Genomic DNA, 56,123 nt, shown 5'->3' with positions numbered 1-56,123 from the left:
TATGCGCCGAAAAAGGGCGTCGATATAACCATCGCAAAGGCACTTGTGCACATTAGTTGCGCGGTCTGTCACCCTGCTGTCATCTCACGTTCAAGCGTAATGGCTGCCTGTAACCAAAATTTAAGTCAATGAAAAACATCGCTTTTTTTTACTGGTGAAAAAATCGTCAGTTTGACTGCGAGCCCCATTCCACAGGGCTTTGAGCGGGTTCGAAGGCGGTTGTCCACTGAGTTATCCACAGCTTCTGTGGATTGTCCCGAGCGCTTGCTCTAGGACGGGCGTGCCGGGATATTTTCAGCTTTACCTGTAAGAAAAAGAGAGTAAAGTTGCGCGCCTTCTGATCTGCCCCACAGTGCTTTATGAAGTTTCGCTCAGCCTCTGTTTCCTCTTCCTCCACACCGCCCTCTGTTGCCCCTACCAAGCGCTTTTCCATGCGCGTGGCGGAGTGGCTGTTGGACAGTCCGCATCTGGGCGAAAACCGTAACGTCAAACACATCGCCGGACGTCTGCTCAAGCAACCGGCCCGTGAAGGCGTGGTGGCTGCGCAAAGCCGTCTTGGCCAGTTGATGTGCCGCGAATGCGGGAATGCCCGGGACCGCCGGATCGGTCAGGACCTGTTGCGTCAGGCCGCTCGGGCAGGCGATCACCGCGCTCAACAGGAACTGGGGCTGATCGAAGACTGAGCTGTCCAAGACCGGACCTCTTGGTTAACCTTCAGGCTTTATCCGAATGGCAGGAATGGCTATGGCAATGGACTTGACCAGCATATTGCTGGGTCTGGCAGGGGCAGCGTTGCCGTTGCTGGTATTGGCCTGGCAACTGCAGCGTCGGGCCAGCACCACGCAAGCCGATGTCGCGCTGCTGCAAGAACGTCTGGCCATGGCGCAACTGGCGCAGGACGGCTTGAATGCCCAGCTCGAATCCAGCCGCGATGAAGCGGCTGACCTGACCCAGGCCAACGCCGCCAAACAGGCTGACCTGGCTGCGCTGCGTCGTGAAGTCGAATTGCTGCAGATCGAGCGCGACGACGCCCGGGATGCGGCCCATGCGTGGAATATCGAACGCGCCGGCAAAGAAGCCGAATTGCGCCGTCTGGATGCCCAGGCAGCGTCGCTCAACGCCGAATTGCGCGAGCAACAGGACAGCCATCAGCAGCGCCTCAACGACCTGCAAGGTTCGCGGGACGAGTTGCGCGCGCAGTTTGCCGAGCTGGCGGGGAAAATTTTCGATGAGCGCGAGCAGCGCTTTGCCGAAACCAGCCAGCAGCGTCTGGGGCAGTTGCTCGATCCACTCAAGGAACGCATCCAGTCCTTCGAAAAACGAGTCGAGGAAAGCTATCAGAACGAGGCCCGTGAGCGTTTCTCCTTGGCCAAGGAGCTGGAGCGCCTTCAACAGCTGAATTTGCGCCTGAGCGATGAAGCCACCAACTTGACCCGCGCCTTGAAAGGGCAGAAGACCCAGGGCAATTGGGGCGAACTGATCCTTGAGCGCGTGCTTGAGCATGCAGGGCTGGAGAAGGGCCGCGAGTACCAGACTCAGGTCAATCTCAAGGGACCGGACGGCGAGCGCTTCCAGCCGGACGTGATCATTTATCTGCCGGGCGACAAGCAGGTGGTGGTCGATTCCAAGGTCAGCCTGACGGCCTATCAGCAATACGTCGCGGCCGAAGACGAGGCCATCGGCCAGATCGCCATCAAGCAGCACGTGCTGTCGTTGCGCAATCACGTCAAAGGCTTGGCCGGCAAGGATTACAAGCGCCTCGATGGCTTGCACAGCCTGGATTTCGTGTTGCTCTTCGTGCCGATCGAGGCGGCGTTTTCTGCCGCGTTGCAGGCTGAGCCGACGCTGTTCCAAGAGGCGTTCGATCGCAACATCGTGATCGTCAGCCCCACCACATTGTTGGCGACCCTGCGTGTCATCGACAGCCTGTGGAAGCAGGAGCGCCAGAGCCAGAATGCCCGGGAAATCGCCGAGCGGGCCGGGTGGCTGTACGACAAGTTCGTGCTGTTCATTCAGGATCTGGACGAAGTCGGCAATCGCCTGCAGCAACTGGACAAGGCCTACAGTTCGGCACGCAACAAGCTGACAGAGGGGCGCGGCAACCTGGTCAGTCGCAGTGAACAACTCAAGCTGCTGGGCGCGCGGGCGAGCAAGAGCCTGCCGGCGGACTTGCTGGAGCGGGCGATGACTGATGTGGATGGGTTGGTCGAGTTGCCGGAATAGCCCCGGTCGACTGCTTATTACTGTGGCGAGGGGGCAAGCGTTAGCTGCCGCGCTACAACGGTATGTACCGGCTCAACAACGCCCGCAACGCCGCCGGTTTCACCGGTTTGGCCAGGTAATCCAGCCCCGCGGCATGCACCAGGTCGACCGTCTCTGGCCGGCCATCGGCGCTGATCACCACCCCCGGAACCGGCTCGCCCATTTGCGTGCGCAACCACGCCATCAAATCGGTTCCGGTCTCGCCGTGATCGAGGTGGTAATCCACCAGCGCCAATTGCGGGCGCATGCCTTCGCCGAGCAACGCGGCGCATTCCTCGCGATTGCGCGCGGTCCAGACCTGGCAACCCCAGCGGCTGAGCAGGCTGTTCATGCCGATCAGGATGCTGTCTTCATTGTCGATACACAGAACCTGCGCGCCATTGAGCAATTTGCCATTGAGTTCGGCGACCTTGACCGGTGCTGCGGTTTGCGCCCGGGCCAGCGGCACGCTGACGCTGAACACGCTACCGCGTCCCGGCCAGGAGCGTACGCGCAAGGTATGACCGAGCACGCGACATAGCCCGTCGGCAATCGCCAGCCCCAGGCCGAGGCCTTTTTCGGCCCGTGTCTGGTGGCTGTCGAGGCGCTTGAACTCTTCGAAAATCACCTGCAGTTTATCTTCCGGAATACCTGGCCCACGGTCCCAGACTTCCAGGCACAGTTGGTCCTGGTGTCGGCGAACCCCCAGCAGCACCGGCCCTTTGCCGTAGCGGAAAGCGTTGGTCAGGAAGTTCTGCAGGATCCGCCGCAACAGTTTGATGTCGCTGTCGACCCGCAACGTGCTTGCGCGAACCCGGAACTCCAGTTTTTGTTCTCGCGCCAACACCTTGAACTCTGTACCGAGGGTGTCGAACAGTTCGTTGAGGGCGAATGGCTGGCGATTAGGGTTGATCTTGCCGTTTTCCAGGCGGGAAATGTCCAGCAGGTCGCTGATCAAGTCCTCGGCCGAGCGCAGCGAGCTGTCCAGGTGCCCGACCAGTTTCTGCGCTTCGCCGGACAACCCATCGTCTTGATGGGAGAGGGCGGCGGAGAACAGCCGTGCCGCATTCAACGGTTGCATCAAGTCATGGCTGACGGCTGCGAGGAAACGGGTCTTCGACTGGTTGGCCGCCTCGGCGGTGCCCTTGGCTTCGGTCAGGGCAACGTTGAGCTGCGACAATTCGTGGGTCCGTTCGGTGACCCGTCGCTCCAGGCCTTCGTTGGCTTCGGTCAGCGCCTGCTCTGCTTCGCGGAACGCGGTGATGTCGGTGAAACTCATGACGAAGCCGCCGCCCGGCATCGGGTTGCCGATCAGCTCGATCACCCGACCATTGGGGAACAGGCGCTCGGAGGTATGCGCGCGGCCCTGACGCATCCAGTGCAGGCGACGCGCGACGTGCACTTCGGCTTCGCCGGGGCCACACAGTCCGCGCTCGGCATTGTGGCGAATAATGTCGGCGATGGGCCGGCCGACGCTGATCAGGCCGTCCGGGTAGTTGAACAGCTCCAGGTATCGGCGGTTCCAGGCCACCAGCTTCAGCGACTGGTCGACGACGCTGATGCCCTGGGTGATGTTCTCGATGGCGCCTTGCAGCAAGGCACGGTTGAATTGCAGTACCTCCGAGGCTTCGTCGGCGATGCGCACGACGTCCTCCAGTTGCATCTCCCGGCCTTCAATGGCGGCCTTTACCACCGCGCGGGTCGAGGAAGCACCGAGCACGCCGGCCAGCAAGCGTTCGGTATGGGCGATCCATTCACTGTCGGCGTTCTGGTTCGGGTTGAAGCCCTTGCCCTGGCGATAGGCAAAGCGGATAAAGCTTTGACGGGCACGTTCTTCGCCGACGAAGCGTGCCGCCAGTTGCAGCAGGTCGTCGATCTGCACTGAAAGCATCGAGCGTGCGCTGGGGCGAGCGCTGATTTCCTGGCCGATGAAGCGGCCCGCCTGCCAGTGCTCGGAAACCCGGGTGCGCGACAGCACCGAGACCCAGGCGAACAGCGTGAAGTTGCCTGCCAGCGACAGCACCACGCCCTGGGTCAGCGGGGTGATCGGCAGGTTCAGTGGATTGCTGTGCAGCCAGGCCAGCCCCGGGAACGTGCTCAAGGACACACCGAGGCTAAGGGCGGCAATCGGCAGGATCAAGGTGTAGAACCACAGGAAGGTGCCTGCGGCGAGGCCAGCGAAAACACCGCGGCGGTTGGCCTGTTTCCAGTACAGCGCACCGAGCATGGCGGGGGCCAACTGGGTTACGGCGGCGAAGGCGATCTGGCCAATGGTCGCCAGGCTGGCGGTCGAGCCCAGCAGGCGATAACTGACGTAGGCCAGCAGCAGAATGACCACGATACTGACGCGGCGCACCGACAGCATCCACTGGCGGAACACTTCGAACGGGCGCTCGGCGTTGTTGCGACGCAGCAGCCAGGGCAGCAGCATATCGTTGGACACCATGGTCGACAGCGCCACGCTGGCCACGATCACCATGCCGGTGGCCGCCGATGCGCCACCGATAAATGCCAGCAGGGCCAACGCCGGATGCGCCTGGGCCAGGGGCAGGCTGATGACGAACGAGTCCGGCAACACCGAGCTGGGCAGCATCATCTGGCCGGCCAGGGCGATCGGCACGACAAACAAAGCGGCGAGGGCGAGGTAGGCCGGGAATACCCACTTGGCCAGGCGCAGATCCTGAGGGTCGATGTTCTCGACAACGGTCACGTGGAACTGCCGTGGCAGGCAAATGATCGCCATCATCGCCACACCGGTCTGCACCACCATCGACGGCCAGTTGATGGTTTCCTTCCAGTACTGTTCGAGTCGCGGCGCCAACATGGCCTGGTCAAAGAGGTCGTCGAAACCGTCGTACAGGCCGTAGGTCACGAAGGCGCCGACGGCGAGAAACGCGAACAGCTTCACCAATGATTCGAAGGCGATGGCCAGCACCATGCCGCGGTGGTGCTCCGTGGCGTCGAGGTTGCGGGTACCGAAGACTATGGTGAACAACGCCAGTACCAGCGACACGATCAGCGCGGTGTCCTGGGCACGGGTGCCCATGGCGTCGGCGCCGGCACCGATCAGCAGGTTCACACCGAGCACGATGCCTTTGAGCTGCAGCGCAATGTATGGCAACACACCAACCAGGCAAATCAGCGCCACTACCACCGCCAGCGACTGGGATTTGCCATAGCGCGCGGCGATGAAGTCGGCGATCGAGGTGATGTTTTCCTGTTTGCTGATCATCACCATTTTTTGCAGGACCCACGGCGCGCCGACCAGCAACAGGATCGGCCCGAGGTAGATCGGCAGGAACGACCAGAGCTGTTCGGCGGCCTGGCCCACCGCGCCGAAAAAGGTCCAGCTGGTGCAATAGACCGCCAGCGACAGGCTGTACACCCAGGCCCGCACACGCGGCGGCAAGGGCGCGCTGCGACGGTCGCCATAGAAGGCGATGGCGAACATGATGGCCATATAGGCCAGGGCGACGACGGCAATCAGCCCGGTGGACAGCGACATGGGGACTCCAGACAAAAGGCTCCCGGGCCTCCCGCCCGGACAAACAGTCTCGCACGACCGCCAGCGTTAGTCAGTGTCGACCAAGGTCGTGGCGTGGTGGGGTGTCGCAGGAGGATTTGCAGTGCCTGAACCGGCCCCATCGCGAGCAAGCTCGCTCCCACATTTGCCCTTTGTTCGCCGTCCCCTGTGGGAGCGAGCTTGGTCCGGGCGGCGTTCCGACGATGGGGGCCTCACTGACTGAATGCGAGCTCGATCAACCGGTGCAATTCCTCAACCTCCAGCGGCGCCTCGGAAAACAGGATGCGAAACACCGTTGGCGCGGCGATCAGATTGATCAGGTGATCGACACCGGGCTTGGGCTCATTTGGATAGCGATCCAGAATCGTCTGAAGTTGCCCGCCAATAATGGTCGCGCAATAACTCGGCTTCAGCGCCGCCTGCACGTCGCACAGCATGTTGCGGCCGGGCTCGGAGCTCATCTCGTCCAGGTACTGCTCGGCCCACGCCCGCACGTCACCGTGAAGGCTGCCGGTATTGGCCGGCTCGTTGTCGGGCTGCATGCGGGCGAGGGCGACGTCGGCCAGCAGCGCCGACACATCGCCCCAGCGTCGATAGATGGTGGACGGGGTGACACCCGCGCGCGCCGCAATTTGCGGCACCGTCACGCTGGCGCGGTCCTGTTCCTCGAGGAGTTGGCGCACGGCCGAATGAATCGACTCTTGTACCCGGGCGCTACGGCCACCGGGGCGTAATGTGGGAGCTGTCATCTTGTGTTTCCTGTATTGCACCGGGTCTTGCGGCTGGCACCCGGTCCTGAAAGTCATGTTTCGGACCTTAACACAAAGAATTTGCTTTAAGAGGGATCCAGTAGCACACTCCGCAAAAGCGAAAAGTTAGCTTTTGCGGAGTGTGCCCATGTCCAGTTCTCATTCAAACCGAGCCAGCCTGTGGTTTCTGGCCGTTACCTTGCTCAGTTTCCTGGCGGCCTCCACTGCGCCGACGCCGCTGTATCACCTGTATCAGGAACAGATGCAGTTTTCGGCAGCGACCCTGACCCTGATTTTCGGCGTGTACGCCCTCAGCCTGTTGGCGGCGTTGCTGACGGTCGGCTCGCTGTCGGATTACCTGGGGCGCAAACCGGTGATCTTTACGGCGGTGCTGCTGAACATCCTGGCGATGTTGCTGTTTATCTACGCCGACAGCGTTGCGTGGCTGATCAGTGCCCGGGTCCTGCAAGGGTTTGCCACCGGCATGGCAACCGCCGTGTTGAGTGCAACCTTGCTGGACACCGATCGCCAGCAAGGCCCACTGGTCAATAGCGTCGCGCCCTTGCTCGGCATGGCCCTGGGTGGAATGGGCTGCGGTTTGCTGGCCGAGTTTGCCCCGGCGCCGTTGCACCTGACCTATTGGCTGTTACTTGTTCTGTTCGCGATGCAGGCCGTATTTGTCTGGCGTTTGCCGGAGAGCGTCACGCGCCAGTCCGGAGCTTGGGCATCATTGCGACCCACCCTGCATGTGCCTGTCCAGGCGCGCGCAACGTTGTGGCGGGTGTTGCCGCTCAACACGGCGACCTGGGCGCTGGGCGGATTCTACGCGTCGCTGGCACCTTCACTGGTGCGTACGGCGACCGGTTCAACCTCGAACCTGATTGGCGGGGCGACCGTCGCCGCATTGACGGTGACCGGCGCCCTGATGATTTACACCCTGCGCAATCAGGCGGCGACCAAGGCGCTGCAACTGGGCGCCAGTTCGTTGCCGGCGGGAGTTGTCCTGATTCTACTGGGTGTGCACAGCGCCAGCTTGCCGCTGTTTTTCCTCGGCACGCTGGTCGCCGGTTGTGGCTTCGGCGCCGGTTTCCTCGGGGCGGTACGCAGTCTGGTGCCGCTGGCCTTGCCCCATGAGCGCGCCGGGTTGATGTCGGCGTATTACGCGCTGAGTTATCTGGCGTTCTGCCTGCCGGCGCTGCTGGCCGGCAACCTGGCGCGGACCTTTGGTCTGGTGGCAACGACCGATGGTTATTGTGCGGTGCTGATGGTGCTGGCCCTCAGTGCAATGGCGGGTTTACTGCGATCACGTTCGGTCAGGGCCTGCGAGGCCAACCGGTAAAATTGAGTTAGCCTTGGCCCCTCTCAGCTCACTCGAAGGATCGGACCATGAAAATCATCCGCAGCAAATCGTTCACTGGCGAGCGTGCCTGGGCCGCGCTGGACATCGCCAGCATGAACGGCATCACCACGCGGCTGCACTGGACCGATCAGCCCTACAAGTGGCACGTCAACGATGGCGAGGAAGTGTTCGTGGTGCTCGATGGCCAGGTGCAGATGCGTTATCGCGAAGATGGGGTGGAGCGGGAAGCTTTGCTGGAGGTCGGTGACATTTTTTATGCCTCGGTTGGCACTGAGCATGTGGCGCATCCGGTAGGGCCGGCTCGGATATTGGTGGTCGAATCGGAAGGAAGTGTCTGATCGCATATAGGCAATATCGATAAGATATAGAGATATTACCCGTTATATAGATATTCTATTCAGATCTAACATGGGCTCTACCTCACGAGAGGACAGGAGTTCGCCATGACATGCGCCAATAGCATCAAGCCCGGAATCAAACCTTTCAGTCACTTGCAACATCCCCGCGAGGTGATCCGCCAGTTCACCCCCAACTGGTTCGCGGCCACCATGGGCACCGGCGTGCTGGCGTTGGCACTGGCGCAATTGCCGGTCGCCATGCCTGCCTTGCACGCCTTTGCCGAAGCCCTCTGGCTGTTCAATATCGCTCTGTTCCTGCTGTTTACGGCGGTATACACGGCGCGTTGGGTACTGTTTTTCGACGAAGCGCGGCGGATTTTCGGCCACTCCACGGTTTCGATGTTTTTCGGCACCATCCCCATGGGCCTGGCGACCATCATCAATGGCTTCCTGGTGTTTGGCCTGCCGCGCTGGGGCGAAGGTGTGATTCACGTCGCCGAGGTGCTGTGGTGGCTGGATGTGGCCATGTCGCTGGCCTGCGGCGTGCTGATTCCCTACATGATGTTCACCCGTCAGGAGCACAGCATCGACCAGATGACAGCGGTCTGGCTGTTGCCGGTGGTCGCGGCAGAAGTGGCGGCCGCCAGCGGGGGGCTGTTGGCGCCGCACTTGGCCGACGCTCATTCGCAACTGGTGGTGCTGGTGACCAGCTACGTGCTCTGGGCGTTTTCCCTGCCGGTGGCCTTCAGCATCCTGACCATTCTGTTGCTGCGCATGGCTCTGCATAAGTTGCCTCACGAAAACATGGCCGCCTCGAGCTGGCTGGCCCTTGGCCCGATCGGCACCGGTGCGCTGGGCATGCTGGTACTGGGCGGCGACGCACCGCTGATTTTCGCGGCCAACGGTATGCCGGGAGTCGGAGAGATTGCTGCAGGACTGGGTCTGGTAGCCGGCATCACCCTGTGGGGTTTCGGCTTGTGGTGGATGCTGATGGCGTTGCTGATCACTGCGCGCTACCTGCGTGCCGGCATTCCCTTCAATCTCGGCTGGTGGGGCTTCACTTTCCCGCTGGGCGTCTATTCTCTGGCGACGTTGAAGCTGGCCAGTACCTTGAACCTGACGTTCTTCAGTGTGTTTGGCTGCGTGCTGGTGGCGTTGCTGGCGGTGATGTGGCTGATCGTCGGCAAGCGCACGGTGCTGGGCGCCTGGCGCGGTGAGCTGTTTGTCTCGCCGTGCATTGCCGGATTGAAGAAATAACCGGCAAAGATTAGGTAAGGTGTGGCCTGGATCGACTTTTGATAATCCAATAAGAATCCAGGCCACTTGCTACCTAACATCAGGGACACATGGAAGATGAGTCACCCCTCACAGTTCACCTTGCTGCGCACCCGGCGCTTCCTGCCGTTCTTCATCACCCAGTCCCTCGGGGCGTTCAACGACAACGTGTTCAAGCAGTCGTTGATCCTCGCCATTTTGTACAAGCTGACCATCGAAGGTGACCGCTCGATCTGGGTCAACCTGTGTGCGCTGCTGTTTATCCTGCCGTTTTTCCTGTTCTCGGCGCTGGCCGGGCAATTCGGGGAAAAGTTCGCCAAGGACGCGTTGATCCGCCTGATCAAGCTTGGGGAAATCGCCATCATGGCGGTCGGCGCCGTCGGCTTCATGTTCGATCACCTGTCGTTGATGCTGGTGGCGCTGTTCGCCATGGGCACCCACTCGGCGCTGTTCGGGCCGGTGAAATACTCGATCCTGCCACAAGCCCTGCATGAAGATGAGCTGGTAGGCGGCAACGGCCTGGTGGAAATGGGCACCTTCCTGGCGATCCTTGCCGGCACCATTGGCGCCGGGGTCATGATGTCTTCGGCGCATTACGCGCCGGTGGTGTCCATGGCGATCATCGGCACTGCCGTGCTCGGCTACCTGGCCAGTCGCAGCATTCCCCGTGCGGCGGCCGCCACGCCGCAAATGCGCCTGAACTGGAACATCTTCAGCCAGTCCTGGGCCACGTTGAAACTGGGCCTGGGGCAAACGCCGGCAGTGTCACGCTCGATTGTCGGTAACTCGTGGTTCTGGTTTGTCGGGGCGATTTACCTGACGCAGATCCCGGCCTATGCCAAGGAATGGATGCACGGCGACGAAACCGTGGTGACGCTGATTCTGACGGTGTTCTCGGTCGGTATCGCATTGGGTTCGCTGCTGTGCGAGAAGCTCTCGGGGCGCAAAGTAGAGATTGGCCTGGTGCCGTTCGGATCGTTCGGCCTGACCGTTTTCGGTCTGCTGCTGTGGTGGCATTCTGGTGGAATCCCGGACAGCGCCACCGGCCATGGCTGGATCGAGATCCTCGGTTTTGGCCACGCCTGGCTGGTGTTGTTCGATATCCTCGGCCTGGGCGTCTTCGGCGGTTTCTACATCGTGCCGCTGTACGCGCTGATCCAGTCTCGTACCGCGGAGAACGAACGGGCGCGGGTGATTGCCGCCAACAACATCCTCAATGCGTTGTTCATGGTGGTGTCGGCGATTGTCTCGATCGTCTTGCTGAGTGTGGCCAAGCTGTCGATCCCGCAGCTGTTCCTGGTGGTGTCGTTGCTGAACATCGGCGTCAACGCCTACATCTTCAAGATCGTCCCCGAGTTCACCATGCGTTTCATGATCTGGCTGCTCAGCCACTCCATGTACCGCGTCGAGCATCGCAATCTGGATTTGATCCCCGATGAAGGCGCGGCGTTGCTGGTGTGCAATCACGTGTCATTCGTCGACGCCTTGCTGATTGGCGGCGCGGTACGTCGGCCGATTCGCTTTGTCATGTACTACAAAATCTACAACCTGCCGGTGCTGAACTTCATCTTCCGTACCGCGGGGACGATTCCGATAGCTGGGCGCCAGGAAGATATCCAGATATATGAACAAGCCTTCACGCGAATTGCCCGGTATCTGAAGGACGGTGAGCTGGTGTGCATCTTCCCCGAGGGTAAATTGACCGCCGATGGCGAGATCAATGAGTTCAGGGGCGGGTTGACGCGGATTCTCGAAGAGACGCCGGTGCCGGTGATTCCGCTGGCCTTGCAGGGGTTGTGGGGGAGTTTCTTCAGCCGCGATCCGGGTAAGGGGCTGTTTCATCGCCTGTGGTCGCGGGTGACATTGGTTGCAGGGCCGGCGGTGGCGGTTGAAGTGGCGGAGCCGGCGAAGTTGCAGGCGTTGGTGGGGGAGTTGCGCGGGGCTGTCAGATAGCGGTTGTTTGCGCGAGCCGCTTCGCGAGCAGGCTCGCTCCTACAGGTTTTGTGTTGTGCCACACAGTAGGCACGCCTTCAATCCCTGTGGGAGCGAGCTTGTCTCCGGGCGGCGATCCGACGATGGCGGTCTGAAAGTTAAGCGCTGACCTTCAGGCCAACAAGCCCGGAAATGATCAACGCCACACTCGCCAACCGCACCAGCGCCATGGATTCGCCAAACAGGATGATCCCGGCGATCACCGTGCCAACGGCGCCGACCCCGGTCCAGATCGCATAGGCCGTACCCAGCGGCAATTCCTTCATTGCAAGGCCGAGCAAGCCAAGGCTGATAGCCATGGCTGCAACGGTCAACACAGTGGGGAGCGGGCGGGTGAAGCCGTCGGTGTACTTGAGGCCGACGGCCCAGCCGACTTCGAACAGGCCGGCGAAAAACAGAATGATCCAGGACATGAATACCTCCATCGTCTGACGGGGTCGTCCCCTGATTAATGACTCGATCGAGCCGCGAGGTCGTCCTCGCGTTGCGCAATATAGTGCCCAGCATTAACCCAGGGATCAAGTTTTCAGATCAAGATCGCGGATCAAGATCGCGAGTCAGTCACTGACCTGTTGCGCCGCCATTTCCCGATCCTGTTTCTCGCTCATGCGGCGGAAATACGTGGAGAGCAATGCTCCGGAAATGTTGTGCCAGACACTGAACAACGCACTTGGCACCGCCGCCAGCGGCGAGAAGTGCGCACTCGCCAACGCGGCACCCAATCCGGAGTTCTGCATGCCGACTTCCAGGGCCAGGGACTTGCGCTGGGCCAGTGGCAGCTTGAACAGGCGCCCGGTGAAGTATCCCAGCAGGTAGCCGAAGCTGTTGTGCAGCATGACCACGGCCATGATCAACAGGCCGGACTCGGCAATCTTCGCCTGGCTGGCGGCGACGACTGCCGTGACGATGATCACGATGCTGACCACCGACACCAGCGGCAACACGTCCACGGCGTGGCGAACCTTGTCGCCGAACACCCGTTGGGCAACCACCCCCAGCACGATTGGCAACAGCACCACTTGCAGGATCGACCAGAACAACTCCATGAACGACACCGGCAACCAGGCCGAGGCCAGCAGCCAGATCAGGGCTGGAGTCAGCAGCGGGGCGAGGAGGGTGGTGACGGCGGCGATGGCCACCGACAGCGCCAGGTCGCCACGGGCCAGCCAGGTCATCACGTTCGACGAGGTGCCGCTCGGGCAGCAGCCGACCAGAATCACGCCGACGGCGATTTCCGGCGGCAAGTGGAACGCTTGGCAGAGCAACCACGCCACGCCGGGCATGATCACGAAATGTGCAACCACGCCCAGGGCCACGCGCCATGGATGGCGAGCGACTTCGGCGAAGTCTTCGAGTTTGAGGGTCAGGCCCATGCCGAACATCACCAGCCCCAGCAAGGGCACGATGGCGCTCTTGAGGCCGAGGAACCATGCGGGCTGCAGAAACGCCACGACAGCGAAAATCAGTACCCAGTAAGCGAAGGTATTGCCGACAAAACGACTCAATGCAGCCAGTGCGCGCATGGTCCGATCCTTGTTTTTAGACACGCTACATAAAACTGTGGGAGCGAGCTTGCTCGCAATGAGGGACTACCATTCAACAGGGATGTTGACTGACATTCCGCTATCGCGAGCAAGCTCGCTCCCACAGGGTATTCATCGACTGATTCAGATCCCCTGCGGAGTCTCTTCGCCACCCAGCGCTTCAACCAGCGCCGGCAGGAAGTCGCCGAAGGTCAGCATCATCAGGGTGAAGCTGGCGTCCAGCTGGCCCAGGGCTTCCTCGCCGCCGTCCTGTTCCGCCTGGTCTTGCAGCAGGTCTTCGAACTTCAGGCGCTTGACCACCATTTTGTCGTCGAGGACGAACGACAGTTTGTCCTGCCAGGCCAGGGACAGTTGAGTGACCACTTTGCCGGTGCTCAGGTGCAGCTGGATTTCTTCGCTGGTCAGGTCCTGGCGCTTGCAACGCACGATGCCGCCGTCTTCGTGGGTGTCGCGCAGTTCGCACTCGTCCAATACAAAGAAATCGTCCGCGGCTTTCTGGGTGGTGACCCACTCGGTCATGGTCGCGGTCGGGGACATCTTCACGGTCAGTGGACGCACCGGCAGGGTGCCGATTACTTCACGCAATGTGGACAGCAAGTCTTCGGCGCGTTTCGGGCTGGCCGAGTTGACCAGGATCAGGCCCTGTTTCGGCGCGATGGCGGCGAAGGTCGACGAGCGGCGAATAAAGGCGCGGGGCAGGAAGGCCTGGATGATTTCATCCTTGATCTGATCGCGTTCCTTCTTGTAGACCTTGCGCATTTGCTCGGCTTCGATCTCTTCGACCTTTTCCTTGACCGCGTCACGCACGACGCTGCCCGGCAAAATACGTTCTTCCTTGCGCGCGGACACCAGCAGGAAGTCACCGCTGACGTGTACCAGTGGCGCATCTTCGCCTTTGCCGAACGGCGCGACGAAACCGTAGGTGGTCAACTCCTGGCTTGCACATGGGCGCGCCAGTTTGGTGGCCAGTGCAGTTTCCAACGCCTCGGCATCAACAGGCAGATCTTGGGTCAGGCGATAGATAAGCAGGTTTTTGAACCACATGGGGTGAGTCTCTCCTTTATACAAAGGGGGGCATTATTGTCTTCGCCGTGCCATAGGCCAACCTTTCTCTAAGCCTTTGGAAGGGCTGAGAAAATTATTTTAAAAAGTGCTTGCCAGAGGTTGGGTCGCTCCGTAGAATGCGCGCCACACCGAAGCGAAGGGTGATTAGCTCAGCTGGGAGAGCGTCTGCCTTACAAGCAGAATGTCGGCGGTTCGATCCCGTCATCACCCACCATTCGTTTTCAGTGTTACGCGCAGCGGTAGTTCAGTCGGTTAGAATACCGGCCTGTCACGCCGGGGGTCGCGGGTTCGAGTCCCGTCCGCTGCGCCATATTCGGTAACCTGGAACACTGAACGCCAGGTCACCACGGAAAAGCCCGCTTAGGCGGGTTTTTTTCTGCCTCAAGTTTGACTGTTGTTCCTGTGGGTTGCATCGTTTCACCGGTTTTTAGATTTTTTTGAAAAAAACTTCAAATAAATCAACACTTTATAAAAACCTGTGGCATAATGTGCCCCGCAACGAAGGTAAAGGGTGATTAGCTCAGCTGGGAGAGCGTCTGCCTTACAAGCAGAATGTCGGCGGTTCGATCCCGTCATCACCCACCACTTACTTTCAACGCTACGCGCAGCGGTAGTTCAGTCGGTTAGAATACCGGCCTGTCACGCCGGGGGTCGCGGGTTCGAGTCCCGTCCGCTGCGCCATATTCGGTAACCTGGAACACTGAACGCCAGGTCACCACAGAAAGCCCGCCTAGTGCGGGCTTTTTGCTGTCTGGCGTTTGGCCAGTCCATAAAGCGATCCGAGGATCGCTTTTTTTGTGCCTGCCCGATTATTGCTCGGCGTTGCGCCTGTGGCGGTAGTCGCTGACGGCTTCATACACTGCCTTGCGCAGGCGATTGATCCCGCCGATGGGGCGGTGCGCCTCGATGCCGAACCAGGGATTGAACGACTGGTTGTCGCATTGCAGGTTCAGCGCCGGTGTATCGAAGTCCTGCGCCGGCACATTGATCCGCGCCACCGTCTCGAAGGGCGCATCGCTCTCGCGCCACTCAATGCTGGTGTCTTCGATCGGCATGTACTTGTTGGCGTCCTGTCGCTGGATCTGCAAGGCGAAACACGCAGGCACCCGGTCGGTCGACAGCTGTTGGTTCAGCGCATTGCGCAGAAAGTTCGGCAGCTTGCGATTCTGTTCCGGCAGGTTGTAGGCCGGGCAGCTCTCCGGATCAGGCATGACCCGGAACTTCGCATTGGCTTCACCGAATTTGTAGGGTGAAACCGAAAAGTACGTCGTCTGGGTCGGGCTCGACGGGGCAGGGGCCAGTGTCGCCAGGGCAATGAACAGGTGGCGAACCTGCCAGGCGCGTGGATCCCAACCAGGGAAGAAGGCCATTACCTTTTTACCGTCGGCCTGGGCGGCGACGTTCTGACGATACTCGGCGACATTACTGACAAAGAAATTCGGGTGGCTGAACATCACAAAGTCCTGTTCGCCTCGCCCCTGCTGGTCGCTCAACAGTTGCTTGCCCGGTACATCGAACAGTTTGATCGCCATGCCCCGGGCGTCACGGATGCTGTCGAACTGCGGGTAGGCATTGCCGTTGGACAGGCGCATCGTCGCTTGCCAGGTTTTGCCCGGTTCACTGAATACGCCCTGGCGCAGTTCGTCTGGCAGTTCCGGCAGCACCTGAACCTCGGCCTTCACACAGCCGTGGGCCTTGGCATGGGCGTCGCGCAGGTAGCGGGTGCTTTCACGGTGCTGATCGACGATGCGCACAGCGGTCTGGATGATGTCCCGGGTCATCGCGGCTTCGTCGTCCGCAATCAACTCCTGCGCCGAGACCGGCCCGCGATGCTGCCAGGCAAACCAGGCGCTGGCCAGGGCCCAGCCCAGCACGCCGAGACCCAGTAGCCACAGCAACAGCCTGGCGAGAAAGGCGCCCAGGCGCAGCCAGAGTGTTATCAGCATGGAAAAGTCCCCCTGACTGAAGCTGTAATCATGGCAATTGTGCTTCCAGCGGGCCGCCCAGCACTTTCAGGTATTCCAGCAGTGCCCAGCGCTCTTGCGGCTGTAACCCGCGGCCGATCACGCCATTGCCGAGTTTGCCGGCGCGGAATTCATGGCCACTGTTGTGGTTGCCGGTGATTCGCGTGTCGAACAGAAAACCGTTGGTAAAGGCTTCGGTGCGGTAACCCAAGTGTCCCGGGTCATATTCGAAGGTGCCTTTATAGAAGGTGGTCGCACGCTCATCCTGAGGCGACAGCAATTGATAAATGCTCGGGATCGAACCGTTGTGCAGGAACGGCGCTGTCGCCCATACACCCGCCAATGGCCTGGCCTTGTAGGAACGTAATTCGCGCACACCGATCGGCAGGCCGAAACCGTCCATTTCAGGACGCTCGGCAGGGGTGACGTTGGCGTCTTGATACGCGCGGTCCCGGACAAATGCGGTGACGTAGGCCAGCCCCTTGGCCACGGACATCTTGCTCAGGTCCATCGGTTCTTCGGGTTTTGGCTCGACATCGAGTTTTTCCAGTTCCGCCTGCTTCCATTGCAGCGCTGTCAGGTCGAAGCGATGGTCGGCGATGTTGTTGGCCGCGCCGGGATCGGTGCCGATGTAATCCACCGGGAGCATTTTCAGGTGCTGGACGTATCGCCCTTCGCCCTGGCTGGTGCGCGGTACATGACAACCGGCGCAGTTTTCGGCGAACAAGGCGCGGCCCTTGGCTGCCAGGGGCTTGTCGACCGCGCCCAACAGGTCTTCCGGCCAGGCCGGAGGCGAAAGTCGTTGCAGGGTTTGTTCGATCAGGTGCAGATCGCGCACGCGGACACTGTAGGGATAGCGGGCATCACCCGTCAGCGGCTGGCCGTTCTTGTCGAAGAAGTTCAGCGTGGCGCCGACGCCCAACGCCTCGCCGATGTTGCGGGCCATGGGTTGCTTCGCCGAGCCGTTCCACTGCACCCATTCGAAGGTCCACATGTCCCACAACTGCGGATAATCGACCGGGGCATTGGCCACGCGGTAGTTGTCGGGGGAAATCGCATCACCGAAGCTGGCGTTGGCGATGCGCCCGAAGGCGTCTGTGCGCCCCGGGCCTTCCTCGGTCGGATAGAGCCCGCGATGGGTGTCGTTCCAGGCCACTTTGAGGAAGGTATCCAGTGAAGATTTGAAATCTATGCGCAACTGATGGTGGCGCGTCTCGTAGTCCTGGCCGAGCACATTGCGTGCAAAGCGCTCGAATTTCCACGGGTTGTAGTAAGTGGAGGCGAGGCTGGCCACCAGAGCCTGTCCGAAACTGCCCCCTTTGAGCGTAGGAACACTGGACGGCAGCACATGCTGTGCCGAGCCGCCGTCGATACGCACGGCCTGACCGTTGAAACGCAGTTCACCGGTGTGGCAGGCCGCGCAGGTGATATCCAGAAACACATCCGGGCTCCCCGCATTCTGGTGTCGGGTAAAGCCTGCGGGGAGGTTGCCGGGGTTGTTCGGTGTCGGCTTCTGGCCGGGGTCCACCAGGAAACCGAAGCGGGCGAGGTATTCGGGGGCGGCGAAGCGTTGTTGCGAGAAGGGCAGTTCGAGGGCGGTGAACCAGTCGTAGTGCAAGCCTTTGACCTGAGTGCCCTGGGGTGTGAAGTAATAGGTCTCGCGATCGGCGGCGCTCCATTGCTCCAGGTAATGCACCTGTTGCGCAGGCGACCAGGCGGGCAATTTCGGGTTGGCGACGTAGTAAAGAACCACGGCCATGACCAGTCCCAGCAGTACTGCGACGAGAGCCAGCAAGCGAAAGAAGAGGCGCAAGATAAACGTCCTTGTCGAATTATCATGCAGTTATGCCCGAGTACCCAGGGTGCGGCAAGAGGCCATTACGCCAGATGCTGTAGTTCCGGAATCCGCCTGCGTCGGCGCAAAGTGAAAGAAGCTTCATCGGCCGAATTGTGAAAAGCGTTTAAACACCTGAACTTATCAATTGATTCCGGCTCTCATGCCGGTAGCCATTGGTCGTGGCGGCCTGATAAGCTCGCGGCTTTACTCGATTGCCCTTTAGGCGCATGAACAAGGAAATAGCATGAAACAGCATCGGTTGGCGGCGGCGGTAGCCCTGGTTGGCCTGGTACTCGCGGGTTGTGATTCGCAGACCAGCGTAGAGCTGAAAACTCCGGCGCAAAAAGCTTCCTACGGCATTGGCCTGAACATGGGCAAGAGCCTGGCTCAGGAAGGCATGGATGACCTGGATTCCAAGGCTGTAGCCCAGGGCATCGAAGACGCCGTCGGCAAGAAAGAGCAGAAGCTCAAAGACGAAGAGTTGGTCGAGGCGTTCGCCGCACTGCAAAAGCGTGCCGAAGAGCGCATGGCCAAGATGAGCGAAGAGTCGGCCGCTGCCGGCAAGAAATTCCTCGAAGAAAACGCCAAGAAAGCCGGCGTGACCACCACCGCTTCGGGCTTGCAGTACGAAGTCGTGCAGAAAGCCGATGGCCCTCAGCCAAAGCCGACTGACGTAGTGACCGTTCACTACACCGGCAAGCTGACCAACGGCACCGTATTCGACAGTTCCGTCGAGCGCGGCAGCCCGATCGATCTGCCGGTCAGCGGTGTGATCCCGGGTTGGGTCGAAGGCCTGCAACTGATGCACGTTGGCGAGAAGTACAAGCTGTACATCCCTGCTGACCTGGCTTACGGCGCTCAAAGCCCGAGCCCGGCGATTCCAGCCAACTCGGTGCTGGTATTCGACCTGGAACTGCTGGCCATCAAGGATCCGGCAAAAGAAGACGCCGCTGCCAAGTAACCAGCGCCTGCTTCGATAACAACGCCTCGCTCATGCGGGGCGTTGTTGCATCTGGCGTTCGGCACGGGTAAACAAAACGAACAGACGCTCTAGGCCGGAGTCTTAGGCATAGTAGCGTCGGCGGTAGACGCACAAGACCGCCAAGTCAATGAAATTATGGGTTTTTTTTTGATGAGTAAAAAACGCCCGATCTGAACGCAGGCCTTGTAAAACGGGGCTTGCAGCGGTGAAAAGTAGCTCTGTTCACAAGGTTATCCACAATTTGTGTGGATAACATTTCAACGGGAGGAATGATGAAAGCACCCTGGAGTTTCGCTCGTTTCCTGCCACTGGCCGGTCGCCTGCTGGCACGGGGTCGATTGCCGACCCTGTTGTTCGCGGTCGCCAGTAAAGGCGCAAGCCAGGGCAACCGGTTGGGCAAGATCAAGGACGACTTGAAGCTGTTGCAGGCACTCTGCCTGGCTTACTGGCGTGGTGAGTATCGCGCCATAAGCCCCAAGGCGCTGGTTTCGGTGGTCGCGGGCCTGATGTACTTCCTCAGCCCGGTGGATGCGATCCCGGATTTCATTCCAGTGTTTGGCATGTTCGATGACATCGCGGTACTTGCGTGGCTGATGAAAGTACTCGACGACGAGCTCAATGCTTTCCGCGCCTGGCGCAAACGGCAGGTGCCGGAGAAACTCGCGGTGGTCGAGCGTCTGCCTGCTACCCCCGAGCAACTTCAGCTTCAAGGCCCGAAAAAACACTGAGTCGATTTTGACCTGTTCACAGATTGATGTCCCGCGCGACCTTGGCCGCTGTTAGGATTACACTTCTAGGGAAAAGTGCTGACTCGCTAAGTGTTGTTGTCCTACGGGGTAGTAATGGATATTCAGATAATTACACGCGAAGGCGAGCCCGAATATGCGGTTCTGCCATGGGCTCAGTATCAGGCGTTACTGAAAGCAGCGGGTATCAAGGAGCAAGCGTCGCCTCAAGCCACGAAGCCTCAGGCGACAACACCAGACGCGATTCTTCCGGGTCTGGATCAACTACGCAGTTTGCGCGAGGGGAAGGGCATCGCCATCGAGGCGCTGGCCCGCACGGTAGGCATCAGCCCGTCTTACCTGGCCATGATCGAAAGTGGCGAGCGTCTGCCCGACGCTGCGATTCGCCGTAGCCTGGCCTGGGAGTTGACGGTGCCAGGGTGGAGGGATGAATCGTGAGCGTACGCATCAGTCGTCAACACTGGGACGGATTGCTGGGCGAACTGGATCAGGCGCGTCGACAGCGCCATCTGTTGACGTATAGGGCATTGCTCGAACGTTTGCAGCTGCCGACCCCGGCCATGCAGACCCTGACAGCGGCCCTTGAGCATCTGGCGGCCCTGGACGCCAGGGCGGAGCAGCCATTGCGCAGTTCACTGGTGATCAGTCAGGGCGCCAGCCGCCTGCCGCGCACCGGATTCTTTGAATGTGTCGAGCGTCTCGGGCGTTTTTCCGGGCCGTCGGACGGCGTTGCCGCCGCGTCCTGGCATGCTTCGGAAGTGGTGCGGGTGTTCGAGTACGAATACCCGGAATCGGCCGAGGCCTGAGTGTTCTTGCAACTCAAGGCGCGGGCCGGTTACTGGCTCGCGCGCCGATTGTTTCACTGGTCATGGTTTGTCCGTCAGCCACGAGGCTGGCGCTGGCTCGAAGGCCAGTTCGCACGCATGGCCAACCTGGGCAATGTCGGCGCCCAGAGCTTCTATGGGCATATCCTGGCGTTTCGCGGCGTCGGCCTCGGTGCTCGTGAGGAGGGCGTGCGTTTGTTGCGCCTGGCGGCGTTGGCGGGCGATGGCAAGGCGGCGTATCAAGTGGGCGTGATTACCCTGGCCGGGACGGCGAGCAAGGCACCGGATCCGGTCGAAGCGGCACGGTTCTGGGAGATCGCGGCGAAGGCCGGCCATCCGTTGGCGCCGATCAAACTTGAAGAGCTGAAGTCTTCCTCGGCGCCTCGTTGATTGGAGTGAAGTCGGAAAGCTCCCTTATCGTTGCCCGGAAACGAGCACCTCATCAACAGTCGAAACCACCAGGCTATCAATCACATGCACGCTATAGCCTTGCACATTCTTCGCATGGTGCTTGGCCTGTGATGCCATCTCGGCCAACTGGCTCGCATCGAGTTGCTCACAGGCCTGTGGGTGCAGATGCACCACGCCGATCGACAACGACAACAACGCAAACTCCTGGCGCTGACCCTGGCGATTGGGTGCGATGAAGCAGCCGGCTTCCAGGTGTTCGCTGCGGTAGAAACGCCGGCACTGGCTCTGGAAGTCGTCGAGCAACTGGTTCAACCGTTTGCGCCAGTCTTCCGGGCCAAGCACCAGCAGGAAATCATCGCCGCCGATGTGGCCGACGAAGTCTCGGGACGGGTCGACACGGTCGTTCAGGCATTGCGCCAGGCACAGCAGGACTTCGTCGCCGCGACCATAGCCGTAGATGTCGTTGAAGGGTTTGAAGCTATCAATGTCCACGTAACAGATCACCGATTCTCGTCGCTGTTGCAGCAGCCGCGTCAGGCATTGCTGGATCGGCACGTTGCCCGGAAGCAAGGTCAGCGGGTTGGCGTAGCGGGCCTGCTGGATCTTCAGCTCAGTGATCAGCTTGAGCACGTCGATCACCCGGCCCAATCCCAGATAACCGCCGTTGAGGGTGATGATGAAATCTTCTTCGATGCGCTGGCGGGCACGGCTGGTGATCAGGCGGCTGACCTGTTGCAGCGACTGGCTCAGCTCGACGGCGAGGAAGTCATCGTTCATCAGGCGGCTGATGGGCTTGCGGGCGAACAGGTCGGTGGCAAAAGGCTTGAGCAGGGCGTCGGAGAGCGAATGACGATGGACGATGCCGCAGGGCTGACCCTGTTCATCCAGGACTGCCAGCGAGTTCAGGTTGGCCTGGCGGCGAAAGGCTTCGAGCACCGTGGCGGTCGGGGTGTCCCGGTTCACCGCGGGTAGTTCGTTGAGCAGGGCGCTGAGGTCGCTGCCGTCTTCGCTCAGTACAACGGCGGTGCTGTTCTGTCGGGGCATCAAAGCCCGGGCATCCCGTGGCGGGTGTTCCTGGGGGCGGCAAAGCAGATAGCCCTGCACCAGGTCCACGCCCATTTCGGTCAGCACCGTGAGTTCTTCGGCCAGCTCGATACCTTCGGCGATGACTTGCGCCCGCGAGGCCTTGGCGATTTGCAGGATCGAGCCGACGAACTCGCGCTTGAGCGCATCCTGATGAATGCCATCAATGAAATGCCGGTCGATTTTCACGTAATCGGGCCGCAACTCGGACCACAAGCGCAAACTCGAATATCCCGCTCCCAGATCATCCAGCGCAATCGAAAACCCCATCGCCCGATAGTGATGCAGGGCGGTTTGCAGCAGCTGGAAATCGTCTGTTGGCGTCTGTTCCGTGAGCTCGATGACCACCTGGCTCGGCGGGATGCCGAAGTCCTGCAGCAATTGCAGGGTGCGCCCCGGTTGATGGGCCGCTTCGAGCAGGGACTCCGGGGACACGTTAAGGAACAACATGCCAGGCAGTTGTTGCTCATTGAAGCGTCGGCAAGCGCTTTCGCGGCAGGCAATTTCCAGCTCGCTCAGGCGACCGGCCTGGCGGGCGACGGCGAACAGGGCGACAGGGGAGTGCAGAGGGCTGTTGGAGGGGCCGCGACTGAGGGCTTCGTAACCGAGGATGCGTCGTTCAGAGAGGCTGATGATCGGTTGGAACAGACTGTGTAAACCGCTTTGACTCAGGATCGAGCTCAAGGCACTCAGCTGTTCGGTTGTGGTCATGGCGATCTCTGGCAATAAAAAAAGGACCGGGCGTGCCCTTGGTAAAAAGAGCACGCCCGGTCCTTTATTTCACGACAGAATGATGACTGTTTGATGACGCTACAGGGGCGTCAGCATTAAATTGCCATCAGTTGTTTGCACAAACTCAGTGCTTGGCCACTGCCGTGTTGAGTTTCAGGTAGTCCAGCAGAATCCGCCCTGTTTCGCTGAGGTAGGCGTCGTCTTCCGGTTTGGTCTTGTCTTCCTCGGCCGCAATGGCGTCCTCGTCTTCTTTCTTCAGCTCTTTGAGCGGTTCTTCGCCCTTGGCCTTGCGACGGATGTTTTCCATGGCCAGCTGTTTGGCTTCGATGTCAGCGTGCTGGGCACGACGGTCGAATTCATTGAGGCTGACGGTTTTCTCGGCCATCAGTTTCTGCGCCAGGGCCAGTTTGTCGCGGATGAACACGAACTCCGCGTCTTTGGCCGTACGCACGTCATGCTCGGACTGGAGCTGCGAAATGTACGGCTTGAACGGGTCGACCGAAGGCTTGATTGCCGCCTTGATGGTGTCCCACGGCATGGCTTCCGGCAGGGCGCTTTCACCGATTTCCTTGGTGTCGATGATCGACGGGTAATCGATGTCCGGCAAGACGCCCTGATGCTGGGTGCTCTGCCCGGAAACCCGGTAGAACTTGGCCAGGGTCAGTTTCAGTTCGCCATGGTTGAGCGGCTGAATGGTCTGCACGGTGCCTTTGCCGAAGGTCTGGCCGCCGATGATCAGTGCGCGATGGTAGTCCTGCATGGCGCCGGCAAAAATCTCCGAAGCCGAGGCGGACAGGCGGTTGACCAGCAACGCCATCGGGCCCTTGTAGAACGCGCCCGGGTTTTCATCTTCCAGGACATCGACCCGGCCATCGGCGTTACGCACGAGCACGGTCGGACCTTTGTCGATGAACAGGCTTGTCAGTTCGGTAGCCTCTTGCAAGGAGCCGCCGCCGTTGTTGCGCAAGTCGATGACCACGCCGTCGACTTTATCTTTCTGCAACTCGGTCAGCAGCTTCTTGACGTCGCGGGTGGTGCTCTTGTAATCCGGGTCGCCGGCACGGAAGGCCTTGAAGTCCAGATAGAACGCCGGGATCTCGATGACGCCGAGCTTGTAGTCCTTGCCGTCCTGCTTGAGGTTCAAGACCGATTTCTTCACGGCCTGATCTTCGAGCTTCACCGCTTCACGGGTGATCGGCACGATCTTGGTGGTCTGGTCGTTCGGGGCATTGCTGGCCGGGATGACTTCCAGGCGCACCACGGTGCCCTTCGGACCACGGATCAGCTTGACCACTTCGTCCAGGCGCCAGCCCACGACGTCGACCATTTCCTTGTTGCCCTGGGCAACACCGATGATCTTGTCGGCCGGTGCGACCTGCTTGGTCTTGTCCGCCGGCCCCGCCGGCACCAGGCGCACGACTTTCACCTGGTCGTTATCGCTCTGCAACACGGCACCGATGCCCTCGAGGGACAGGCTCATGTTGATGTCGAAGTTCTCCGCGTTATCCGGCGACAGATAGTTGGTGTGCGGGTCGTAGGACATGGCGAAGGTGTTGATGTACGCCTGGAAGATGTCTTCCGAGCGGGTCTGGTCCAGGCGCGCCAACTGATTCTTGTAGCGCTTGGTCAGGGTTTCCTGGATCTGCTTGGAATCCTTGCCGGCGATCTTCTGACGCAGGACTTCGTCCTTGACGCGTTTGCGCCACAGGTCGTCGAGTTCTGCGGTGGATTTGAGCCAAGGGGCGTCCTTGCGATCGATCAGCAAGGTTTCCTTGGTGGTGAAGTCGATCTTGTCGACACCCTTGTTCAACTCGGCAAGGGCGAAGTCCAGACGCGCCTTGACGCGGTCCAGGTAGCGCTTGTAGATGGTGAACCCGGCGTTCAGGTCGCCGCTCTTGAGGAAATCGTCGAACTGCGTCTTCCACTTGTCGAATTCGGCAATGTCGCTGGCCATGAAGTAGCTGCGCGACGGATCCAGCAGCTTGAGGTAGCTGTCGTAGATGATTACCGAGCGTGCGTCATCGAGTGGCGGCTTGCTGTAGTGGTGGCGCTTGAGCAACTCCACGACGTTCAGGCTGGCGATCACTTCGTCACGATCGGGTTGAAGCTTGTCCCAGCTATTGGCTGCGAATGTATTGCCCGACATCGGCAGCAAGCCGATACCGATGAACAAGGCGAGGGCAGTGCTGGGGAACAGATGCTTCATGCTGATTCGACGCGGGGACAATTGATAACGCATATTAGGCCGTCTTTGAAGTCGCCGGCTCTTTGGGAGCCGGTCGCATAATGCAAAAAGCCCGGCGCTATAGCTTCGGGCTCAGTCCAGACTCACTATGGAGGCACTGTGAAAGCATTGCAAGGCGTTGACGGTCAAGTGGTGTGGGTTGATGAGCCGAGTCCTACATGCGATGTAGGGCAAGTTCGCATCCGAGTGTCGGCAGCGGGTCTCAATCGCGCCGATTTATTGCAGAAAGCCGGTCTTTACCCGCCACCACCGGGGGCCAGTCAAGTGCTTGGTCTAGAGTGCTCGGGGGTCATCAGCGAGGTTGGCGCCGGGTCCTCCTGGCAGGTTGGCGATCGGGTGTGCGCCTTGCTGGCCGGGGGCGGGATGGCCGAAGAGGTGGTAGTCGACGGGCGGCATGTGCTGGCGGTTCCCGACGGAGTGTCACTGGTCGAGGCGGCGGCATTGCCTGAAGTTTATGCAACAGTCTGGTTGAATTTGTTTCAACTGGCTGCGCTCAAACCGGGTCAGAAAGTGCTTCTGCATGCCGGGGCAAGTGGAATTGGTTCAGCGGCCATTCAGCTGTGCAAGGCCTTTGGTAACCCCTGTTGGGTCAGCGTCGGCTCCGCCGAGCGGTTGGCGTACTGCGAAGCGCTGGGCGCCCAAGGCGGGGTGGTGCGTAACAGTGACCTGGAGAGTCTGCAGGATCTGGGGCCGTTCGACGTGATTCTCGACCCGGTGGGCGGCAATTACGCGGCGTTGAACCTCAAGTTGCTGGCGCAGGACGGCCGTTGGGTGTTGATCGGTCTGATGGGCGGCCGTGAGGCCAAACTCGACCTGGCCCAGGTGCTGGCCAAGCGCGTGCAGTTGCTGGGCTCGACCCTACGCAGCCGGGATGATCAGTTCAAGGCGGATCTGTTCAGTGATTTGAGCCAGCACGTGTGGCCGTTGTTTGCCGAGGGGCGATTGAGCCCGCAACTGGCCAGGACATTCCCGATCAAGGATGCCGAGGCGGCGTTTGCCGAGCTGGCGAGTAATACCGTGGCGGGGAAGGTGGTGTTGGTGATTGATGAAAGCCTGAGCTGACAACACTGAACCTGTGGGAGCCATTGTGGCGAGGGAGCTTGCTCCCGCTCGGTTGCGAAGCAGCCGCAAAACCTGAAAACCGGTTTTGCCTGACTAGCCACAGTGACTGATTTTAGGGCCGCTTCGCGGCCCAGCGGGAGCAAGCTCCCTCGCCACAGGGGAGATCCGCACTATTTCCAGTCGTGGATCGGCCAGCCCGCCTTTTCAGCCTGCTCGCGCAACACCGGATCCGGGTTGACCACATGTGGAAAATCCACCTTCAGCAACAGCGGCAGGTCATTGCGTGAGTCGGAATAGAAGCTCGCGCCTTCGAGGTTTTCCTCCTCTGCATCCAGCCACTCCAGCAAGCGGGTGATCTTGCCTTCGCGGTAGGTCAGGGTGCCAACGGTATGGCCGGTGTAAGCGCCATGGGCCACTTCCAGTTCGATGCCGAGAATCTCGTCGATGCCCAGGCGCTCGGCGATGGGGGCGACCAGATGGGTGCCCGAGGCCGAGATCACCAGTATCCGGTCGCCGGCCTTGCGGTGCGCCGCGATGGCTTTGGTGGCGTCACTGAAAATGATCGGCTCGATGTAGTCCTCCACCCACGGACCAACCAGGTGCGCGACTTCTTCAGGCGTACGACCAATCAACGGTTCCAGGCTGAAGGCCATGTAGTCCTCCATGGCCAGATGGCCCCTGCCGTAGGCATCCATCAACTCCTTGTCGCGACGCAGGAACGATTCGCCATCGACCCAGCCGAGGCGGACCATTTGCTCGCTCCACAGTGAGGCGCAGTCGCCGTGGATCAGGGTTTCGTCCAGATCAAAAATTGCCAGGGCCATCGGGTTCTCTCTGAGAACAGCTGCAAGCTTCAAGCTGCAAGCTGCAAGAATTGGATTTAGGTGGTCAGCAGTCTACAACTTGAAGCTTGCAGCTTGAAACTTGCAGCTGCCTTCAAGCTACCTCACACAGGGCCGTCGGATCGATGGAAAGCGCCAGGCGCTGACCATCGGGATGCAGGTCGGCCGCCGAGCGGTTCAGCACATCCACCACCAATTCCACGCCCCGGGCTTCGACCCGGTAGCGAATCACGTTGCCCAGCAGGCTGTGGCTGCGTATCTGTGCGTCCAGTTCGCCGTTAAGGCTCAGTTCGATGGCTTCCGGGCGAATGGCGATGCGCTTGCTGATCGGACGCTGCAACAGCTTCGAAGCGCTGTCGGCATCCAGCAGGTTGTAGTTGCCGATGAAGCCGGCGGCGAACACATCCACCGGTGCGGTGTAGAGGGTTTCGGCGTCGCCGCTTTGTACGATTTTTCCCTGATTCATCAGGAAAATCCGGTCAGACATGGTCAGGGCTTCTTCCTGATCGTGTGTGACGAAAATCGTGGTCAGGCCCAGTTCGCGCTGGATCTGACGAATCTGTTCACGCAGATGCTTGCGAATCCGCGCGTCGAGGGCCGACAACGGCTCATCCAGCAACAACAGGCGTGGCCGGGTCACCAGGGAGCGGGCGAGGGCGACGCGCTGGCACTGGCCTCCCGAAAGCTGATGCGGGTAGCGCGCGGCAAAATCATTGAGTTCCACCAGTTTCAGCACTTCGGCGACGCGTTTGCGGCTGTCGTCGGCATTGACCTTTTGCATGCGCAGGCCGAAGGCGACGTTTTGCTCTACGGTCATGTTGGGGAACAGCGCATAGCTCTGGAACACCATGCCGATCCCGCGTTTCTGCGGGCTCACCGGCACGATGTCCTGGCCGTCGAGCAGGATCTTGCCGCCATCCACCGAGGTCAGGCCGGCGATGCAGCGCAGCAGGGTGGATTTGCCGCAACCGGACGGGCCGAGCAGGGTGACGAATTCACCTTTCTGGATTTCGCAATTGATGTCGCTGAATACCGTGGTGCCCGCGAAGCTTTTCTGAAGATGTTGGACGCTGACATAGCTCATTCGCTTTTGTCCCTGTTCAAGATATTGGCAATCCAGGTCAGAACCAGCACAAAGAAGAAGTAGGAAATCACCAACGCACTGGTGAAATGGCCGCTGCTGTTGCGCATGTTGTTGAGATAGACCTGCAGGGTTTCGTAGCGGGTACCGACCAGAATGTTGGCGAACACGAACTCACCGAACAGGAACGAGAACGACAGCAGCAACGCCACCATCAGTCCTTTGCGCAGGTTCGGCAGTACCACCAGGAAGGCGGCTTGCCAGGTGCTGGCGCCGAGCAACTGGGCGGCGTCCATCAGGTCGCGCAGGTTGATCGCCTGCAGGTTGTTGGTGATCGCCCGGTACATGAACGGCAGCGCCACGGTGAAGTAGCAACCGATCAGGATCCACGGCGTCCCGACCATGGCGAACGGTCCGGAACCGTAGAGCTGCAACAGCCCCACCGACGACACCACCGGCGGCACGGCGAAGGGCAGCAGGATCAGGATGTTCATCAGCGCGTCGAGTTTCGGGAAGTGGTAATGCACCACGAACAGCAGCGGCAGAATCAGCACCACCGAAAGAATCAGCGAGCCAACGCAGACCAGCAGCGATTGCCCGAACGCATTCAGGAAGCGCGGATCGCTCCACAGCTGGATGTACCACTTGAGAGTGAAACCGCTGGGCAGGACGGTCGCCGACCAACTGCTGGCGATCGAGTAGATCAGCGTGCCGGCCAGCGGCAACAGCAGGATGGCAAACAGCAGGTACACCACGACGCGGTGATAGACACCGGTGGGTCCCAGTTCAGCGCGAGACATGGTAGCTCCTCTTCAACAGCAACTGATGCACGATGGTCACCAGGGTCATCAAGGCCACCAGCACCACGGCCAGGGCGCTGGCCAGGTTCGGGTCCAGGGAAATGTCACCGGACACCATCGCCGCGATGCGGATCGTCAGCACGTTGAAGTTGCCGGTGGTCAAGGCGTACACCGTGGCGTAGGCACCGAGGGCGTTGGCCAGCAGGATCACAAAGGTGCCCAACAGTGCCGGCGTCAACACCGGCAAGCCGATGTGTCGCCAGTACTGCCAGCCGTCGGCGCCGAGTAGCGCAGCGGACTCGCGCCAGTCTTCGCGCAGCGCATCGAACGCTGGGTACAGCAGCAGCACGCCGAGGGGAATCTGGAAGTAGGTGTAGAGAATGATCAGCCCGGTTTTCGAGTACAGGTTGAAGTCCTGAATGATTCCGGCCTGCTTGAGCATGATGGTGAAGCTGCCGTTGAAGCCGAGCAAAATGATGAACGCGAAGGCCAGGGGCACACCGGCGAAGTTGCTGGTCATGTTGGCGAAGGCGTTGACGAAGTTGCGCAGTTTCGAATCGACCCGGCGCAGGGAGTAGGCGCCCAGTATCGCGATGACGATCCCGAACACGCTGGACCAGAAGCTGATCTCAAGGCTGTACTGGATGGCCTGCAGGTAAAACTTCGAGCTGAAGATTTTGCTGAAATTGGCGAGGCCCCAGCCGAACTCTTCCGACTGCAGGCTGTTGATCATCACCCAGGTCAGCGGTGCGATCTCGAACACGATGAAGAACAGCGCGAACGGGACCAGGCATAAGACTGCCAGCCATTTGCTGCGGGTCATGGAACTCATTTCAACAGCTCCCGGCAGACCGGTTTGTCGTGGGGCACGCCGAGCAGCTGGCAGACGGTGCCGCAGATCTCGGTCTGTTTCGGGGCGGCACTGGCGTCGAGGCTGAACGCGTCACCGAGAACGAACAGCGGCACTTCACGTTCTTCCGGCAGCAGGCCGTTGTGGGAGCGGTCGTTGTTCATGCCGTGGTCGGCGGTGACCAGCACCTGATAGCCGGCATCGAGCCAGCCTTGCAGGTAGTCGGCCAGGATGATGTCGGCCGAGCGGGCGCTGTTGCGGTACTGCGGGGTGTCGAGGCCGTGCTTGTGCCCAGCGTCGTCGATGTTCATCGGGTGGATCAGCAAAAAGTTCGGCGTGTGGCGCAGGCGCAGGTTTTCGGCGTCGGCGAACAGGTGCGAATCCGGGTAGTGATCGCTCCAGTAGAAATGCCCGTGCTGGATCGGCAGTTGCGGGTCATTGGTGTGACGATCCCGGGCCGCCACGAAGGGCGAACGGTTGTACAGTTCGCTGACCCAGTGATAAGCCGCCGCCGCAGTCACGAGACCGGCGTCGGTGGCGTAGTGATAGATGCTGCGCTGGTTGGACAGGCGCGAAACGTTGTTGTGGACAATACCGCTGTCGATGGGCGGAACGCCGGTCAGGATACATTCGTACAGCGGGCGGGACAGGGCTGGCAACTCGCACTCCAGTTTGTAGAGTGCGGCACGTCCTGCACCGGCATAAGCCTGCAGGTGCCCCATGGCGTGGCGGGCGACCTCGTAGTTGAGGCCGTCGAGCACGACAAGGATGACGTTGTGCTTCATAGGGGCGATGACTCCGTGAAACAGATGATTCAAGTACGCAATCAATCCCTTGTGGGAGCGAGCCTGCTCGCGAAGGCTGAGGAACAGTCACATCGTTGTCGACTGTCAGTCCGCCATCGCGAGCAGGCTCGCTCCCACATTTGGATCTCCATCAGATCCCGAAATGGGGATCTAGCCGGTTACTGCATATTGATGATGACTTCTTCCTGCCACTTCTGAGGAAGGGCCTTGGAGGTCTTTTCCCAGGCATCCGCGTCCTTGATCGGCGTGACCTTCTTGTACTGCTCGTTAGGCAGCAGCTTGGCCTGCACCTCGGCTGGCAGGGTCAGGTGTTCGGCACGGATCGGACGGGCATTGCCTTTGGCCAGGTTGATCTGGCCGGCGTCGCTGAAGATGTATTCCCGGGCCAGCTTGGCGGCGTTCGGGTTTTTCGCATACTTGTTGATGATGGTGGTGTAGCCGGAGATCACCGAGCCATCGGACGGGATCAGCACCACGTAGTCATCCGGGTTGGCCATCTTGGCCTTGTAGCTCAGGCCGTTGAAGTCCCAGACCACGCCGACTTCGATTTCGCCTTTTTCCATGGTGGCGATCGTCGGGTTGGACATCGACAGGCGACCTTGCTTGGCGATGTCGGCGAACAGATCCAGGGCAGGCTTGAGGTTTTTCTCGTCGCCACCGTTGGCCAGTGCCGCAGCCAGCACGCCGTTGGCGGCCTGGGCCGCGGTGCTCACGTCACCGATGGAAACCTTGTATTTACCGCCCTTGAGGTCAGCCCACTTGGTTGGGGCGTCGGAACCGTGCAGCAACTTCTTGTTGACGATGAAAGCGATGGTGCCGGTGTAGGCCAGTGCCCAGTTGCCGTCCTTGTCCTTGGCCCAGGCTGGAACCTGATCCCAGGTCGAAGGCTTGTAGGGCTGGACCACGCCTTGCTTGACCGCGATCGGGCCGAACGCTGCACCCACGTCGCCGATGTCGGCGCTGGCGTTGTCTTTTTCCGCGGCGAACTTGGCGATCTCCTGGGCGGAGCTCATGTCGGTGTCGATGTGCTTGAGGCCGTACTTGTCGCTCAGGTCTTTCCAGGTGCCGGCCCAGTTGGCCCAGTCATTGGGCATACCGACGCTGTTGACGGCGCCTTCCGCTTTTGCAGCGGCTTCCAGGGTTTTCAGATCATCGGCCGCCATGGCGGCGGTACACATTGCGATGGTCGAGCCTAACAGTGATGCCAGGAAAAGCTTTTTCATTCCGAAGCTCCTTGGGTCGTGTTCAACGCTACGATTGCGGTTCGTGTTGGTCTAGGTCAGCAATACCTGAGCCAATTTAAGGGGGCTGGATGACACTTTGATGTCGTTCGTCGCCCGGAATGACTTTTTGTTCAGCGGTATCGCGACTGGCCTGCTAAGCGTAGACCATGGTCAAGGCCCCGGAGGGCAGGGACTTGGCCGATGAATTGCAGGTTGTTGAGGCCAGAGAATGGCGACCGTTGGGCGGCTTTGTCACATCTCGGTCATCTGCGCTGCCTACGCTTGCAGACTATTGAATGAGCCGGTTTACGCTGTGGTTCTGCCCTGAAATGGTGCTGGTCTAGTCCAGAAAGGAAACGTTGATGCGTGAAGAGGCAACAAAAGCGGTAACAGCCATCGGCCAGGTGCTTCAGGAGCAGATCGACCACGGACTGTTGACCCCCGGCAGCAAATTGCCGGCCGAGCGCAAGCTCAGTGAATTGTTCGGCACAACGCGGATCACTTTGCGTGAGGCGCTGTTGCAGTTGGAATCACACGGGCAGATTTATCGTGAGGAGCGTCGCGGCTGGTTCGTCTCGCCGCCACGCCTGGCCTACAACCTCATGCAACGCAGCCACTTTCACGCGATGGTCAGCGCCCAGGGGCGGGTGCCGTCCACCGAGGTGATTTCGGCGCGATTGCAACCGGCATCGGCGGCGGTGTGTGCCTGGTTGCAATTGCCGGCGCTGTCGAGCGTGATCCAGATCTGCCGCTCACGGCGAATTGATGGGCGGCTGGTGCTGTATGTAGAGCACTATCTCAACCCGCAGTACTTTCCGGGGATTCTCGATTTCGATTTGAATCAGTCGATCACCGAGTTGTATGCGCGGCATTACGACCTGCACTACGGGCGGGTGCGCTTCGAGATTGTGCCCACGGCGTTATCGGTGGAGGCGGCGGCGGCGTTGAAAGTTTCGGTGGGCAGCCCGGGCCTGCAGATTGCCCGGGTGAACTATGACCAGCATGAACGCTTGATCGACTGTGATCTGGAGTTCTGGCGGCATGATGCGATTCATGTTGGAGTTGATGTTGTCTAAGTTTTATTTTAATAGTTGCGGCTGAAAAAAAATTATGTGGTGTTTGATTCGCTAACTAAATATGTTGAAATTATAAGTCTGTTGTTTGTCTTGTGTGCTTTAGCTTTCTTTGTATAAGGTTGTCTTGGGTCGCCATTGTATTGCGATCTTCAGAGAGTTTATATATATAAGGATATTGGTATGTTTGGTAATGATGAGCAGGTTGAAATATTTCGTGCAACTATGAGTATTTTTGGTGCCCCCGTTTCAGTCCTTTCTCCGGGAAGAATCGGCACCCAGGTGACTCATGTTGAGCCGACCGTGTTTTATTTTTACGCTGTGAGCGATGGGTATCTTGTCTCTGCTGGGGATATATCAGGGAAACAATATGTTGCTTTGGATGGTGATGGATACCTTGGTATTGGAAATCGCGCAGAGAGATTCAGCATTTTGGATCTCGAGAACAATTTTCTGGCGAAGAAAAACCTTCCTCAAGGTGAGGTGGTTATCAATTTGTACTCATCCAGGAATGAACGGGTTATACAATTCGACGGCGACGATGCTTTTGATGATCAGGAAACGCTTTACAATTTCTTGATTGCAGGGCGGAAAGTCAGGAGGGAAAATTTAAGTGGTGAAGTTACTTATATGGTGCCAGATGGGCGAGGCGCGTGGGTGAGATGTTCAGGCGATAAGTCCTTCACGCCTAAACCAGTGCCCATCGTATTGAATATCCAGTAGTCTTAAAAAGATCGTGAGACTTTTTTATCGAAGTCTGTTCCACTGAACTAAAGAGTACTTAAGTGAAAGCAACTCGGGGTTCTTCCCGAGTTGCACTTTGTCCGTCATGCCTTTTCCTGCCCGCCGCCCTCCGTTACCACTTGAATGCTCATTCGCGGTGTCGCCAGGTCCAGTCCGGCTTCGTCCATGTGCCGCTTGAGTGACAGGTTGAACGCTCGCGACACTTCCCACTGCTTGATTGGCGCGGTCTTGAAGCGGGCGCGCAGGATCGCGTTGCCCGACTCGAAACTTTCCACCCCCTGAAACTCCAGCGGCGACCAGATACTGCGCCGCTGCAACGGATCGGTGCGCATTTTCTGGGCGACTTCGCGCATCAGTTTGATTGCGTTGTCGATGTCCATGCTGGCGGGTACGGCTACCCGGAAGATCGCGTAGCCGAATTCCCGGGAGTAGTTCTTGATGCTTTTGATTTCACTGAACGGAATGGTGTGGACGATGCCATCAATGTCCCGCAGGCGCACGGTGCGGATGGTCAGGCCTTCGACTGTGCCGAGGTGGCCGCCGACATCCACGTAGTCGTCGATGGCCAGGGAGTCTTCGATGATGATGAACAACCCGGTAATCAGGTCGGCTACCAGCGATTGTGCACCAAAACCGATGGCCAGACCGATCACGCCGGCACCGGCCAGCAAGGGCGTGACGTTCATGCCCATGTTCGCCAGGGCGACAATCAGCGCGACGATAAAAATCGCTATGAACAGCACATTGCGGATCAGCGGCATCATCGTCTGCGCGCGGGCGTTGGCCAGGCCTTTGCGCGAGCGGGTCAGAGCATGATGCACGGCCGTGTCGCTGAGAATCCAGATCAGCCAGGCGAACAGCAGCGTGCCGGCGAGGCTGAACAGTTTGACGCTGACTTCGTGGCCATCACCTTCGGTAAAGCGGATCAACGACATGCCCCAGACTCGCAGGCCGAGTTCGATGAAAGCCAGCCACACCAACAGATGGACGATGGTGTAGAAGAAGTTTTTCAGCCGTTCCGAATACACGGCGTAACGCCGTATGCCTTGCTGGGGTTTGAGGGCGTGGCGGCGTACCAGGCCGTTGATGACCATGCACAGCACCAGCAAGACGGTACAGATCAGCGACTGGCGCAGGGCGGTGCTGGTGTCGCCAGCAGAAATGAACGTTGCGAAGAGCGAGATGGCCACCAGCACCAGCGCCGGCACGTACCAGAAGGTGCCGAGAATCGACAGGGTGTCGTTGAGGGCGCGGCGGGTCAGGCGACGGGACAGCGGCTGATTGCGGATCAGGTGGGCGATCGGCCGGCGGAAGCGCAGGATGAAGCGCCCCGTGGAGAGCGCGGCCAGGACATTGGCAACCGTCGCGGCGGTATGGGCCAGATGGCTGCCGAGGCTGTTGACCAGTTGCGGATCGCTCAGGGCTTCGCCAAACGCGGCGAAGCTGCCGATCAGCCACAGCGGCCGAAACGCCTGGTGCCGCAGGATGTACAAGGCGCGGTGACGGTGTGGGCCGTCGAGCAGGGAAAAGGCAATCACGCAGATGGCCGAGAAGCAGGTGCCGACCACCAGTGCATAGGCCAGCACCATCGCCAGGCTCTTGCCCAGGGACGAGGGCAGGGCGTAGCTCATGTAGACCGTGATCACCAGGGCGATCAGCCATGGTCCGAGTTTGCGCAGCGCAAAACGCAACATGTCCAGGGCCCGGGGATGCTGCGGTAGTTCTTCGGTCAGGCCGAAACGCATCCGCACGCGGTGGCTGATCCAGATCAGGGTGGCGGCCAGCAGGCTCCAGACCATCAGGATCATGGCGAAGGCGAACAGCATGGGCAGCCATTCATTGGCCGGCAGCGCCAGCGCCACCAGTTCTTCCCTGGCCTGATCGAACTCACTGGACCAGCGTGTGAGGGGACTGTCGTCGCCGGAAAACTTCTTCTCGAAATTGGCCAGGGTTCCGCCAATCAGGCCCAGCACACCTTCTTCGGTAATCGGCTGGGCCTGTTTGGTGGTGTCACGGAGTTTTTTCAGGTCGGCCAGCAGCTTGCTGCGTTGCTGGTCGTTTTCCAGTGACTTGATCACTTCGTCCAGGGATTGCCCCAGCGGTACCTGTGCTTCGGGCTGCGCCTTGGCCTGGTTGTTGAGCAGGCCTGGCAGGCCGGCCGCCTGGGCAGGCGCTACTGATAGCAGCGTCATCAGGCAGACAAGGACAATACACGGGAGGGCAAAAAGACGAGCGAACACTAGGCGGTCAACCTCGCAGGGAGCGGATCGACCGAGTGTACGAGCCCATCAAAATCAATGCGAGCCAAGGGCGATGAATTATTCGTTGAGTTTGGCGAGGATCTTGATCACCACGGTCGCGAGAATGGTCAGCATGCCGATCCACATGGCAAACACGCCGGCATTTTTATCGCGAAAGTTGAAGCCGACGGCCAGCAGGAGCATCCCGGCAAGAATCGGAATCAGCATGGCGTGGAAGGTAGACATCGAAATCATGGAGACAGCCTTGTCGAAGGGATACTTGAAGTCTAGGCCGCTTTTGATGCGGCCGGTGTGATATGTATCAGAAGTGAGTCATGGATGCTGCATGGTCAGCGAGCTTTTGTGGCGAGGGGGCTTGTCGGAACGCCGCACCGCCCCGTTCGACCGCGAAGCGGTCGCAAATCTGCCAATGTAGTCTGTCTGACAGAAATGCTTGGGGCTGCTGCGCAGCCCAACGGGGGCAAGCCCCCTCGCCACATGAGTCCCTCATTGCATCAGATTTACGGCAACTCGCGGCACGCGTAGAACGCGCTCAATACCTTGACCAGATGCGCCAGGTCATGGCTGCCGCACAGTTCGCGGATCGAGTGCATGGCGAACGTCGGCAGGCCGATGTCCACGGTGCGCACGCCCAGGTGGCTGGCGGTGATCGGGCCGATGGTCGAACCACAGCCCATGTCGCTGCGCACCACGAAGCTTTGCACCGGCACTTCTTCAGCCATGCACAGGTGACGGAAGAACCCGGCGGTTTCGCTGTTGGTGGCGTAGCGCTGGTTGCTGTTGACCTTGATCACCGGGCCGGCGTTGAGTTTCGGACCGTGGTTGGCGTCGTGTTTGTCGGCGTAGTTCGGATGCACGCCGTGGGCGTTGTCAGCCGAAACCAGCAGGGATTTCTGAATGGTGCGTACGAATTCATCACCTTCAGGCAGCAGGCGACGCAAGGTTTGCTCAAGCATCGGGCCGTCGGCACCGCAGGCCGAGCAGGAACCGACTTCTTCGTGGTCGTTGCAGACCAGCACGCAGGTTTCGTCGGTGTCGGCGGTTAGCAGCGCTTGCAGGCCGGCGTAGCACGACAGCAGGTTGTCCAGACGCGCACCGGCGATGAAGTCGCCATGCAGGCCAATGACCGCAGCGCTTTGGGTGTCGTAGAAGCTCAACTCGTAATCGAGCACCACGTCAGCGTTCAGGCCGTGTTCGCGGGCCAGTTGATCGGTGAGCACCGCGCGGAAGTCCACGCGCTCGTCACCGGCAAACTGCGCGAGGATCGGCGGCAGTTCGGTCTGGGCGTTGATGGCCCAGCCCATGTTGGCTTCACGGTTGAGGTGAATCGCCAGGTTCGGAATGATCGCAACGGGAGCCTTGAAGTCGATCAACTGGCTTTCGACCTTGCCGTCGCGACGGAAGGTTACGCGGCCGGCCAGGGACAGGTCACGGTCGAACCATGGCGCCAGTAGAGCGCCGCCATAGACTTCGACACCCAGTTGCCAGAAACCCTGGCGTTGCAGCTCCGGTTGCGGCTTGACCCGCAGGCACGGGCTGTCGGTGTGGGCGCCGACCAGGCGAATGCCACCGTGCAACGGTGAATGGCGGCCCATCTTGATCGCGACAATCGAAGAGTCATTACGGGTGACGTAGTAGCGACCGTTGGCTTCGGTGTTCCACGGCTCACGCTCGTCGAGACGTTGATAGCCCGCCGCTTCCAGGCGCTGAACAAGGCTGGCGGTGGCATGGAACGGGGTAGGGGAGGCCTTGAGGAAATCGATCAGGCCTTGGTTCAACTCTTCGCGCATAAAGTAGCTCCAGACAGCAGTGGCGCCAGTTTAACGTATTGGCTTGGTAAATGGCGTCGCACTGAATGGTGTACAGAGTCCCTGTGGGAGCGAGCTTGCTCGCGATAGCGGAGTATCAGCCAGCACTAATGCTGGATGTGCCGGCCAGATCGCGAGCAAGCTCGCTCCCACAGGATTGAAGTACGTCTAAAACGGTGCCGGGCACTCGAAGCGCAGGCGCTCGCCACTTTGCGGGTGGGTGAAGCTGAGCATGCTCGCGTGCAGGCACAGGCGCGGCCAGGCCGCCAAAGCCTGTTCATGGGCATAAAGCCCGTCACCCAGCAGCGGATGGCCAATCGAGAGCATGTGCACGCGCAACTGGTGGGAGCGGCCGGTGATCGGTGTCAGTTCGACGCGGCACCAGTCGCCACAACGTTCGAGCACTCGCCAGAAGGTCAGCGCATGTTTGCCGAATTCATGGTCGACCACGTGGCGCGGCTTGGTCGGCGGGTCGTAGCGCAAGGGCAGGTCGATGCTGCCGCTGTCCAGTTCCGGCTGACCCCAGCACAGGGCTGTGTAGGCCTTTTCGGTTTCGCGGTCGTGAAATTGCCTAGACAGCTCGCGATGGGTGTCCGGGTCGCGGGCTAGCAGGATGATGCCGGAAGTCTCCCAGTCCAGCCGGTGGACAATTCGCGCTTCCGGGTAGCCGTTTTCCTGCAGGCGGGTAATCAGGCAGTCCTTGTTGTCATCGGCCCGGCCAGGGACAGAGAGCAACAGGGTCGGTTTGTTCACCACCAGTACGGCGGCATCCTGATGGATGATGTGGATGTTGGACAACGGCATTAAAACAGCCTCGTAACAAACGCCAACGGCGGCTCAGGTCCCTTCCGGTTGCAGAAGGGACCTGAGCCGCCGTGGCTCCTGGCGGATCGACTCAGCGATCTGGCAGGGTGATATTGAGTTCCAGAATCGAGCAACTGCCCTGGCTTTCCAGTGCGACATGCACGTCATCGGACCCGATATTGACGTACTTGCGGATCACCTCGACCAGTTCCTTCTGCAAGGCCGGCAGGTAGTCCGGGGTACTGCGTTGGCCGCGTTCGTGCGCCACGATGATCTGTAGACGCTCTTTCGCTACCGACGCGGTGCTTTGCTTTTTGTTGGCACGAAAGAAGTCAAAAAGGTTCATTGCTTAGTTGCCTCCAAACAGGCGCTCGAAGAATCCCTTCTTCTGTACATCGAGGAATCGATGATCCACGGTCTTGCCCAGCAGGCGATCTACGGTATCGCTGTAGGCCTGGCCGGCATCGCTCTGGTCGTCGAGAATCACCGGAACACCCTGGTTGGATGCCTTGAGCACCGCCTGGGATTCAGGGATCACGCCGAGCAGGGTCACCGAAAGGATCTCCTTGACGTCTTCTACGCCGAGCATTTCGCCTTTGCTCACACGTTCCGGGTGATAACGGGTAATCAGCAGGTGTTCCTTGATCGGGTCTTCGCCGCGTTCGGCACGACGGGACTTGCTGGCCAGCAGGCCGAGCATGCGATCGGAGTCACGTACCGAGGAGACTTCCGGGTTGGTCACGACGATCGCTTCATCGGCGAAGTACATGGCCAGGTGGGCGCCTTTCTCGATGCCTGCCGGGGAGTCGCAGACCACGAACTCAAAGTCTTCCTTGAGTTGCATCAGGACTTTTTCCACGCCTTCGACGGTCAGCGCGTCTTTGTCTCGGGTCTGGCTGGCGGCCAGCACGTAGAGGTTTTCCAGGCGCTTGTCTTTGATCAGGGCCTGTTGCAGGTTGGCTTCGCCGTTCACCACGTTGACGAAGTCATACACCACGCGGCGCTCGCAACCCATGATCAGGTCGAGGTTACGCAAGCCCACGTCGAAGTCGACGATCACTGTTTTGTGGCCGCGCAGAGCGAGGCCGGTACCGATAGCGGCGCTGGTGGTGGTCTTACCCACACCACCCTTGCCGGATGTAACCACGAGAATCTTGGCCAAGGTGTTTCACCCCTAAGGAAAAAGGACTTTTCAGTCCCTGAAAAACATCTCCTGAAAAACTACTGCAGTCGGACAGCCTTGGCTGGAATCCGGTTTAGAGCGGCGCTTACCCCCGGTAAACACTGCTTTCGGCCTTTTTCCTACTTCGTTTGAGCCGTTTTCGCTACGTTTTAGAGATGCTTGGAAAATGCGGCAGTATCCGTTAAAGCCGAATGATGTTCAACACGTCGCCGGACAGGCTGACCTGCACACCCGAACCCCATAGAGGGTCGCGGCGCAGATCTTCGGAAACCTTGTAATGCCCGGCGATGGAAATCAGTTCAGCACTCATTTGCTGACAGAAAATCCGCGCCTTGGTGTCGCCCTTGACGCCGGCCAACACGCGACCACGCATCGGGCCGTATACATGGATGTTGCCATCGGCGAGAAGTTCCGCCCCCGGGCTGACCGAGGAGATCACCACCAGATCGCAGCCCTGGGCATAAATCTGCTGGCCACCGCGTACCGGCGAGGTGATGATTTTCGTCGGCTTGATGGTCGGCTCGGGTGGTTTTTCCGGTTTTTTCTTCGGTTCGCCTTCGGTCAGGTCCAGTGGACGCTCCCGGGCGCCGGACGGTGGCAGCACCGGCAGGTCGACCGCGATGGCGGCGGCAATGTCTTCGATGCGGCTGGCGCGGATCGCCAGGGTACGCAGGCCATGCTGGCGGCAGACGCGCATCAGCCCGGGCAGATCGACCGCGCCTTCATTGGCCGGGAGTTTGTCCAGGGCCAGTACCAGTGGCGCGTTGCTGAAGAAGTTTGGCGCCTGGGCGACCTTGGCGGCCAGTTGCCGATCAAGGCTTTCGAGGTCGTTACGGGCCAGTTCCAGCACCGTAATGGCCAGCATGCTGCCCTTCAACTGGAACACGGGATCTTGGTCTAGCGGTTCGGTTTGGCTCATGGTCGGCATACAACGACTTGTCACTAAAAGTGCCGAGACTTATAACGAGAACGCCCGCGGGCCGCAAGCCGGGTCGAACGATGTAGAATGCGCGGCCATTGTCATTCCGGAAGCATTAATGGACCGCCCGCGTTTTCGAAAAGCATTTCTATCTCCACGTTTCTGGCCGCTGTGGTGTGGCCTGGGGCTGTTGTGGCTGATCGTCCAGTTGCCGTATCCGGCACTGCTGTGGGTCGGTCGTGTCCTGGGTTCTTTGATGTATCGGGTCGCCGGCGACAGACGGCGCATTGCCAAGCGCAATCTGGAGCTGTGTTTTCCGGAAAAAACCGCCGCCGAACGCAAACGCCTGCTCAAGGAGAACTTCGCCTCCACCGGCATCGCTTTCTTTGAGATGGCGATGAGCTGGTGGTGGTCGCGCAAGCGCCTGGCGAGTCTCGCTCATATCGAAGGGCTGGAGCATTTGCAGCAGGCCCAGCGTGAGGGCAAGGGCGTGATCCTGATGGCCCTGCACTTCACGACGCTGGAAATCGGCGCGGCGTTGCTCGGTCAGCAGCACACCATCGACGGCATGTACCGCGAGCACAAGAATCCGCTGTTCGACTACATCCAGCGCCAGGGCCGCGAGCGGCACAACCTCGATTCGCTGGCGGTGGAACGCGAAGACGTACGCGGCATGCTCAAATTGCTGCGCTCGGGCCGGGCGATCTGGTACGCACCGGATCAGGACTACGGCGCCAAGCAAAGCATCTTCGTGCCGCTGTTCGGCATTCAGGCCGCGACCGTCACCGCCACGAGCAAGTTTGCTCGGCTGGGCAAGGCGTTGGTGGTGCCGTTCACCCAGGAGCGTCTGGCGGACGGCAGCGGCTATCGCCTGGTGATCCATGCGCCGCTCGAAGGCTTCCCCGGCGAAACCGAAGAAGAGGACTGCCTGCGCATCAACCAATGGATCGAAAGCGTTCTGCGCGAGCATCCCGAGCAATACCTGTGGGCCCACCGCCGCTTCAAGAGCCGTCCACCGGGCGAGCCCAAGCTGTACGCCAAGCGCGGTTGAGTAACCGTTTTCCCAAGCACCATGGAGTGTTGCGATGAGTCCAGTTGAACCGGTAACAGGGTTGATTCTTTCCGGTGGCGGGGCTCGGGCGGCCTATCAGGTCGGGGTGCTGGCGGCGATTGCCGAATTGTTGCCGCCGGGGGCACGCAATCCGTTTCCGGTGATCGTCGGCACCTCGGCGGGCGCGATCAACGCCGTCAGCCTCGCCAGCGGTGCGATGGATTTTCGTAACGCCATCGAACGCCTGACGGCCTTCTGGCAGGGCTTTCGCAGTCATCTGGTATTGCGCAGCGACTGGCCCGGGGTGATCCGCCAGGCCAGCCGCTTCGTCAGCCACAGTTTGCTCGGCATCGGCAGGCACATGCCGGTGGCGCTGCTCAACAGTTCTCCGCTGCGGGATCTGCTCAACGACAAGCTGCATATGGGCGGCATCGCCGAAGCGATCGCACAGCAACAGTTGCATGCGGTGGCGGTCACCGCATTCGGTTATGAGTCCGGCCAGGCAGTCACCTTCTATCAGGGCGGCGGCAAGATCGATGCCTGGTTGCGCCATCGACGCATCGGCGTTCCCACCCAACTGTCGGTTGAACATCTACTCGCCAGTTCGGCGATTCCGCTGCTATTTGCCCCGGTGAAAATCGGCGAAGAGTATTTCGGTGATGGCGCGGTGCGTCAGTCGGCGCCGATCAGCCCTGCGTTGCATCTGGGCGCCAGTCGGGTGCTGGTGGTGGGCGTCAGCGGCAACCCCCGTGGAGTCGACCCGCAACAACCCTTGCCGCGCAGCTATACCGGTCAGCAGCCGACCCTGGCGCAGATCGGTGGGCACATGCTCAACAGTACGTTCATTGACAGCCTGGAAAGCGACATCGAGTTGTTGCAGCGCCTGAACCAGTTCAGTCACCTGATGCCCGACGGTACACCCATCCGTGCTTTGGGCGTGGCGCCGGTGGACGTATTGGTGATTTCACCGAGCCAGCCGATCGACGAGATTGCCGCGCGCCATCGCCAGGAATTGCCGGCGGCATTGCGCCTGTTTCTGCGCGGGCCGGGTGCGACCAAGACCAGCGGGGCGGGGGTGCTGAGTTATCTGCTGTTCGAGGCGGGGTATTGCAGCGAATTGATCGAACTGGGGCGACGGGATGCGTTGGCCAAGCGCGGGGAGTTGAGCCGGTTTCTGGGGTTGGCAGAGCCTGTGCTTTCGGTTTGAGACTTGTGGTGAGGCTTTCGCGAGCAGGCTCGCTCCCACAGGGATTTTCGTCGTATACAAAGTTTGTGTTCGACAAGATTCCACTGTGGGAGCGAGCCTGCTCGCGAAGCTTCTTAAATCAGAAGTGAACCTTGACCAGGAAGCTGGTCACGCTCTGATCGGTCTTGAAGCCCTGGCTGTCTTCGATACCGTACTTGTTTTTCCAGTAGTCATACTCGACACCGACGTACAGCTGCTTGGCACCCAGATTCAACGCCTTGCCCAGGTCGTATTTGACCTGCGGATTGAAGTGCAGGTTGGCGTGGTATTCGCCTTTTTTGTTCACGTCGTTGTCGACGACCCAGTCCATGAAGCCGTCGATCAGCACGTCCGAGCCGCCCACCGGGATGGTGTAGGACCAGACTGGCGTGACCTGCCAGATGTTGTCGCCCGGGCGGTCGCCTTCGGTGTGGCGGTTGTAGAAGTTCAACTGGAAGTAGTCGAAGCCCGGGATGGCTAGGTCAAAACCAGGGCCGATCAGGTAGGACTCGGTATCGTCTTCACCGAACTCGTAGGTCATGGCCAGCAGGACGTCCTTGATCGGGCCGAACTCGAACTTCTGGTCGAAGATCTTGTTGAACGACAGGCGCGGACTGAGCTCGCCGTAGTGGCTGTTCTTGCCCGCGAAGGCGTCTTCCTTGCCGTTGTAGAAGATCTTGTCGATGAAAAAGAAGTTGTCGCCGTATTTCCAACCGTCGGCGTGTTCAAAGGTCACCGTCTGCTGGATGCGCGGGTTGACCTGGAAGTCCTTGCCATAGAGGTAGCTCAGGCTGTTGTTCTGCCATTGCAGCAAGTCGCCGGCCATGGCCTGACCCCCCGCCAGCAATGATCCCGCCAGCATCAGGCTAGTGCACGTACGTTTCATTCGGTTGCTCCCAAAAAGTAGGTGGTTCCACGTTGTTTTTTTAAAGTCGGCGCTCTGGTGTGGCGCCTGTTTCTGTAGCGGTAAAAAATCATCCATTCGGTCAGCTTTAGTGCTGTTAGCAAGAGCTGAGCCAAGGCTTTCAAAAAGCAAAAAAACTCCCGTTCGGCGGCTCAAGAGCGGTCGATTGAGAGGGGTTTTGGAGTGCCTTGGTGCCTGCCAGTGCCGGGATAAGTTGGCTTTCTGGTCAGGTTTTACATCCGGGCTTTTTTTTAAACCGGATTCGGGCGGCCGCGGAGAATACTGACTCCTCGGCCAGGTCTCAAGTGCTCCGCAACGGCGCACCGACGACAGGTTTGAGGCACGGTTGCGGGGCAGCATTAGAAGTGCACCTTTACCAGCAGGCTGGCGGTGTTTTCATTGGTATTGAAACGGGAGCTGTCCTGGACGCCGTATTTGTCCTTCCAGTAGCTGTATTCGGTGCCGACATACACCTGTTTCTCGCGCCAGCCCAGGGCTTTGCCCAGGTCGTATTTGATCTGCGGGTTGAAGTGCAGGTTGGCGTGATAGGTGCCGCGGGCGTTCTGGTCGTTATCCACCACCCAGTCGATGTAGCCGTCGATCAACAGGTTCGAGTTGCCCAGTGGCAGGGTGTAGGACCAGGCCGGACTGATTTGCCAGACATCATCGCCAGGGCGCGAACCTTCGGTCTGGCGGTAATAGAAGTTCAGGGTGAAAAAGTTGAAGCCCGGTACCGCGAGGTCGAAACCGGGGCCAATCAGGTAGGCCTCGGTGTCGTCTTCGCCGTTCTCGTAGGTCATGGCCAGCAGCACGTCCTTGATCGGGCCGAATTCGAAACGGCGGTCGAGGATTTTGCCGAAGGAGAGGCGTGGGCTGAATTCGCCGTAATAGGCGTGAGCCCCTTTGTTGCGGTCTTGCTCGCCGTTGTACCAGGTGCTGTCGATGAACATGAAGTTGTCGCCGTACTTCCAGCGGTCGGCGTGTTCGAAGGTGATCGTCTGCTGGATCGCCGGGTTGATCGCGAAGTTCTTGCCGTACAGGTAGCTCAGGCTGTTGGTCTGCCACAGCAGTAGATCGCCGGCCATGGCTTGACTCGCGGCCAGCAGGCCACCACTCAACAACACGTTGGTTTGTGTCCGAATCATCTGTTGCTCCCTCTTGTTTTTATTTTTGAGGCGCAGGTTGTGGCCAGGGGGCTGGCCACAGGCAGGCCCCCTTGGTTATCCGTCAGATCAATGAGTGTGAGCGTGGCAGTCGTTAATGGCCGCGCGTTCGGCGCCACCAAGGATGTTGAACAGCAGGTTCAGCGTCAGCGCGCTGAGGGTGGCCATGGCGATGCCACTGTGGGTGATCGGGCTCATCCACACGGGCAGGTGGGCGAAAAACTCCGGGCGTACAACCGGGATCAGGCCCATGCCGATGCTCACCGCCACCAGCAACTGGTTGCGACGGTCACCGATGTCGGCTTCCTGGAGAATTTTGATCCCGGTGGCGGCGACCATGCCGAACATCGCAATCGCTGCGCCGCCCAGTACTGCCGGAGGAATCGACGCCACCAAAAACGCGGCTTTGGGCAGCAGGCTCAGGACGATCAGTAATCCACCGGCAACGATGGTTACCGAACGGCAGCGCACGCCGGTCATCTGCACCAGGCCGATGTTCTGGGCGAAGGAGGAATGGGTGAAGGTGTTGAAGAAACCGGCGAAGAACGAGGCGCCGGCATCGCACAGCAAACCGCGACGCAGCATCCGTGGGCAGACTTCCTGGCCGGTGATCTTGCCCAGCGCCAGAAACATCCCGGTGGACTCGACGAAAATGATCACCACCACCAGGCACATCGACAGGATCGGCGCGAGTTCGAATTTCGGCATGCCGAAGTGCAGCGGCGTGACGAATTGCAGCCATGGCGCCTGAGCCATGCCACTGAGGTCGACCATGCCGAGCAGGCCGCAGAGTACATAGCCCAGGCACATGCCGATCAGCACGGAAATATTGACCCAGAAGCCGCGCATGAAGCGGTGCACCAGCAAGATGGTGCCCAGTACCAGTGCGGCGATGGTCAGGTAGATCGGTGAACCGAATTGAGCGGCGCTGGTACCGCCACCGGCCCAGTTGACGGCCACGGGGAACAGCGACAAACCGATCGAGGTGATGACCGTACCGGTCACCAGCGGCGGGAAGAAGCGCACGACCTTGGACATGAACGGGGCGATGATCATGCCAAAGAACCCGGCGGCAATGGTCGCGCCGAAGATCCCTTGCAGGCCGATACCGGGCATGCCGGCCATGGCGACCATGCTGCCGACGGCGGCGAAACTGGCGCCCATCATCACCGGCATGCGAATGCCCATGGGGCCGATGCCGAGGGACTGGACGATGGTGGCGATACCCGCAACCAGCAGGTCGGCGTTGATCAGGAAGGCGATTTCTTCACGACTCAGGCCAGCGGCCTGTCCGATGATCAGCGGTACCGCGATGGCACCACCGTACATCAGCAGAACATGTTGCAAACCGACCAGGATCAGTTGCAAGAGGGGCAAACGCTGAATGGCGGGTGCGTCGGGGATGCGCGCTTCGGATAGCTCGGACATGCAACACCTCGGATCTTTTTATTCTTGTGATTTACAGCTGCAGTGCTACTGGCAGCTGTATTCGAATCAGGTGGGCCGCTTTGCGGCCATTCGCGGGCAAGCCCGCTCCCACACAGGCCATGCAAAACCTGTGGGAGCGAGCCTGCTTGCGAAGCTTTTAACGATTAATTGGTCTGGGCTCCCTGCACAATCCAGGCACCGATCAGGTCACGTTCCTGCTGGGTCATCTGCGTGATATTGCCCAGTGGCATGATCTGGCTGGTGACGGCTTGCGCCTGAATCCGCGGTGCGTTCTGGCGGATCTGCTCGGGGGTGTCAAACATCACACCGGCAGGGGCCGCACTGAACAGCGGGCTGGTCGGCTTGGCCGAGTGGCAAACCGCGCAACGTTCCTGAATCACGCTGTGCACTTTGTCAAAGCCAGGGCCGGCGTTGGACGCTTGCGCCGGTGCGGCGGCAGGCGTTTCTGCTGGTTTGGCTTCAGCCGGTTTCAAACCACCGCCCACTGCTGTTTCCGGCAGCGGCTGGTATTCGATCTTGGCGGGTGCCTTGGCCACTTCCGGGCTGTTCAACGGCGCAGGGCCGGTGACGTAAGCCAGGCTGATCATGCCGACGGCTGCCACAGGCAGGGTCCAGGCAAACTTGTGGCTGTCGTGACGGGTGTTGAAGTAGTGACGCACCAACACTGCCAGTACCGCGATCCCGGCCAGGATCAACCAGTTGTACTGGCTGCCGTAGGTGCTCGGGAAGTGGTTGCTGATCATGATGAACAGCACTGGCAAGGTGAAGTAGTTGTTGTGACGTGAACGCAGCAGGCCTTTGGCCGGCAATGCCGGATCGGGCGTGCGGTTCTCGGCAATCGCCGCTACCAGTGCGCGTTGCGCCGGCATGATGATGCGGAACACGTTGCCGACCATGATGGTGCCGATGATCGCGCCGACGTGCAGGTACGCACCCCGACCGCTGAACACTTTGCTGAAGCCGTAGGCCGCGCCGATGATCAGGACGAACAGGATGAAACCTAGCAGGGCAGGGCGTTTGCCCAGGGCCGAGTCGCACAGGAAGGAGTAGATGAACCAGCCGATGAACAGCGAACCGAGACCGATGGCCACGCCTTCAGGACCGCTCAGGGAACTGCCCGGAGCCAGCAGGTAGAGCGTCGGGTTGGAGTAGAACACCACGCACAGCAGCGCGATACCCGACATCCACGTGAAGTAGGCTTCCCATTTGAACCAGTGCAGGTTGTCCGGCATGGTCGGTGGAGCCAGTTTGTATTTTTCCAGGTGGTAGATACCGCCACCGTGGATTGCCCACAAATCGCCAGCCAGACCGTTTTTCGGGTTGACCCGATTGAGGTTGTTTTCCAGCCATACGAAATAGAACGACGCACCGATCCAGGCCACGCCAGTAATCATGTGAACCCAGCGCACGCTCAGGTTCAGCCATTCCAACAGATGTGCTTCCACAGTCTTTACCTCTCGCCTGTCACTCTGTTGTCGAGTGATCAGACCTTCTCTTATTGGTGGGGGGCGAGGATCAAACGCTCATCCTCTTTGAAAAAATGCTCATCGCAGTTATTGCCTGTGCCACTGCGATCAACCACCAGGAAGTCATCCCGCTTTTCGATCGTCAGCACCGGGTGGTGCCAAACGCCGCGATGGTAATTAATGCCCTGCCTGCCGTTGGTGACGAAGGCGCGGACCAAGCCTGATACAGGTTCATCGCCAAGTGGCGCGACCACGATCAGAAAGGGGTTGCCGAGCAGCGGAATGAAAGCCTGGCTGCCCAGCGGATGGCGCTCCAGCATGCTGACGGTCAGCGGCATGTCCTGCGCGTCGGCGCGGAAGATGCTGATGATCGCGTTGTCCTCTGGCTTTGCGGTTTCGACCACAGCCAGTTTATGGAAGCGCATGGTCGAACCGTTGTTGATCATGAAGTGATCGCTGCCGTCGGTTTCGATCACGTCACCGAAAGGGGCGAAGGCTTCTTTGGTCAGCGGTTCAATCGTTAATGTGCGCATGCTGTTCTTATCCGAATTCTGTGTTGTTGGTACTACAGTTGTGGCGAGGGAGCTTGCTCCCGCTGGACTGCGCAGCAGTCCCGTTCTTTGGGGCCGCTTCGCGACCCAGCGGGAGCAAGCTCCCTCGCCACAGGTTCAGCGCTTACTTAGCGACCTTGCCCAGTACACGCAGGCGGCTCACACCACCATCCGGGAACACGTTCAGGCGGATGTGGGTGATCGGGCCCAGTGCCTTGATCTGCTCGGCGAAGGTGTGTTCGGCGTGCATTTCCAGCTTCTGGCTTGGCAGCAGTTCGCGCCAGAACAGCGATTGGGTTTCGATCTGGCTGTCGGTACCGCCCTTCACGAAGGCGCCCTGGATCGAGCAGCTGTCCGGGTAGTTACCCTTGAAGTGCAGGGTGTCGACGATGACTTTCTCGACTTCGCCGGCATGACCCAGCGCGACGATGACCCAGTCATTGCCCGGGGTACGACGACGTGCGGTTTCCCAGCCATCGCCCATGTTGATGCCACGGCCCGGGTTGAGGATGTTGCTCATGCGACCGAAGTGTTCATCGGAGCAGGCGAGGGCGCGGCCACCATTGAGGGCAGCGGCCAGGTCGACTTGCTCGTTGTCGCCAGTAGCCGACCAGTCACGGAACGGTACGCCGTACACGCGCAGACGGGCCACACCGCCATCCGGGTAGATGTTGAAGCGCAGGTGGCTGAAGGCCTGGTCGTTGCTGATTTCGTGGAAGTGGTGGCTGTTGCCTTGCAACTCGACGGCGGACAGTACTTCAACCCACTGGGTGTTTTCGTTCGGCTCGCCTTCGGCCAGGAAGCAGGCTTCCAGGGACGCCGACGGCGGGAAGTTGCCGGTGAAGAATGAAGTGTCGATGTCGACGCCCTTGATCGAACCCGGTACGCCCAGGCGGATCACAGCGCTGTCGAAGCCTTCGAAGCGCTTGCGGCGCGATTCCCAGCCGTCCATCCACTTGCCGTTGTCATCGAACACGCCCTCCTTCCATACGGCCGGGGTCGGCTGGAACAGACGGTTGGCGTCTGCGAACCAGTCATCGGTGACCGAGATGATTTTGGTGCCCAGGCGGGCATCGGCCAGGTTGACGAACTTCTCGAAAGGTACGGCGTAAGCTTTCATTCTTCTTGTCTGCCTTTAAATAAGTGGCTTGGGATGCTTGCAGGGCCCTAGGTGTTTTCTGCGTTTAAGAACACTCGGGCCAGGCTTGCTATAGGGTCAGTAATCGGAACAGGGCGATCTTGTTGATCTCCGCCAGCGCGCATTTGAATTCGGTATCGACTGGGTTGTGGATGCGCGTTTCGAACGCTGCGAGGATCTGATGCCGGTTGCTGCCTTTTACCGCCATGATGAAGGGAAACTTGAACTTGGCCTTGTAGGCGTCGTTCAGCTCGGTGAAGCGCTGGAACTCTTCGGCCGTGCATTGGTGAATACCCGCGCCAGACTGTTCTTCAGTGCTGGCCGCGGTAAGCTGGCCCTGGACGGCCGCACGGCCTGCCAGGTCCGGGTGAGCGTTGATCAGTGCAAGCTGGCTTGCATGATCGGCGCTCAACAGGATGTCGCTCATGCGCTGGTGCAAGGTCTCGATCTGGTCGATCGAAGCGTCCTGGCCCAGGTCGAAGGCCTTCTCGGCTACCCATGGCGAATGTTCGTAGATGTCGGCGAAAGCGGCGACGAAGGCGTCGCGGCCGAGGGCCGAAGGTTTGACGGTTTGAAAGGTGCTCATTTGCCAGCCCCTGTGTACGGGTGGGTTTCTTGCCAGTGACGCGCGATGTCGACGCGACGGCTGAACCACACCTGTTCATGACTTTTAGCGTATTCGATAAAGCGCTTGAGCGACGCCAGACGCGCCGGACGGCCGATCAGACGGCAGTGCAGGCCGATTGACAGCATTTTCGGTGCCTCGGCGCCTTCGGCGTAGAGCACATCGAACGCGTCTTTCAGGTATTCGAAGAAGTCGTCGCCCTTGTTGAAGCCCTGGACCTGAGTGAAGCGCATGTCGTTGGTGTCCAGGGTGTACGGGATCACCAGGTGCGGCTTGCCGGTCGGGTTGTTCGGTTCCCAGTAGGGCAGGTCGTCGTCGTAAGTGTCGCAGTCGTAGAGGAAACCACCTTCTTCCATCACCAGGCGACGGGTGTTCGGGCCGGTGCGGCCGGTGTACCAGCCCAGCGGGCGTTCGCCTGTGATTTCGGTGAGGATGCGGATCGCTTCGAGCATGTGCTCGCGTTCCTGGGTTTCATCCATGTACTGGTAGTCGATCCAGCGATAGCCGTGGCTGCAGATCTCGTGGCCGGCATCGACCATGGCGCGGATCACGTCCGGGTGACGCTGGGCGGCCATGGCCACGGCGAAGATGGTCAGCGGGATGTCGAATTCCTTGAACAGTTTCAGGATCCGCCACACGCCGGCACGGCTGCCATACTCGTAGAGGGATTCCATGCTCATGTTGCGCGCGCCTTGCAGCGGCTGGGCAGAAACCATTTCCGAGAGGAACGCTTCGGATTCTTTGTCGCCGTGCAGGATGTTGCGTTCGCCGCCTTCTTCGTAATTGAGTACGAACGACAGGGCGATTCGGGCATTGCCCGGCCAGTGTGGGTGAGGAGGGTTACTGCCGTAACCGACCAGGTCGCGTGGGTAGTCAGCGCTCACTGCAGGCTTCCTTCTTATTCGATGATGACGGTTGGTGTGACGCAGCTGAAAATTGGATGGCAGGCTTGCGTCACAGCGATGGGCTGATTGTATACAACTTTATATTCACTTTGTAAGCCTGATTTTTCGCATTTTTCACCGACTGTCATCTTTTACTGCTATTGGCGTGAGCCTGCAAGAAATCTGCCTGACTGGTCAATTATTGATTGAGGGGCTCATAGGTTGTGCGGTTCGGCGGGAAATCGACGGTAAATATGCAGATGGCAGGGGTAATGCGAAAAATGTCGTTTTTATTGTGTACAATTTTTTTGAAAAGTGTCTTAATCGGTCGCTCGCCGCAGCTTTTCGTGCTCCGAATCGGTGCGGTCTCCTTTTCAACTGACTTCGGGAGGCGCGAAGTCTGACTGCTCCACGCAGGCAGGCGCGCAGAATCAATGGGACGTTTGACTACACACGTTTTGGACGCAGCACACGGTTGCCCGGGCAGCTCGATCAAGGTCGAGTTGTACCGCGTTGAAGGTTCGCACCTGGAATTGGTCGCCAGCGCGATAACCAACAGCGATGGCCGTGTCGATGCACCGCTGCTGCAAGGCGATGACTACCGCACTGGGGTCTATCAGGTTCAGTTTCATGCCGGCGATTACTACCGCGCCCGTGGCGTCAAGCTGCCGGAGCCGGCCTTCCTGGATGTCGTGGTGCTGCGTTTTGGCATCTCCGCCGAGCAGGATCACTACCATGTGCCGTTGTTGATTTCGCCTTACAGCTACTCCACCTATCGCGGCAGCTGATCCCCCAAACAGCAGCTGCACCCTGGAAGCGACTGCGCATATAGCTTCTTTGGTCTTTCGCCCGCTCACACTGCGGGCTTTTTTTCGTCTGGAGAAATGTGGCGCCTGTGCCGACGCCATCGCGAGCAGGCTCACTCCTACAGGAGTGCGCGTTCCAATGTAGGAGTGAGCCTGCTCGCGATGCTTTTGCTTTTAGCGGCTCAGCAGGGACGCTGCACCCGCGCCACTGAACAACCCTGCACTGATCCGGTTAAACCAGCTCTGGCCCTTGCCGCTGCGCAGATACCGCGCCGCACCATGGGCGCCGAGGCCATAGGCCAATTTGCACAGCAGGTCGAGCACGGTCCAGGTCGCGATCATCACCAGAAGTTGTGGCAGGAACGGCTGTTCGGCACTCAGGAACTGCGGCAGGAAAGCGGCGAAGAACAGGATGTCCTTCGGGTTGCTGGCGCCCAGCATGAACGCACGCCCGAACAGTGCACGAAAGCGAGGCACCGGAGCGGCTTGTGGCACTTCAGCGCCATGGGAAGGCAGGCGCGATTGCTGCCAGCTCTGCCAGGCGAGGTAGAACAGGTAAAGGGCGCCAAGAATCTTCAGGGCGCTGAACAGCTGTTCCGACGCCAGCAACAACGCACCCAGGCCCAGTGCCGAAGCACTCAGCAGGCAGATCGATGCGGACACTCCGCCGAGGAAGGCCGGGTAAGAGCGGCGCAGGCCGTAATTCAGACTGTTGCTGATCATCAGCAACGACAGCGGCCCCGGGATCAGGATCACTATCAGCGCAGCGCCGCTGAACAGCAGCCAGGTTTCCAGACTCATCACTTTCCTCCATTTGCACAAAAGCCCCACCCGACGGGGTGAGGCTGTTTTCAAGCAGGTCCCGCGTAAGGCTTACAGGAAGATGAACTTGGCGATGAAGATCGCGCAGAGCACCCACAGGCTCACGGAAATTTCCTTGTACTTGCCAGTACCGGCCTTCAGCGCCACGTAGGTGATGAAGCCCAACGCGATGCCGTCAGCGACCGAGAAGGTCAGCGGCATCATGATTGCGGTGACAATCGCCGGGATGCTGTCGGTCGCTTCGTCCCATTCGATGTGGGCCATGCCGCCCATCATCAGCATCGCTACATAAATCAGTGCACCTGCGGTTGCATAGGCAGGAATCATCCCGGCCAGCGGTGCAAAGAACATGGCTGCAATAAATAGCACACCTACGGTCACTGCGGTAAGACCAGTCCGACCACCCGCTGCAACACCGGCAGCACTTTCCACGTAGCTGGTGACTGGCGGAACGCCGACGACCGCACCGAATACGCTGGAAGCACTGTCGGCTTTCATGGCGCGGGAGAGGTTTTCGATGCGGCCGTCAGCACCGACCAGGTTGGCGCGCTGGGCAACACCCATCAAGGTACCGGCGGTGTCGAACATATGTACGAAGAGGAACGCCAGCACCACGCTGATCATGCTGACGTTGAACACGCCGGCGACGTTCATGGCCATGAAGGTAGGGGCGAGGCTCGGTGGAGCCGACATGATGCCCTCGTAGTGCACCAGGCCCAGACCCCAGCCAGCGAGAGTCACGGTGATGATGCTGATGAGGATCGCGCCGAACACCTTGTGATAGCTGAGGATGGAGATCATCAGGAAGCACACGGCGGCGAGCAGCGGGCCGGGTTCGCGCAGGGAGCCGAGCTTGATCAGGGTCGCCGGGCTATCGACGACGATACCCGCGGTTTTCAGGCCGATCAGCCCCAGGAACAGACCCACGCCGGCGCCCATGGCGAAGCGCAGGCTGACCGGGATGCTGTTGAGCAGCCATTCGCGGATCCGCGAGAAGGTCAGGATCATGAACAACACACCGGACACAAACACCGCGCCGAGGGCGGTTTCCCAGTTGTAGCCCATGGTGCCGACCACGGTGTAGGTGAAGAAGGCGTTCAGCCCCATGCCTGGCGCCAGGCCGACTGGCCAGTTGGCATACAGGCCCATCAACAGGCAACCGAGTGCCGCGGCGATGCAGGTGGCGACGAATGCCGCACCGTGATCGATCCCGGCGTCGGCCATGATGTTGGGGTTGACGAAAATGATGTAAGCCATGGTGATGAAGGTTGTCAGACCGGCAATCAGCTCGGTCTTCACCGTGGTGCCGTGCAAGCTGAGTTTAAACAGACGTTCCAGCAAGCCATTGCGTAATGGCGGCGAGAGATCCAGCGTCGATGCTTCGGATTTGCGGCTTTCCACAGCGAATACTCCTCAAGAGTTTTATTGTTATTTCCAGGGCAGGACCCATGAGGGTGGCAGCGGCCCTTTGAGGTACTTGCGAATTTGTTGACCGCTTGGTCAGGAACTCGCACGAAGTGGATTATGCTTTTGTATACAAAGAAAGCAAATAATGTTTTTGATTTTGTTTACGAAAAGTTTGGCTTTAGAGATATATCGCCTGTTCCGACGCCTTCGCGAGCAAGCCCGCTCCCACAGGAAGCGGCGGATCTGCGCATATTTTTTGACCGAATCGAAACCTGTGGGAGCGGGCTTGCTCGCGAAGAGGCCGGATCAGTCAGCATCAAAATCAGCAGGCAGAATGATTCAATCGGTATGCGCCTGGCTTTCCCCCAACGCCAGATTCACCGCCAGCCACCCATTCACCGCCGTCTCCCCGGCCTCGGCAAACACCCGCTCCAGCAATTTCACCTGCTCGCGCCGCAGCATCTGTTCAAACCGCGCACCTTCGGCGGTCAACTCCAGCAGGCGCTTACGCTTGTCGGTTTCGGACGCGACGCTGTCGACCAGATGCATCTCCAACAATTGCCGCAGCGGCATGTTCAGCGCCTGCTTGCTCACACCGAGCAACGCCAGCAGTTCCTTTACGCTCAGGTTCGGATAGCGGGCGATGAAAAACACGATGCGCTGATGCACCCGACTCAGGCCTCGACGTTCGAGCATTTCATCGGCCTTGGCGGTGAAGGCCTGGTAGCCGAAGAAAAACGCTTCCATGGCCTGCTGCTGGGAAAGCGGGTTTTTAAGGTCAAGCATATTGACGTATCCGTTCGGGGAGGCGTAATTTCGGTCAACAAGTTTGACTCATTTTCCACATGCCTCGCTACCGGTGATCCCCATGGCTTTTTCCGAACGTGTCTCACGCCTTAAAAGCTCTTTGATCCGTGAAATCCTCGCCGCGGCCCAGCGCCCGCAGATGATGTCGTTTGCCGGCGGCCTGCCGGCCGAAGCCATGCTGCCAAAAGTCGATTGGGCCGAGATGCCGGTTTCCATGGGCCAATACGGCATGAGCGAAGGCGAACCGGCGCTGCGTGAAGCACTGGCCGCCGAGGCGCGAGCGTTGGGAGTGGCGTGTGAGGCAAGCCAAGTGCTGGTGGTCAGCGGCTCACAGCAGACCCTCGACCTGGCAGCCAAGCTGTACATCGACAAGGGCACCGAAGTCCTGCTAGAAGCGCCGACTTATCTGGCGGCATTGCAGATTTTCCAGCTGTTCGGCGCCGATTGCCTGACCGTGCCGCTGGAGGCTGACGGCCCGAACCTGACGGAGCTACGCGCTCGTCTGGAGCAACACCGTCCGGCCTTCATCTACCTGATCCCGACCTTCCAGAATCCATCGGCGGTGCGTTACAGCGAAGCCAAACGCGACGCGGTGGCGGCGTTGCTCGATGAGTTCGGTGTGACACTGATTGAAGACGAGCCTTACCGCGAACTGACCTTCGACGGTGGCAGCGCCACGCCGATTGTCAGCCGCTTGAAGAAGGCCAGTTGGATCTATACCGGGACCGTGTCGAAAACCCTGCTGCCGGGTTTGCGTGTCGGCTACCTGATTGCCAGTCCGGACCTGTTTCCCCATCTGTTGAAACTCAAGCAATCGGCGGATTTGCACACCAATCGTGTCGGTCAATGGCAGGCACTGCAATGGATCGGCACCGAGAAATATCAGCAGCACCGTAGTGAGTTGCGCGATTTTTATCGGGGGCGCCGGGATGCGTTCCAGGCTGCGCTGGAAATTCACTTCTCGGATCTGGCGGACTGGAACGTGCCGCAGGGCGGGCTGTTTTTCTGGTTGAAACTCAAGCAGCCGCAGGACACCCGCACCTTGCTCAATGCCGCTTTGGCCAACGACGTGGCGTTCATGCCGGGCGAACCGTTCTTCCCCGAGCCGGATAACCATCCAGGGTATCTGCGGTTGAACTTCAGCCACATTGATCCGGCGCGGCTGGATGAAGGGCTCAAACGGTTGGCGGCGGTGGTGCGACAGGCACAGGCGGCGCAAGCAGCCTGAAAACAAATAAACCGGCGCATGGGCCTAATGCCGATCAGTTAAGCCTCATTGCTTGACCTTTGGCCGCAAGAAATCAAAATCCGATGCCTGAATAGGCATCGGATTTTTTATGCGTCTGGCTCGGGCACTGGAACTGACCCACAACTTCGTCTCGACTCCCAATTCCCTCGAGGGATTGGACTCGTTGCTTGATCCATCGCTGGTCGAACAGGCCTTGGAACAAGCCGGTG

51 protein-coding genes and 4 tRNA genes are annotated in these 56,123 nt (G+C 59.7%); 22 read left to right on the top strand and 33 right to left on the bottom strand.

Going from position 1 to position 56,123, the window contains the following annotated elements; translation table 11 throughout:
- Positions 1–359: 359 nt before the first annotated feature.
- Both KGB07_RS26865 and rmuC read left to right on the top strand, forming a co-directional pair.
- Positions 360–683, top strand: coding sequence for a hypothetical protein (locus tag KGB07_RS26865; RefSeq protein ID WP_080925238.1), 324 nt, complete (start codon positions 360–362; stop codon positions 681–683).
- A gap of 175 nt (positions 684–858) precedes the next feature.
- Positions 859–2,223, top strand: coding sequence for a DNA recombination protein RmuC (rmuC, locus tag KGB07_RS26860; RefSeq protein ID WP_162252406.1), 1,365 nt, complete (start codon positions 859–861; stop codon positions 2,221–2,223).
- Between the two features lie 52 nt (positions 2,224–2,275).
- On the opposite strand, the gene KGB07_RS26855 is transcribed toward rmuC, so the two are convergent.
- Together KGB07_RS26855 and KGB07_RS26850 are read right to left on the bottom strand one after the other, a co-directional pair.
- Positions 2,276–5,746, bottom strand: a complete 3,471-nt coding sequence (locus KGB07_RS26855) for a PAS domain-containing hybrid sensor histidine kinase/response regulator (protein ID WP_223467116.1) — start codon at positions 5,744–5,746, stop codon at positions 2,276–2,278.
- Positions 5,747–5,976: 230 nt separating this feature from the next.
- On the bottom strand, positions 5,977–6,513 hold the full coding sequence (locus KGB07_RS26850) for a TetR/AcrR family transcriptional regulator (protein WP_223467114.1): 537 nt from the start codon (positions 6,511–6,513) through the stop codon (positions 5,977–5,979).
- 148 nt (positions 6,514–6,661) lie between these two features.
- On the opposite strand from KGB07_RS26850, the gene KGB07_RS26845 reads away from it, so the two are divergent.
- The 4 genes from KGB07_RS26845 to KGB07_RS26830 all read left to right on the top strand — a co-directional run bounded on the left by KGB07_RS26845 (position 6,662) and on the right by KGB07_RS26830 (position 11,439).
- On the top strand, positions 6,662–7,852 hold the full coding sequence (locus tag KGB07_RS26845) for an MFS transporter (RefSeq protein ID WP_046037610.1): 1,191 nt from the start codon (positions 6,662–6,664) through the stop codon (positions 7,850–7,852).
- Positions 7,853–7,899: 47 nt separating this feature from the next.
- Positions 7,900–8,211 carry a cupin domain-containing protein gene (locus KGB07_RS26840; protein WP_046037609.1) on the top strand — a complete coding sequence of 104 codons (312 nt, stop codon included), beginning with the start codon at positions 7,900–7,902 and terminating at the stop codon, positions 8,209–8,211.
- A 105-nt stretch (positions 8,212–8,316) separates the two neighbouring features.
- On the top strand, positions 8,317–9,468 hold the full coding sequence (locus KGB07_RS26835) for a TDT family transporter (protein ID WP_223467112.1): 1,152 nt from the start codon (positions 8,317–8,319) through the stop codon (positions 9,466–9,468).
- Positions 9,469–9,564: 96 nt separating this feature from the next.
- Positions 9,565–11,439, top strand: a complete 1,875-nt coding sequence (locus KGB07_RS26830; protein ID WP_223467110.1) for an MFS transporter — start codon at positions 9,565–9,567, stop codon at positions 11,437–11,439.
- 137 nt (positions 11,440–11,576) lie between these two features.
- On the opposite strand, the gene sugE is transcribed toward KGB07_RS26830, so the two are convergent.
- From sugE to rdgC, 3 genes are all read right to left on the bottom strand, one after another.
- Complete coding sequence (sugE, locus tag KGB07_RS26825; RefSeq protein WP_007977599.1) at positions 11,577–11,891, bottom strand: quaternary ammonium compound efflux SMR transporter SugE; 315 nt, start codon at positions 11,889–11,891, stop codon at positions 11,577–11,579.
- A 144-nt stretch (positions 11,892–12,035) separates the two neighbouring features.
- Complete coding sequence (locus KGB07_RS26820; protein ID WP_223467108.1) at positions 12,036–13,001, bottom strand: bile acid:sodium symporter family protein; 966 nt, start codon at positions 12,999–13,001, stop codon at positions 12,036–12,038.
- Positions 13,002–13,145: 144 nt separating this feature from the next.
- Entirely contained in the window at positions 13,146–14,066 is a 921-nt protein-coding gene (rdgC, locus tag KGB07_RS26815) for a recombination-associated protein RdgC (protein ID WP_110662726.1), read from the bottom strand.
- A gap of 159 nt (positions 14,067–14,225) precedes the next feature.
- Here rdgC and KGB07_RS26810 point away from each other — a divergent pair.
- The 4 genes from KGB07_RS26810 (at position 14,226) to KGB07_RS26795 (ending at position 14,768) form a co-directional block, all read left to right on the top strand.
- A tRNA-Val gene (locus KGB07_RS26810) sits at positions 14,226–14,301 on the top strand.
- Positions 14,302–14,320: 19 nt separating this feature from the next.
- Positions 14,321–14,397: transfer RNA gene (locus KGB07_RS26805), tRNA-Asp, on the top strand.
- Positions 14,398–14,596: 199 nt separating this feature from the next.
- Positions 14,597–14,672, top strand: a tRNA-Val gene (locus KGB07_RS26800).
- 19 nt (positions 14,673–14,691) lie between these two features.
- Positions 14,692–14,768, top strand: a tRNA-Asp gene (locus KGB07_RS26795).
- Between the two features lie 128 nt (positions 14,769–14,896).
- Here the strand turns inward: KGB07_RS26795 and KGB07_RS26790 are convergent.
- Positions 14,897–16,033 carry a catalase family protein gene (locus tag KGB07_RS26790; RefSeq protein ID WP_046037605.1) on the bottom strand — a complete coding sequence of 379 codons (1,137 nt, stop codon included), beginning with the start codon at positions 16,031–16,033 and terminating at the stop codon, positions 14,897–14,899.
- Positions 16,034–16,061: 28 nt separating this feature from the next.
- Positions 16,062–17,864 (bottom strand): di-heme-cytochrome C peroxidase, encoded by a 1,803-nt coding sequence (locus KGB07_RS26785; RefSeq protein ID WP_223467099.1) that lies wholly within the window; start codon positions 17,862–17,864, stop codon positions 16,062–16,064.
- Between the two features lie 268 nt (positions 17,865–18,132).
- On the opposite strand from KGB07_RS26785, the gene KGB07_RS26780 reads away from it, so the two are divergent.
- The 5 genes from KGB07_RS26780 (at position 18,133) to KGB07_RS26760 (ending at position 20,830) form a co-directional block, all read left to right on the top strand.
- A complete protein-coding gene (locus tag KGB07_RS26780) occupies positions 18,133–18,849 on the top strand; it encodes an FKBP-type peptidyl-prolyl cis-trans isomerase (protein ID WP_046037603.1) in 717 nt (238 codons plus the stop codon).
- A gap of 293 nt (positions 18,850–19,142) precedes the next feature.
- On the top strand, positions 19,143–19,598 hold the full coding sequence (locus KGB07_RS26775) for a YkvA family protein (RefSeq protein WP_046037602.1): 456 nt from the start codon (positions 19,143–19,145) through the stop codon (positions 19,596–19,598).
- 114 nt (positions 19,599–19,712) lie between these two features.
- Positions 19,713–20,054 (top strand): helix-turn-helix transcriptional regulator, encoded by a 342-nt coding sequence (locus tag KGB07_RS26770; RefSeq protein ID WP_046037760.1) that lies wholly within the window; start codon positions 19,713–19,715, stop codon positions 20,052–20,054.
- On the top strand, positions 20,051–20,422 hold the full coding sequence (locus KGB07_RS26765; RefSeq protein WP_007898892.1) for a hypothetical protein: 372 nt from the start codon (positions 20,051–20,053) through the stop codon (positions 20,420–20,422). The genes KGB07_RS26770 and KGB07_RS26765 overlap by 4 nt, the downstream gene beginning before the upstream one ends.
- On the top strand, positions 20,423–20,830 hold the full coding sequence (locus KGB07_RS26760; RefSeq protein WP_046037601.1) for a hypothetical protein: 408 nt from the start codon (positions 20,423–20,425) through the stop codon (positions 20,828–20,830).
- Between the two features lie 24 nt (positions 20,831–20,854).
- Here KGB07_RS26760 and KGB07_RS26755 read toward each other — a convergent pair whose 3' ends face one another.
- A complete protein-coding gene (locus KGB07_RS26755) occupies positions 20,855–22,645 on the bottom strand; it encodes a bifunctional diguanylate cyclase/phosphodiesterase (RefSeq protein WP_046037600.1) in 1,791 nt (596 codons plus the stop codon).
- A gap of 145 nt (positions 22,646–22,790) precedes the next feature.
- Positions 22,791–24,872 (bottom strand): carboxy terminal-processing peptidase, encoded by a 2,082-nt coding sequence (locus KGB07_RS26750; RefSeq protein WP_185754729.1) that lies wholly within the window; start codon positions 24,870–24,872, stop codon positions 22,791–22,793.
- A gap of 138 nt (positions 24,873–25,010) precedes the next feature.
- On the opposite strand from KGB07_RS26750, the gene KGB07_RS26745 reads away from it, so the two are divergent.
- Positions 25,011–25,973: a zinc-binding dehydrogenase gene (locus KGB07_RS26745; protein ID WP_223467097.1), complete on the top strand. Its 963-nt coding sequence runs from the start codon at positions 25,011–25,013 to the stop codon at positions 25,971–25,973.
- Positions 25,974–26,143: 170 nt separating this feature from the next.
- Here the strand turns inward: KGB07_RS26745 and KGB07_RS26740 are convergent, their stop codons facing one another.
- The 6 genes from KGB07_RS26740 to KGB07_RS26715 all read right to left on the bottom strand — a co-directional run bounded on the left by KGB07_RS26740 (position 26,144) and on the right by KGB07_RS26715 (position 31,575).
- The gene (locus KGB07_RS26740; RefSeq protein WP_223467095.1) at positions 26,144–26,797 is read right to left on the bottom strand and encodes an HAD family hydrolase; all 654 of its coding nucleotides are present in this window, start codon (positions 26,795–26,797) and stop codon (positions 26,144–26,146) included.
- A 112-nt stretch (positions 26,798–26,909) separates the two neighbouring features.
- The gene (locus KGB07_RS26735; RefSeq protein WP_046037596.1) at positions 26,910–27,899 is read right to left on the bottom strand and encodes an ABC transporter ATP-binding protein; all 990 of its coding nucleotides are present in this window, start codon (positions 27,897–27,899) and stop codon (positions 26,910–26,912) included.
- On the bottom strand, positions 27,896–28,696 hold the full coding sequence (locus tag KGB07_RS26730) for an ABC transporter permease (RefSeq protein ID WP_046037595.1): 801 nt from the start codon (positions 28,694–28,696) through the stop codon (positions 27,896–27,898). Before KGB07_RS26730 ends, KGB07_RS26735 begins: the two co-directional genes overlap by 4 nt.
- On the bottom strand, positions 28,683–29,528 hold the full coding sequence (locus KGB07_RS26725) for an ABC transporter permease (protein ID WP_046037594.1): 846 nt from the start codon (positions 29,526–29,528) through the stop codon (positions 28,683–28,685). The genes KGB07_RS26730 and KGB07_RS26725 overlap by 14 nt, the downstream gene beginning before the upstream one ends.
- Positions 29,525–30,331, bottom strand: coding sequence for an alkaline phosphatase family protein (locus KGB07_RS26720; RefSeq protein WP_046037593.1), 807 nt, complete (start codon positions 30,329–30,331; stop codon positions 29,525–29,527). The genes KGB07_RS26725 and KGB07_RS26720 overlap by 4 nt, the downstream gene beginning before the upstream one ends.
- 179 nt (positions 30,332–30,510) lie before the next feature.
- Complete coding sequence (locus tag KGB07_RS26715) at positions 30,511–31,575, bottom strand: ABC transporter substrate-binding protein (protein WP_046037592.1); 1,065 nt, start codon at positions 31,573–31,575, stop codon at positions 30,511–30,513.
- A gap of 362 nt (positions 31,576–31,937) precedes the next feature.
- Here KGB07_RS26715 and KGB07_RS26710 point away from each other — a divergent pair, with 362 nt between their 5' ends.
- Positions 31,938–32,651: a UTRA domain-containing protein gene (locus KGB07_RS26710; RefSeq protein WP_223467093.1), complete on the top strand. Its 714-nt coding sequence runs from the start codon at positions 31,938–31,940 to the stop codon at positions 32,649–32,651.
- Between the two features lie 180 nt (positions 32,652–32,831).
- A complete protein-coding gene (locus tag KGB07_RS26705) occupies positions 32,832–33,371 on the top strand; it encodes a hypothetical protein (protein WP_223467091.1) in 540 nt (179 codons plus the stop codon).
- A 104-nt stretch (positions 33,372–33,475) separates the two neighbouring features.
- Here the strand turns inward: KGB07_RS26705 and KGB07_RS26700 are convergent, their stop codons facing one another.
- The 7 genes from KGB07_RS26700 to minC form a co-directional block, all read right to left on the bottom strand.
- Entirely contained in the window at positions 33,476–35,584 is a 2,109-nt protein-coding gene (locus KGB07_RS26700) for a mechanosensitive ion channel family protein (RefSeq protein ID WP_223467089.1), read from the bottom strand.
- 126 nt (positions 35,585–35,710) lie between these two features.
- Positions 35,711–35,887 (bottom strand): hypothetical protein, encoded by a 177-nt coding sequence (locus tag KGB07_RS26695; RefSeq protein ID WP_008048365.1) that lies wholly within the window; start codon positions 35,885–35,887, stop codon positions 35,711–35,713.
- Between the two features lie 266 nt (positions 35,888–36,153).
- The gene (locus KGB07_RS26690; RefSeq protein ID WP_007974949.1) at positions 36,154–37,443 is read right to left on the bottom strand and encodes a M18 family aminopeptidase; all 1,290 of its coding nucleotides are present in this window, start codon (positions 37,441–37,443) and stop codon (positions 36,154–36,156) included.
- Positions 37,444–37,629: 186 nt separating this feature from the next.
- Positions 37,630–38,265 (bottom strand): RluA family pseudouridine synthase, encoded by a 636-nt coding sequence (locus KGB07_RS26685; protein WP_046037585.1) that lies wholly within the window; start codon positions 38,263–38,265, stop codon positions 37,630–37,632.
- A 91-nt stretch (positions 38,266–38,356) separates the two neighbouring features.
- On the bottom strand, positions 38,357–38,611 hold the full coding sequence (minE, locus tag KGB07_RS26680; protein ID WP_007974947.1) for a cell division topological specificity factor MinE: 255 nt from the start codon (positions 38,609–38,611) through the stop codon (positions 38,357–38,359).
- A gap of 3 nt (positions 38,612–38,614) precedes the next feature.
- Positions 38,615–39,427, bottom strand: a complete 813-nt coding sequence (gene minD, locus KGB07_RS26675; protein ID WP_007974946.1) for a septum site-determining protein MinD — start codon at positions 39,425–39,427, stop codon at positions 38,615–38,617.
- Between the two features lie 202 nt (positions 39,428–39,629).
- On the bottom strand, positions 39,630–40,367 hold the full coding sequence (gene minC / locus KGB07_RS26670) for a septum site-determining protein MinC (RefSeq protein ID WP_046037759.1): 738 nt from the start codon (positions 40,365–40,367) through the stop codon (positions 39,630–39,632).
- Positions 40,368–40,485: 118 nt separating this feature from the next.
- Between minC and KGB07_RS26665 the strand changes: the two genes are divergently transcribed.
- Positions 40,486–41,418, top strand: coding sequence for a lipid A biosynthesis lauroyl acyltransferase (locus tag KGB07_RS26665; protein ID WP_223467085.1), 933 nt, complete (start codon positions 40,486–40,488; stop codon positions 41,416–41,418).
- 34 nt (positions 41,419–41,452) lie between these two features.
- Positions 41,453–42,625 (top strand): patatin-like phospholipase family protein, encoded by a 1,173-nt coding sequence (locus tag KGB07_RS26660; protein ID WP_223467084.1) that lies wholly within the window; start codon positions 41,453–41,455, stop codon positions 42,623–42,625.
- Between the two features lie 118 nt (positions 42,626–42,743).
- Here the strand turns inward: KGB07_RS26660 and KGB07_RS26655 are convergent, their stop codons facing one another.
- The 8 genes from KGB07_RS26655 to puuE all read right to left on the bottom strand — a co-directional run bounded on the left by KGB07_RS26655 (position 42,744) and on the right by puuE (position 50,823).
- A complete protein-coding gene (locus KGB07_RS26655) occupies positions 42,744–43,529 on the bottom strand; it encodes an outer membrane protein OmpK (RefSeq protein WP_046037576.1) in 786 nt (261 codons plus the stop codon).
- A 377-nt stretch (positions 43,530–43,906) separates the two neighbouring features.
- Positions 43,907–44,692, bottom strand: coding sequence for an outer membrane protein OmpK (locus KGB07_RS26650; protein ID WP_046037573.1), 786 nt, complete (start codon positions 44,690–44,692; stop codon positions 43,907–43,909).
- 87 nt (positions 44,693–44,779) lie between these two features.
- Complete coding sequence (locus tag KGB07_RS26645; RefSeq protein WP_223467083.1) at positions 44,780–46,138, bottom strand: nucleobase:cation symporter-2 family protein; 1,359 nt, start codon at positions 46,136–46,138, stop codon at positions 44,780–44,782.
- A 164-nt stretch (positions 46,139–46,302) separates the two neighbouring features.
- A complete protein-coding gene (locus KGB07_RS26640; protein ID WP_223467082.1) occupies positions 46,303–47,604 on the bottom strand; it encodes a urate hydroxylase PuuD in 1,302 nt (433 codons plus the stop codon).
- Positions 47,605–47,654: 50 nt separating this feature from the next.
- Positions 47,655–48,158, bottom strand: a complete 504-nt coding sequence (locus KGB07_RS26635; protein WP_007993087.1) for an ureidoglycolate lyase — start codon at positions 48,156–48,158, stop codon at positions 47,655–47,657.
- Positions 48,159–48,300: 142 nt separating this feature from the next.
- Entirely contained in the window at positions 48,301–49,296 is a 996-nt protein-coding gene (gene alc, locus KGB07_RS26630) for an allantoicase (protein WP_223467081.1), read from the bottom strand.
- A gap of 88 nt (positions 49,297–49,384) precedes the next feature.
- On the bottom strand, positions 49,385–49,900 hold the full coding sequence (gene uraD / locus KGB07_RS26625; RefSeq protein WP_223467080.1) for a 2-oxo-4-hydroxy-4-carboxy-5-ureidoimidazoline decarboxylase: 516 nt from the start codon (positions 49,898–49,900) through the stop codon (positions 49,385–49,387).
- On the bottom strand, positions 49,897–50,823 hold the full coding sequence (gene puuE / locus KGB07_RS26620) for an allantoinase PuuE (protein WP_223467079.1): 927 nt from the start codon (positions 50,821–50,823) through the stop codon (positions 49,897–49,899). The genes uraD and puuE overlap by 4 nt, the downstream gene beginning before the upstream one ends.
- A gap of 434 nt (positions 50,824–51,257) precedes the next feature.
- Between puuE and uraH the strand changes: the two genes are divergently transcribed.
- Positions 51,258–51,611, top strand: coding sequence for a hydroxyisourate hydrolase (gene uraH, locus KGB07_RS26615; RefSeq protein ID WP_007974925.1), 354 nt, complete (start codon positions 51,258–51,260; stop codon positions 51,609–51,611).
- A gap of 192 nt (positions 51,612–51,803) precedes the next feature.
- Here the strand turns inward: uraH and KGB07_RS26610 are convergent, their stop codons facing one another.
- The 3 genes from KGB07_RS26610 to KGB07_RS26600 all read right to left on the bottom strand — a co-directional run bounded on the left by KGB07_RS26610 (position 51,804) and on the right by KGB07_RS26600 (position 54,644).
- Positions 51,804–52,430, bottom strand: a complete 627-nt coding sequence (locus tag KGB07_RS26610) for a LysE family translocator (protein ID WP_046037555.1) — start codon at positions 52,428–52,430, stop codon at positions 51,804–51,806.
- A gap of 72 nt (positions 52,431–52,502) precedes the next feature.
- Complete coding sequence (locus KGB07_RS26605) at positions 52,503–53,852, bottom strand: NCS2 family permease (protein WP_008048392.1); 1,350 nt, start codon at positions 53,850–53,852, stop codon at positions 52,503–52,505.
- 345 nt (positions 53,853–54,197) lie between these two features.
- Positions 54,198–54,644 carry a MarR family winged helix-turn-helix transcriptional regulator gene (locus KGB07_RS26600; RefSeq protein ID WP_046037543.1) on the bottom strand — a complete coding sequence of 149 codons (447 nt, stop codon included), beginning with the start codon at positions 54,642–54,644 and terminating at the stop codon, positions 54,198–54,200.
- A gap of 82 nt (positions 54,645–54,726) precedes the next feature.
- On the opposite strand from KGB07_RS26600, the gene KGB07_RS26595 reads away from it, so the two are divergent.
- The gene (locus KGB07_RS26595; RefSeq protein WP_046037541.1) at positions 54,727–55,893 is read left to right on the top strand and encodes a PLP-dependent aminotransferase family protein; all 1,167 of its coding nucleotides are present in this window, start codon (positions 54,727–54,729) and stop codon (positions 55,891–55,893) included.
- Positions 55,894–56,123 lie beyond the last annotated feature (230 nt).

The organism is Pseudomonas sp. GL-RE-26, assembly GCF_019956275.1.
GTDB classification, from domain to species: domain Bacteria; phylum Pseudomonadota; class Gammaproteobacteria; order Pseudomonadales; family Pseudomonadaceae; genus Aquipseudomonas; species Aquipseudomonas grandcourensis.
The sequence above is the reverse complement of the archived record's forward strand: the minus strand, read 5'-3'. Positions and strand labels throughout refer to the sequence as shown.

Excerpts from the sequence above, each read along its gene's own strand:
- KGB07_RS26865 (WP_080925238.1), top strand. The coding sequence starts at position 360 with ATGAAGTTTCGCTCAGCCTCTGTTTCCTCTTCCTCCACACCGCCCTCT.
- KGB07_RS26855 (WP_223467116.1), bottom strand. The coding sequence starts at position 5,746 with ATGTCGCTGTCCACCGGGCTGATTGCCGTCGTCGCCCTGGCCTATATG.
- KGB07_RS26850 (WP_223467114.1), bottom strand. The coding sequence starts at position 6,513 with ATGACAGCTCCCACATTACGCCCCGGTGGCCGTAGCGCCCGGGTACAA.
- KGB07_RS26845 (WP_046037610.1), top strand. The coding sequence starts at position 6,662 with ATGTCCAGTTCTCATTCAAACCGAGCCAGCCTGTGGTTTCTGGCCGTT.
- KGB07_RS26840 (WP_046037609.1), top strand. The coding sequence starts at position 7,900 with ATGAAAATCATCCGCAGCAAATCGTTCACTGGCGAGCGTGCCTGGGCC.
- KGB07_RS26835 (WP_223467112.1), top strand. The coding sequence starts at position 8,317 with ATGACATGCGCCAATAGCATCAAGCCCGGAATCAAACCTTTCAGTCAC.
- KGB07_RS26830 (WP_223467110.1), top strand. The coding sequence starts at position 9,565 with ATGAGTCACCCCTCACAGTTCACCTTGCTGCGCACCCGGCGCTTCCTG.
- sugE (WP_007977599.1), bottom strand. The coding sequence starts at position 11,891 with ATGTCCTGGATCATTCTGTTTTTCGCCGGCCTGTTCGAAGTCGGCTGG.
- KGB07_RS26820 (WP_223467108.1), bottom strand. The coding sequence starts at position 13,001 with ATGCGCGCACTGGCTGCATTGAGTCGTTTTGTCGGCAATACCTTCGCT.
- rdgC (WP_110662726.1), bottom strand. The coding sequence starts at position 14,066 with ATGTGGTTCAAAAACCTGCTTATCTATCGCCTGACCCAAGATCTGCCT.
- KGB07_RS26790 (WP_046037605.1), bottom strand. The coding sequence starts at position 16,033 with ATGCTGATAACACTCTGGCTGCGCCTGGGCGCCTTTCTCGCCAGGCTG.
- KGB07_RS26780 (WP_046037603.1), top strand. The coding sequence starts at position 18,133 with ATGAAACAGCATCGGTTGGCGGCGGCGGTAGCCCTGGTTGGCCTGGTA.
- KGB07_RS26775 (WP_046037602.1), top strand. The coding sequence starts at position 19,143 with ATGAAAGCACCCTGGAGTTTCGCTCGTTTCCTGCCACTGGCCGGTCGC.
- KGB07_RS26770 (WP_046037760.1), top strand. The coding sequence starts at position 19,713 with ATGGATATTCAGATAATTACACGCGAAGGCGAGCCCGAATATGCGGTT.
- KGB07_RS26755 (WP_046037600.1), bottom strand. The coding sequence starts at position 22,645 with ATGACCACAACCGAACAGCTGAGTGCCTTGAGCTCGATCCTGAGTCAA.
- KGB07_RS26750 (WP_185754729.1), bottom strand. The coding sequence starts at position 24,872 with ATGAAGCATCTGTTCCCCAGCACTGCCCTCGCCTTGTTCATCGGTATC.
- KGB07_RS26740 (WP_223467095.1), bottom strand. The coding sequence starts at position 26,797 with ATGGCCCTGGCAATTTTTGATCTGGACGAAACCCTGATCCACGGCGAC.
- KGB07_RS26735 (WP_046037596.1), bottom strand. The coding sequence starts at position 27,899 with ATGAGCTATGTCAGCGTCCAACATCTTCAGAAAAGCTTCGCGGGCACC.
- KGB07_RS26730 (WP_046037595.1), bottom strand. The coding sequence starts at position 28,696 with ATGTCTCGCGCTGAACTGGGACCCACCGGTGTCTATCACCGCGTCGTG.
- KGB07_RS26725 (WP_046037594.1), bottom strand. The coding sequence starts at position 29,528 with ATGAGTTCCATGACCCGCAGCAAATGGCTGGCAGTCTTATGCCTGGTC.
- KGB07_RS26720 (WP_046037593.1), bottom strand. The coding sequence starts at position 30,331 with ATGAAGCACAACGTCATCCTTGTCGTGCTCGACGGCCTCAACTACGAG.
- KGB07_RS26715 (WP_046037592.1), bottom strand. The coding sequence starts at position 31,575 with ATGAAAAAGCTTTTCCTGGCATCACTGTTAGGCTCGACCATCGCAATG.
- KGB07_RS26710 (WP_223467093.1), top strand. The coding sequence starts at position 31,938 with ATGCGTGAAGAGGCAACAAAAGCGGTAACAGCCATCGGCCAGGTGCTT.
- KGB07_RS26705 (WP_223467091.1), top strand. The coding sequence starts at position 32,832 with ATGTTTGGTAATGATGAGCAGGTTGAAATATTTCGTGCAACTATGAGT.
- KGB07_RS26700 (WP_223467089.1), bottom strand. The coding sequence starts at position 35,584 with ATGACGCTGCTATCAGTAGCGCCTGCCCAGGCGGCCGGCCTGCCAGGC.
- KGB07_RS26695 (WP_008048365.1), bottom strand. The coding sequence starts at position 35,887 with ATGATTTCGATGTCTACCTTCCACGCCATGCTGATTCCGATTCTTGCC.
- KGB07_RS26690 (WP_007974949.1), bottom strand. The coding sequence starts at position 37,443 with ATGCGCGAAGAGTTGAACCAAGGCCTGATCGATTTCCTCAAGGCCTCC.
- KGB07_RS26685 (WP_046037585.1), bottom strand. The coding sequence starts at position 38,265 with ATGCCGTTGTCCAACATCCACATCATCCATCAGGATGCCGCCGTACTG.
- minE (WP_007974947.1), bottom strand. The coding sequence starts at position 38,611 with ATGAACCTTTTTGACTTCTTTCGTGCCAACAAAAAGCAAAGCACCGCG.
- minC (WP_046037759.1), bottom strand. The coding sequence starts at position 40,367 with ATGAGCCAAACCGAACCGCTAGACCAAGATCCCGTGTTCCAGTTGAAG.
- KGB07_RS26665 (WP_223467085.1), top strand. The coding sequence starts at position 40,486 with ATGGACCGCCCGCGTTTTCGAAAAGCATTTCTATCTCCACGTTTCTGG.
- KGB07_RS26660 (WP_223467084.1), top strand. The coding sequence starts at position 41,453 with ATGAGTCCAGTTGAACCGGTAACAGGGTTGATTCTTTCCGGTGGCGGG.
- KGB07_RS26655 (WP_046037576.1), bottom strand. The coding sequence starts at position 43,529 with ATGAAACGTACGTGCACTAGCCTGATGCTGGCGGGATCATTGCTGGCG.
- KGB07_RS26650 (WP_046037573.1), bottom strand. The coding sequence starts at position 44,692 with ATGATTCGGACACAAACCAACGTGTTGTTGAGTGGTGGCCTGCTGGCC.
- KGB07_RS26645 (WP_223467083.1), bottom strand. The coding sequence starts at position 46,138 with ATGTCCGAGCTATCCGAAGCGCGCATCCCCGACGCACCCGCCATTCAG.
- KGB07_RS26635 (WP_007993087.1), bottom strand. The coding sequence starts at position 48,158 with ATGCGCACATTAACGATTGAACCGCTGACCAAAGAAGCCTTCGCCCCT.
- alc (WP_223467081.1), bottom strand. The coding sequence starts at position 49,296 with ATGAAAGCTTACGCCGTACCTTTCGAGAAGTTCGTCAACCTGGCCGAT.
- uraD (WP_223467080.1), bottom strand. The coding sequence starts at position 49,900 with ATGAGCACCTTTCAAACCGTCAAACCTTCGGCCCTCGGCCGCGACGCC.
- uraH (WP_007974925.1), top strand. The coding sequence starts at position 51,258 with ATGGGACGTTTGACTACACACGTTTTGGACGCAGCACACGGTTGCCCG.
- KGB07_RS26610 (WP_046037555.1), bottom strand. The coding sequence starts at position 52,430 with ATGAGTCTGGAAACCTGGCTGCTGTTCAGCGGCGCTGCGCTGATAGTG.
- KGB07_RS26600 (WP_046037543.1), bottom strand. The coding sequence starts at position 54,644 with ATGCTTGACCTTAAAAACCCGCTTTCCCAGCAGCAGGCCATGGAAGCG.
- KGB07_RS26595 (WP_046037541.1), top strand. The coding sequence starts at position 54,727 with ATGGCTTTTTCCGAACGTGTCTCACGCCTTAAAAGCTCTTTGATCCGT.